This window comes from Chitinibacter fontanus (genome assembly GCF_013423785.1).
In the GTDB taxonomy this organism is placed as follows: domain Bacteria; phylum Pseudomonadota; class Gammaproteobacteria; order Burkholderiales; family Chitinibacteraceae; genus Chitinibacter; species Chitinibacter fontanus.
In genome coordinates this window covers 519,045-576,715 of record NZ_CP058952.1, presented here as the reverse complement: position 1 = coordinate 576,715, position 57,671 = coordinate 519,045, and the positions used below count along the sequence as shown (strand labels likewise).

46 protein-coding genes, 2 tRNA genes, 3 rRNA genes and 1 riboswitch (1 of these 52 only partly in view) are annotated in these 57,671 nt (G+C 47.7%); of the genes, 40 read left to right on the top strand and 11 right to left on the bottom strand.

Going from position 1 to position 57,671, the window contains the following annotated elements; genetic code table 11:
* Positions 1-388: 388 nt before the first annotated feature.
* The 9 genes from HZU75_RS02670 (at position 389) to HZU75_RS02630 (ending at position 14,615) form a co-directional block, all read left to right on the top strand.
* Positions 389-1,922 (top strand): 16S ribosomal RNA (locus tag HZU75_RS02670).
* A gap of 105 nt (positions 1,923-2,027) precedes the next feature.
* Positions 2,028-2,104 (top strand) — tRNA-Ile (locus HZU75_RS02665).
* 38 nt (positions 2,105-2,142) lie between these two features.
* A tRNA-Ala gene (locus HZU75_RS02660) sits at positions 2,143-2,218 on the top strand.
* A 306-nt stretch (positions 2,219-2,524) separates the two neighbouring features.
* A 23S ribosomal RNA gene (locus tag HZU75_RS02655) occupies positions 2,525-5,411 on the top strand.
* Positions 5,412-5,543: 132 nt separating this feature from the next.
* Positions 5,544-5,657: ribosomal RNA gene (gene rrf / locus HZU75_RS02650) — 5S ribosomal RNA — on the top strand.
* The 16S, 23S and 5S rRNA genes sit together here with 2 tRNA genes alongside, the layout of an rRNA operon.
* Positions 5,658-5,903: 246 nt before the next feature.
* A complete protein-coding gene (locus HZU75_RS02645; RefSeq protein ID WP_180307666.1) occupies positions 5,904-11,579 on the top strand; it encodes an alpha-2-macroglobulin family protein in 5,676 nt (1,891 codons plus the stop codon).
* 57 nt (positions 11,580-11,636) lie between these two features.
* Positions 11,637-13,769: a penicillin-binding protein 1C gene (gene pbpC, locus HZU75_RS02640; protein WP_180307665.1), complete on the top strand. Its 2,133-nt coding sequence runs from the start codon at positions 11,637-11,639 to the stop codon at positions 13,767-13,769.
* 34 nt (positions 13,770-13,803) lie between these two features.
* Entirely contained in the window at positions 13,804-14,274 is a 471-nt protein-coding gene (locus tag HZU75_RS02635; protein ID WP_180307664.1) for a hypothetical protein, read from the top strand.
* Entirely contained in the window at positions 14,271-14,615 is a 345-nt protein-coding gene (locus tag HZU75_RS02630) for a ribonuclease E inhibitor RraB (protein ID WP_228028163.1), read from the top strand. The genes HZU75_RS02635 and HZU75_RS02630 overlap by 4 nt, the downstream gene beginning before the upstream one ends.
* A 55-nt stretch (positions 14,616-14,670) precedes the next feature.
* Here the strand turns inward: HZU75_RS02630 and HZU75_RS02625 are convergent, their stop codons facing one another.
* Positions 14,671-15,174: a M48 metallopeptidase family protein gene (locus tag HZU75_RS02625; protein WP_180307663.1), complete on the bottom strand. Its 504-nt coding sequence runs from the start codon at positions 15,172-15,174 to the stop codon at positions 14,671-14,673.
* Between HZU75_RS02625 and HZU75_RS02620 the strand changes: the two genes are divergently transcribed.
* Both HZU75_RS02620 and HZU75_RS02615 read left to right on the top strand, forming a co-directional pair.
* Positions 15,173-15,325: a hypothetical protein gene (locus HZU75_RS02620; RefSeq protein WP_180307662.1), complete on the top strand. Its 153-nt coding sequence runs from the start codon at positions 15,173-15,175 to the stop codon at positions 15,323-15,325. The genes HZU75_RS02625 and HZU75_RS02620 overlap by 2 nt on opposite strands.
* A 125-nt stretch (positions 15,326-15,450) precedes the next feature.
* Positions 15,451-18,261: a glycosyl hydrolase family 18 protein gene (locus HZU75_RS02615; RefSeq protein ID WP_228028162.1), complete on the top strand. Its 2,811-nt coding sequence runs from the start codon at positions 15,451-15,453 to the stop codon at positions 18,259-18,261.
* Between the two features lie 174 nt (positions 18,262-18,435).
* Here HZU75_RS02615 and thiC read toward each other — a convergent pair whose 3' ends face one another.
* Positions 18,436-20,349 (bottom strand): phosphomethylpyrimidine synthase ThiC, encoded by a 1,914-nt coding sequence (gene thiC / locus HZU75_RS02610; RefSeq protein WP_180307661.1) that lies wholly within the window; start codon positions 20,347-20,349, stop codon positions 18,436-18,438.
* 98 nt (positions 20,350-20,447) lie between these two features.
* Positions 20,448-20,550: riboswitch (TPP riboswitch) on the bottom strand.
* Between the two features lie 92 nt (positions 20,551-20,642).
* Here thiC and HZU75_RS02605 point away from each other — a divergent pair.
* From HZU75_RS02605 to HZU75_RS02500, 22 genes are all read left to right on the top strand, one after another.
* On the top strand, positions 20,643-21,290 hold the full coding sequence (locus HZU75_RS02605) for a protein-L-isoaspartate O-methyltransferase family protein (protein WP_180307660.1): 648 nt from the start codon (positions 20,643-20,645) through the stop codon (positions 21,288-21,290).
* 171 nt (positions 21,291-21,461) lie between these two features.
* On the top strand, positions 21,462-22,529 hold the full coding sequence (locus HZU75_RS02600) for a Wzz/FepE/Etk N-terminal domain-containing protein (protein WP_180307659.1): 1,068 nt from the start codon (positions 21,462-21,464) through the stop codon (positions 22,527-22,529).
* A 67-nt stretch (positions 22,530-22,596) separates the two neighbouring features.
* The gene (rfbB, locus tag HZU75_RS02595; protein WP_180307658.1) at positions 22,597-23,658 is read left to right on the top strand and encodes a dTDP-glucose 4,6-dehydratase; all 1,062 of its coding nucleotides are present in this window, start codon (positions 22,597-22,599) and stop codon (positions 23,656-23,658) included.
* A 2-nt stretch (positions 23,659-23,660) separates the two neighbouring features.
* The gene (gene rfbD / locus HZU75_RS02590; RefSeq protein ID WP_180307657.1) at positions 23,661-24,575 is read left to right on the top strand and encodes a dTDP-4-dehydrorhamnose reductase; all 915 of its coding nucleotides are present in this window, start codon (positions 23,661-23,663) and stop codon (positions 24,573-24,575) included.
* 32 nt (positions 24,576-24,607) lie between these two features.
* On the top strand, positions 24,608-25,483 hold the full coding sequence (rfbA, locus tag HZU75_RS02585; RefSeq protein WP_180307656.1) for a glucose-1-phosphate thymidylyltransferase RfbA: 876 nt from the start codon (positions 24,608-24,610) through the stop codon (positions 25,481-25,483).
* Between the two features lie 68 nt (positions 25,484-25,551).
* Complete coding sequence (gene rfbC, locus HZU75_RS02580; RefSeq protein WP_180307655.1) at positions 25,552-26,097, top strand: dTDP-4-dehydrorhamnose 3,5-epimerase; 546 nt, start codon at positions 25,552-25,554, stop codon at positions 26,095-26,097.
* A 7-nt stretch (positions 26,098-26,104) separates the two neighbouring features.
* A complete protein-coding gene (locus HZU75_RS02575) occupies positions 26,105-26,509 on the top strand; it encodes a sugar 3,4-ketoisomerase (protein WP_180307654.1) in 405 nt (134 codons plus the stop codon).
* Positions 26,509-26,964: an acyltransferase gene (locus tag HZU75_RS17615; RefSeq protein ID WP_180307653.1), complete on the top strand. Its 456-nt coding sequence runs from the start codon at positions 26,509-26,511 to the stop codon at positions 26,962-26,964. The genes HZU75_RS02575 and HZU75_RS17615 overlap by 1 nt, the downstream gene beginning before the upstream one ends.
* Positions 26,965-26,967: 3 nt before the next feature.
* Positions 26,968-28,059: a DegT/DnrJ/EryC1/StrS family aminotransferase gene (locus HZU75_RS02565; protein WP_180307652.1), complete on the top strand. Its 1,092-nt coding sequence runs from the start codon at positions 26,968-26,970 to the stop codon at positions 28,057-28,059.
* Entirely contained in the window at positions 28,056-29,306 is a 1,251-nt protein-coding gene (locus HZU75_RS02560) for an O-antigen translocase (protein WP_180307651.1), read from the top strand. The genes HZU75_RS02565 and HZU75_RS02560 overlap by 4 nt, the downstream gene beginning before the upstream one ends.
* Positions 29,307-29,694: 388 nt before the next feature.
* Complete coding sequence (locus HZU75_RS02555; RefSeq protein WP_180307650.1) at positions 29,695-30,840, top strand: hypothetical protein; 1,146 nt, start codon at positions 29,695-29,697, stop codon at positions 30,838-30,840.
* 46 nt (positions 30,841-30,886) lie between these two features.
* Positions 30,887-31,747 (top strand): hypothetical protein, encoded by an 861-nt coding sequence (locus HZU75_RS02550; RefSeq protein ID WP_180307649.1) that lies wholly within the window; start codon positions 30,887-30,889, stop codon positions 31,745-31,747.
* Positions 31,744-32,736, top strand: coding sequence for a glycosyltransferase family A protein (locus HZU75_RS02545; RefSeq protein WP_180307648.1), 993 nt, complete (start codon positions 31,744-31,746; stop codon positions 32,734-32,736). Before HZU75_RS02550 ends, HZU75_RS02545 begins: the two co-directional genes overlap by 4 nt.
* A 65-nt stretch (positions 32,737-32,801) precedes the next feature.
* The gene (locus HZU75_RS02540) at positions 32,802-33,836 is read left to right on the top strand and encodes a polysaccharide biosynthesis protein (RefSeq protein WP_180307647.1); all 1,035 of its coding nucleotides are present in this window, start codon (positions 32,802-32,804) and stop codon (positions 33,834-33,836) included.
* Positions 33,837-33,841: 5 nt separating this feature from the next.
* The gene (gene wbjC / locus HZU75_RS02535; protein WP_180307646.1) at positions 33,842-34,945 is read left to right on the top strand and encodes a UDP-2-acetamido-2,6-beta-L-arabino-hexul-4-ose reductase; all 1,104 of its coding nucleotides are present in this window, start codon (positions 33,842-33,844) and stop codon (positions 34,943-34,945) included.
* A gap of 4 nt (positions 34,946-34,949) precedes the next feature.
* The gene (gene wecB, locus HZU75_RS02530) at positions 34,950-36,080 is read left to right on the top strand and encodes a non-hydrolyzing UDP-N-acetylglucosamine 2-epimerase (RefSeq protein WP_180307645.1); all 1,131 of its coding nucleotides are present in this window, start codon (positions 34,950-34,952) and stop codon (positions 36,078-36,080) included.
* Entirely contained in the window at positions 36,065-37,306 is a 1,242-nt protein-coding gene (locus HZU75_RS02525) for a glycosyltransferase family 4 protein (protein WP_228028161.1), read from the top strand. Before wecB ends, HZU75_RS02525 begins: the two co-directional genes overlap by 16 nt.
* A gap of 17 nt (positions 37,307-37,323) precedes the next feature.
* Complete coding sequence (locus tag HZU75_RS02520; protein WP_180307644.1) at positions 37,324-37,914, top strand: sugar transferase; 591 nt, start codon at positions 37,324-37,326, stop codon at positions 37,912-37,914.
* On the top strand, positions 37,911-38,585 hold the full coding sequence (locus HZU75_RS02515; protein WP_180307643.1) for an acetyltransferase: 675 nt from the start codon (positions 37,911-37,913) through the stop codon (positions 38,583-38,585). Before HZU75_RS02520 ends, HZU75_RS02515 begins: the two co-directional genes overlap by 4 nt.
* Positions 38,572-39,009 (top strand): MaoC family dehydratase, encoded by a 438-nt coding sequence (locus HZU75_RS02510; RefSeq protein ID WP_180307642.1) that lies wholly within the window; start codon positions 38,572-38,574, stop codon positions 39,007-39,009. The genes HZU75_RS02515 and HZU75_RS02510 overlap by 14 nt, the downstream gene beginning before the upstream one ends.
* A 9-nt stretch (positions 39,010-39,018) precedes the next feature.
* Complete coding sequence (locus tag HZU75_RS02505) at positions 39,019-40,194, top strand: DegT/DnrJ/EryC1/StrS family aminotransferase (protein ID WP_180307641.1); 1,176 nt, start codon at positions 39,019-39,021, stop codon at positions 40,192-40,194.
* Positions 40,195-40,209: 15 nt separating this feature from the next.
* Positions 40,210-42,108, top strand: coding sequence for a polysaccharide biosynthesis protein (locus HZU75_RS02500; protein WP_180307640.1), 1,899 nt, complete (start codon positions 40,210-40,212; stop codon positions 42,106-42,108).
* Between the two features lie 83 nt (positions 42,109-42,191).
* On the opposite strand, the gene rng is transcribed toward HZU75_RS02500, so the two are convergent.
* The 4 genes from rng to leuS form a co-directional block, all read right to left on the bottom strand.
* Entirely contained in the window at positions 42,192-43,643 is a 1,452-nt protein-coding gene (rng, locus tag HZU75_RS02495) for a ribonuclease G (RefSeq protein ID WP_180307639.1), read from the bottom strand.
* A gap of 16 nt (positions 43,644-43,659) precedes the next feature.
* A complete protein-coding gene (gene holA / locus HZU75_RS02490) occupies positions 43,660-44,685 on the bottom strand; it encodes a DNA polymerase III subunit delta (protein WP_180307638.1) in 1,026 nt (341 codons plus the stop codon).
* Complete coding sequence (locus tag HZU75_RS02485; protein ID WP_180307637.1) at positions 44,685-45,218, bottom strand: LPS-assembly lipoprotein LptE; 534 nt, start codon at positions 45,216-45,218, stop codon at positions 44,685-44,687. The genes holA and HZU75_RS02485 overlap by 1 nt, the downstream gene beginning before the upstream one ends.
* A gap of 90 nt (positions 45,219-45,308) precedes the next feature.
* Entirely contained in the window at positions 45,309-47,942 is a 2,634-nt protein-coding gene (leuS, locus tag HZU75_RS02480; protein WP_180307636.1) for a leucine--tRNA ligase, read from the bottom strand.
* A gap of 162 nt (positions 47,943-48,104) precedes the next feature.
* Here leuS and HZU75_RS02475 point away from each other — a divergent pair, with 162 nt between their 5' ends.
* Genes HZU75_RS02475 through HZU75_RS02465 form a run of 3 tightly spaced genes read left to right on the top strand, consistent with a single transcriptional unit; the run spans position 48,105 to position 49,936 of the window.
* Positions 48,105-48,707 (top strand): type II secretion system protein, encoded by a 603-nt coding sequence (locus tag HZU75_RS02475; RefSeq protein WP_180307635.1) that lies wholly within the window; start codon positions 48,105-48,107, stop codon positions 48,705-48,707.
* Positions 48,704-49,306, top strand: a complete 603-nt coding sequence (locus HZU75_RS02470; RefSeq protein WP_180307634.1) for a type II secretion system protein — start codon at positions 48,704-48,706, stop codon at positions 49,304-49,306. The genes HZU75_RS02475 and HZU75_RS02470 overlap by 4 nt, the downstream gene beginning before the upstream one ends.
* 12 nt (positions 49,307-49,318) lie before the next feature.
* Positions 49,319-49,936 (top strand): type II secretion system protein, encoded by a 618-nt coding sequence (locus HZU75_RS02465; protein WP_180307633.1) that lies wholly within the window; start codon positions 49,319-49,321, stop codon positions 49,934-49,936.
* A 9-nt stretch (positions 49,937-49,945) separates the two neighbouring features.
* Here HZU75_RS02465 and hda read toward each other — a convergent pair whose 3' ends face one another.
* Complete coding sequence (gene hda / locus HZU75_RS02460) at positions 49,946-50,614, bottom strand: DnaA regulatory inactivator Hda (RefSeq protein WP_180307632.1); 669 nt, start codon at positions 50,612-50,614, stop codon at positions 49,946-49,948.
* Between the two features lie 204 nt (positions 50,615-50,818).
* On the opposite strand from hda, the gene purM reads away from it, so the two are divergent.
* The 4 genes from purM (at position 50,819) to HZU75_RS02440 (ending at position 55,261) form a co-directional block, all read left to right on the top strand.
* Positions 50,819-51,868 carry a phosphoribosylformylglycinamidine cyclo-ligase gene (gene purM / locus HZU75_RS02455; RefSeq protein WP_180307631.1) on the top strand — a complete coding sequence of 350 codons (1,050 nt, stop codon included), beginning with the start codon at positions 50,819-50,821 and terminating at the stop codon, positions 51,866-51,868.
* A 132-nt stretch (positions 51,869-52,000) separates the two neighbouring features.
* The gene (purN, locus tag HZU75_RS02450; RefSeq protein ID WP_180307630.1) at positions 52,001-52,636 is read left to right on the top strand and encodes a phosphoribosylglycinamide formyltransferase; all 636 of its coding nucleotides are present in this window, start codon (positions 52,001-52,003) and stop codon (positions 52,634-52,636) included.
* Position 52,637: 1 nt separating this feature from the next.
* Positions 52,638-53,831 (top strand): DUF3108 domain-containing protein, encoded by a 1,194-nt coding sequence (locus HZU75_RS02445; RefSeq protein ID WP_180307629.1) that lies wholly within the window; start codon positions 52,638-52,640, stop codon positions 53,829-53,831.
* A 92-nt stretch (positions 53,832-53,923) separates the two neighbouring features.
* Positions 53,924-55,261: an RsmB/NOP family class I SAM-dependent RNA methyltransferase gene (locus HZU75_RS02440; protein WP_180307628.1), complete on the top strand. Its 1,338-nt coding sequence runs from the start codon at positions 53,924-53,926 to the stop codon at positions 55,259-55,261.
* Positions 55,262-55,350: 89 nt separating this feature from the next.
* Here the strand turns inward: HZU75_RS02440 and HZU75_RS02435 are convergent, their stop codons facing one another.
* From HZU75_RS02435 to HZU75_RS02420, 4 genes are all read right to left on the bottom strand, one after another.
* Positions 55,351-55,776 carry a ClpXP protease specificity-enhancing factor gene (locus HZU75_RS02435; protein ID WP_180307627.1) on the bottom strand — a complete coding sequence of 142 codons (426 nt, stop codon included), beginning with the start codon at positions 55,774-55,776 and terminating at the stop codon, positions 55,351-55,353.
* Between the two features lie 137 nt (positions 55,777-55,913).
* Complete coding sequence (locus HZU75_RS02430; RefSeq protein WP_180307626.1) at positions 55,914-56,519, bottom strand: glutathione S-transferase N-terminal domain-containing protein; 606 nt, start codon at positions 56,517-56,519, stop codon at positions 55,914-55,916.
* A 254-nt stretch (positions 56,520-56,773) separates the two neighbouring features.
* A complete protein-coding gene (locus HZU75_RS02425) occupies positions 56,774-57,532 on the bottom strand; it encodes a cytochrome c1 (RefSeq protein WP_180307625.1) in 759 nt (252 codons plus the stop codon).
* Between the two features lie 10 nt (positions 57,533-57,542).
* Positions 57,543-57,671, bottom strand: partial view of a cytochrome b gene (locus HZU75_RS02420; RefSeq protein WP_180307624.1) — the end only. Its footprint extends 1,227 nt past the window's final position; 129 of the gene's 1,356 nt are visible here — the last part of the coding sequence; its start codon lies off the right edge, out of view — the gene reads right to left on this strand; the stop codon is at positions 57,543-57,545.

The following is a 57,671-nucleotide window of genomic DNA, read 5'->3' as shown; positions in this document are numbered from 1 at the left end:
TTTCTGAGTTTTTGCGAGTTTTGTTGGTGGCTACACTGGTGCTGTGCGTTTGCATTTGGCGTTGTTTGCCAAAATATTTCGATTTTCGTTTCCTTTCCGATCAATCACTTAGCGCCTTTGTTCCATTTTCTTTGTCGATAGGTGTTGACGTGTTTCAGGCTGGTGGGTATAGTTCGGCCTCTCTGCTGATGACGCAACGAAACGAAGCGATGCCAGCAACGATCTTTAACAATATACAGCCGATGAGTGTGAGTGCTTGATTCGTAAGTCGAAACAAGTGCTTGCACTCAGATGATAGGAAATAAACAAGACGAACTTTTTAAGTTTTTCTCGTTTCTTTCTTTGAGTATTGAAGTACAAGCCAAGTAGTAAAAATAGCATAGCGATTAAACGAAAGAGTTTGATCCTGGCTCAGATTGAACGCTGGCGGCATGCTTTACACATGCAAGTCGAACGGCAGCACGGACTTCGGTCTGGTGGCGAGTGGCGAACGGGTGAGTAATACATCGGAACGTACCCAGTAATGGGGGATAACTATCCGAAAGGATAGCTAATACCGCATACGCCCTACGGGGGAAAGAGGGGGATCGCAAGACCTCTTGTTATTGGAGCGGCCGATGGCTGATTAGCTAGTTGGTGAGGTAAAGGCTCACCAAGGCGACGATCAGTAGCGGGTCTTAGAGGACGATCCGCCACACTGGAACTGAGACACGGTCCAGACTCCTACGGGAGGCAGCAGTGGGGAATCTTGGACAATGGGCGCAAGCCTGATCCAGCAATGCCGCGTGCGTGAAGAAGGCCTTCGGGTTGTAAAGCGCTTTTGTCAGGGAGCAAAAGGTGGTGGCTAATATCCATCGCTCTTGAGAGTACCTGAAGAATAAGGACCGGCTAACTACGTGCCAGCAGCCGCGGTAATACGTAGGGTCCAAGCGTTAATCGGAATTACTGGGCGTAAAGCGTGCGCAGGTGGTTTGTTAAGCACGATGTGAAATCCCCGAGCTCAACTTGGGAATTGCATTGTGAACTGGCTAACTAGAGTACGGCAGAGGGGGGTGGAATTCCACGTGTAGCAGTGAAATGCGTAGAGATGTGGAGGAACACCGATGGCGAAGGCAACCCCCTGGGCTGATACTGACACTCATGCACGAAAGCGTGGGGAGCAAACAGGATTAGATACCCTGGTAGTCCACGCCCTAAACGATGTCAACTAGTTGTTGGGCTTTTCGGAGCTTAGTAACGCAGCTAACGCGTGAAGTTGACCGCCTGGGGAGTACGGTCGCAAGACTAAAACTCAAAGGAATTGACGGGGGCCCGCACAAGCGGTGGATGATGTGGATTAATTCGATGCAACGCGAAAAACCTTACCTGGTCTTGACATGTACGGAATCCTTTAGAGATAGAGGAGTGCCTTCGGGAACCGTAACACAGGTGCTGCATGGCTGTCGTCAGCTCGTGTCGTGAGATGTTGGGTTAAGTCCCGCAACGAGCGCAACCCTTGCCACTAGTTGCTACCATTCAGTTGAGCACTTTAGTGGGACTGCCGGTGACAAACCGGAGGAAGGTGGGGATGACGTCAAGTCCTCATGGCCCTTATGACCAGGGCTTCACACGTCATACAATGGTCGGTACAGAGGGTCGCTAACCCGCGAGGGGGTGCCAATCTCACAAAACCGATCGTAGTCCGGATTGCACTCTGCAACTCGAGTGCATGAAGTCGGAATCGCTAGTAATCGCGGATCAGCATGTCGCGGTGAATACGTTCCCGGGCCTTGTACACACCGCCCGTCACACCATGGGAGTGGGTTTCACCAGAAGTAGGTAGGCTAACCGCAAGGAGGCCGCTTACCACGGTGGGATTCATGACTGGGGTGAAGTCGTAACAAGGTAGCCGTAGGGGAACCTGCGGCTGGATCACCTCCTTTCAAGAGAAAGACCTGCGGGTCAAGTACTCACACTCATCGGCTGTAGATTTTGAAGATACAGAGACAGTGCTCAAGGGAACTTGAACACTACTCGGTTGGAAAGCTGGGTCAGTAGCTCAGTCGGTTAGAGCACCGTCTTGATAAGGCGGGGGTCGCTGGTTCGATTCCAGCTTGACCCACCACTTACCTGTAAGTGGAAACAGCTTAGTAATGCCAGATTGGGGGATTAGCTCAGTTGGGAGAGCACCTGCTTTGCAAGCAGGGGGTCGTCGGTTCGATCCCGTCATCCTCCACCAATCACAAGAGTTCAGAATTCAGTCAATTGACGAATCGTTTGATTCGGGTAATTGATTTTGTTCTGGTTTCTTAAATCGGAATGTCGCAAGACATCTGTATCGTTCTTTAACAAAATAGAAGAAGTAATATCTCCTAATTAAACAATGTGAGCATCAGGTAAAACTGATGTGAACAGTAAATAAATTGGGTTGATTGTATCTGCTAGTCGAAAGACTAGCCGTTGAATAGCCTGAGAAACTATTCAACAAGTCGTAAATACCGATACTCTAAACCGAGATCACGGTAAAACGTGTTTGAGGTTATAGGATCAAGCGAATAAGTGCATCTGGTGGATGCCTTGGCGATGATAGGCGACGAAGGACGTGATAGCCTGCGATAAGCGTGGGGGAGCTGGCAAAGTGCTTTGATCCCACGATTTCCGAATGGGGAAACCCGGCCCTTTTGGGTCATCCTTGACTGAATACATAGGTCATGTGAAGCGAACGCGGTGAACTGAAACATCTAAGTAACCGCAGGAAAAGAAATCAACCGAGATTCCCAAAGTAGTGGCGAGCGAAATGGGAAGAGCCTGTACGTGATAGCAGTCGTGTTAATAGAACGGAATGGAAAGTCCGGCCATAGTGGGTGATAGCCCCGTATATGAAAGCACAATTGTGGTACTAAGCGTACGAGAAGTAGGGCGGGACACGAGAAATCCTGTTTGAAGATGGGGGGACCATCCTCCAAGGCTAAATACTCATCATCGACCGATAGTGAACCAGTACCGTGAGGGAAAGGCGAAAAGAACCCCGGGAGGGGAGTGAAATAGAACCTGAAACCGGATGCATACAAACAGTGGGAGCGGACTTGTTCCGTGACTGCGTACCTTTTGTATAATGGGTCAGCGACTTACGTTCAGTAGCAAGCTTAACCAAATAGGGGAGGCGTAGGGAAACCGAGTCCGAATAGGGCGCACAGTTGCTGGGCGTAGACCCGAAACCAAGTGATCTATCCATGGCCAGGATGAAGGTGCGGTAACACGCACTGGAGGTCCGAACCCACTAACGTTGCAAAGTTAGGGGATGAGCTGTGGATAGGGGTGAAAGGCTAAACAAACTTGGAAATAGCTGGTTCTCCTCGAAAACTATTTAGGTAGTGCCTCATGTATCACTGACGGGGGTAAAGCACTGTTATGGCTAGGGGGTCATCGCGACTTACCAAACCATGGCAAACTCTGAATACCGTCAAGTGCGAGCATGGGAGACAGTCCTGGGGTGCTAACGTCCTGGGACAAGAGGGAAACAACCCAGACCGCCGTCTAAGGTCCCAAATGATCAATTAAGTGGAAAACGAGGTGGGAAGGCATAGACAGCCAGGATGTTGGCTTAGAAGCAGCCATCATTTAAAGAAAGCGTAATAGCTCACTGGTCGAGTCGTCCTGCGCGGAAGATGTAACGGGGCTCAAATTGATAACCGAAGACGCGGATATGTACGATGTACATATGGTAGAGGAGCGTTCTGTAAGCCTGTGAAGGTGTCTTGAGAAGGATGCTGGAGGTATCAGAAGTGCGAATGCTGACATGAGTAGCGATAAAGGGGGTGAAAAGCCCCCTCACCGAAAACCCAAGGTTTCCTGCGCAACGTTCATCGGCGCAGGGTGAGTCGGCCCCTAAGGCGAGGCAGAAATGCGTAGTCGATGGGAAACAGGTTAATATTCCTGTACTTGGTATTAGTGCGATGTGGGGACGGAGAAGGTTACCTCAGCCAACGGTTGGAAGAGTTGGTTTAAGTGTGTAGGTGTGTAGCTTAGGCAAATCCGGGCTACTTTAACACTGAGGCATGATGACGAGTCTACTTGTAGACGAAGTGAGCGATACCCTGCTTCCAAGAAAAGCCACTAAGCTTCAGCTAATATCGAACCGTACCGCAAACCGACACAGGTGGGTAGGAAGAGTATTCTAAGGTGCTTGAGAGAACTCGGGAGAAGGAACTCGGCAAATTGACACCGTAACTTCGGGAGAAGGTGTGCCTCTAGTAGGTGAAGGTGTACAACCGGAGCCCAATGAGGCCGCAGAGAAATGAGGGCTGCGACTGTTTATCAAAAACACAGCACTGTGCTAACACGAAAGTGGATGTATACGGTGTGACGCCTGCCCGGTGCTGGAAGATTAAATGATGGGGTGCAAGCTCTTGATTGAAGTCCCAGTAAACGGCGGCCGTAACTATAACGGTCCTAAGGTAGCGAAATTCCTTGTCGGGTAAGTTCCGACCCGCACGAATGGCGTAACGATGGCCCTACTGTCTCCTCCCGAGACTCAGCGAAGTTGAAGTGTTTGTGAAGATGCAATCTCCCCGCTGCTAGACGGAAAGACCCCGTGAACCTTTACTGTAGCTTTGCATTGGACTTTGAAGTGGTTTGTGTAGGATAGGTGGGAGGCTTTGAAGCAGGAACGCCAGTTTCTGTGGAGCCGTCCTTGAAATACCACCCTGACCCCTTTGAGGTTCTAACCTAGGTCCATTATCTGGATCGGGGACCGTGCATGGTAGGCAGTTTGACTGGGGCGGTCTCCTCCCAAATTGTAACGGAGGAGCTCGAAGGTCGCCTAGGTACGGTCGGACATCGTACTGATAGTGTAATGGCAAAAGGCGGCTTAACTGCGAGACCGACAAGTCGAGCAGGTGCGAAAGCAGGACATAGTGATCCGGTGGTTCTGAATGGAAGGGCCATCGCTCAACGGATAAAAGGTACTCCGGGGATAACAGGCTGATTCCGCCCAAGAGTTCACATCGACGGCGGAGTTTGGCACCTCGATGTCGGCTCATCACATCCTGGGGCTGTAGCCGGTCCCAAGGGTATGGCTGTTCGCCATTTAAAGTGGTACGTGAGCTGGGTTCAAAACGTCGTGAGACAGTTTGGTCCCTATCTGCAGTGGGCGTTGGAAGTTTGAGGGGGGCTGCTCCTAGTACGAGAGGACCGGAGTGGACTGACCTCTGGTGTACCGGTTGTCACGCCAGTGGCATTGCCGGGTAGCTAAGTCGGGAATAGATAAGCGCTGAAAGCATCTAAGCGCGAAACTAGCCTCAAGATGAGACTTCCCTAGGTCTATAAGACCTCTAAAGGATCGTTCGAGACCAGGACGTTGATAGGTCGGGTGTGGAAGCGCAGTAATGCGTTAAGCTAACCGATACTAATTGCCCGTGAGGCTTGATCCTATAACCTGAGACGCGTTGATATGACGTGATACAGTTGACCCAAAGAAATTGTTTGGTGAAGAGAAATAAGATTACTTCTTCTATTGATTTCGAGTGGTTGTGTATAAAGCACAGCTAACTCACCCAGTTTTGTCTGGTGACCATAGCGAGGTGGTCCCACTCCTTCCCATCCCGAACAGGACAGTGAAACGCCTCAGCGCCGATGATAGTGCGGATTGCCCGTGTGAAAGTAGGACATTGCCAGACTACCCTAAGTAAGTAGAAAGCCCAGCTAGAAATAGCTGGGCTTTTTGCTTTGTATTTTTGAAATACTCTCCGCCTGCATCTGCTCCTGATCGATATTGCGCATAATTTCTATTGATATACCCTTGGGTGGTACTAGAGATGTGTTCCATTGCACCTAGCTCAGACTAAATGCTCGTTTAATTAATGCTTAGTCTGTAAAATTGCAAAATATTATTGAAAGCTAATTGCAATTTAAGGTGCTAGGCGATGCGTAAATCGGTGCAATCTCTCAGTCTGTTGCTGCTGTCGACGTCGGTGATGGCCGCGAAAATTGTTACTTTTAGCCCGCAAGGCGAAGTGAAGCGGCTTGAGCAGGTGAGGGTTAGTTTTGCCGAATCCGCCATCGCATTCGGTAATAGCGCAGCGCCAGCGCCGCTGAGCTGGGATTGTCCACTCAAGGGCAAATCGCATTGGGTTGATGATAAAACGTGGGTGCTCGATATCGAGCAAACGCCGCCCGCCAATACGAGCTGCCAATTTAAAGCTAAGCCAGGTTGGAAAGATCTGAAAGGCGAAGCTTTGCTTGTTGGCCAGCCCTTCAAATTTACTACCGGTGCGGCAATTATTGAGCGTAGCTGGCCTGATGGCGACTCTATCGCCGAAGATCAAGCTTTTGTGCTGCAATTTAATGGCAAAGCCGATTCGCTCTCTACGCTGTATTGTCAGTCGAGTAGCTCCCCCGAACGGATTGCGGTAACTGCGCTGAATGCTGATGATCGGGCTACGCTGCTTAAACATCTGGACTTGCAAAAACAGGCTGATACCATCGCTACCGTCACGTGTGGGCAACGCTTAGCGCCTGATAGCAAAATGACTTTGGTGCACACGCGAGGCAAAGCGACGCCAGATCGGCTCAATTTTCAGGTACGCGCCGCGTTTACCGCCAGCATGAGTTGCCAGCGCGAAAACGCCAAAGGTGCGTGTATTCCATTTAAGCCCATTACGCTGAAATTTAGCTCGCCAGTGCCTGAAAAACTGGCTTTGGCGATTAGATTAAAAGGCGCGTCGGGTGAGCGTGCGCCAAAGGCGCCGCAATCAAGCCGCGGTCAGCCGCTCGATGAAATTGTATTTGCGCCACCGTTTAATGCGTTGGAGGACATGAAGCTCGAGTTGCCGAGTGATTTTGTCGACGAAGTGGGGCGCGAGTTAGTGAATAAGCAGCGTTTCCCACTGGCGATTAAAACTTCAGATTACCCACCGCTGGCTAAATTTTCTGCCGCGCCATTTGGGATTATCGAATCGGGCAGCGACGCGCTGCTGCCGATGACCTTGCGTGGTGTTGAGCGTGATTTAAATATTAAATCGGTTCAATTAGACGGGCAATCGCTAAGAATTGGTGACGAAGCCAGCATGATGAATTGGCTGGCTAAAGTGATCGAATACGACGAAAGTACGATTGCGGTTGGCAAGAAAAATGTTGAGTCACGCCGGTTATCTTTGTTGAAAAAAGAAAAAGCTGCACAGGCGCTGAAATTACCGGCTCAGCCCGATGCCAATGGCAAGTGGCCGTTTGAAGTGGTTGGCATTCCGCTGCCTAAGCCCGGATTTTATGTGGTCGAGGTGGCTTCGCAGTTGCTTGGTAAATCATTACTTGGCGTCAATAAGCCGATGTATGTGCGCACTGCAGCGCTGGTAACCAATATGGCGGTGCATTTTAAACAGTCGGGCGACAATGCCGCTGTTTGGGTGACAACGCTGGATAAAGCGCGCCCAGTACCGAACGCGGCGATCAATGTGTTTGACTGCACGGGCGAAAAATTGTGGAGCGGTCAGACCAATGCCCAAGGCTTTGTGCAAATTAATCAGGCGCTACCCAACGCCAATTCATGCTCGGACGCGGTGCTATCCGGCTTGTTTGTAACCGCGCGCGCCAAAGATACCAACGGCAATGACGATGTGTCGTTTGTACGATCTAGCTGGAATCGTGGCATCGAAGCTTGGCGTTTCCCATTCCCCACTTATTTTGACGAAACCTCAAACATTAGCGCGCATACAGTGCTTGATCGCAGCTTGCTACGCGCTGGTGAAACGGTATCGATGAAGCATTTCTTGCGGCTAAAAGGCACGCAAGGGCTCTCGTTGCTGAAGACTAATCAGCTGCCAGAACAAGTGCGTATTGTCCACGACGGTAGCGGCGATGAAGTGAAAATCCCGCTCACTTGGCGCAAAGGTCGTTACGCCGAATCAAGCTTTGCGATTCCTAAAGCGGCCAAGCTGGGCGAGTACTCGATTTATTTAGAGCGCAAAGGCTCGCGAGGCAAAAATAATGCCGATTCAGCCAAGCCAGAGCTAGATGGTTATTCATTGCAAAGCGGTGGTTTCCGTGTCGAGGAATTCCGCCTACCTGTAATGACTGGGGGTATTGCCGCAGAGAAGAATGCTGGCATTGGTGCCAAAGAAATACCTCTGAATGTTTCTTTAGCTTGGGGTAACGGCGGGCCAGCTAAAGCGTGGCCGGTACAAGTGAGCGCCATGCTGGAGCGCCGCTATGAATCACCGCGCAATTACGAAGGTTTTAGCTTTAGCCCACCGAGCCAGCCCGAAGATAAAAAAACACCGTCGATTGATGGCAAAGTTGTGCTGGATAAAGCTGCTGTTGTCCTTGATGCCAACGGTAACGGCAAAACCAAAGTGAGCAATCTGCCAACACTTGATCGCGCCTACGATTTAGTCAGCGAAATGACGTTTAGCGATCCAAATGGTGAAGTGCAAACCATTTCGCGCCGGATCGCGCTGTGGCCTGCGGCCTTGCAAGTAGGTTTGAACGTAGAAAGCTGGATTAGCACGGGCAAAGCCTTGCAGCTGAAAGCTGTCGTGCTCGATACCACTGGCAAGCCGGTAAAGGGCAAGGAAGTCAAAGTTAGCTTGCGCGAGCATCGCTATTTGAGTGCGCGCAAACGCTTGGTCGGTGGTTTCTACGCTTGGGACAACAGCGAAGAAATCGACGACAAAGGCAAGGTGTGCAGCGAAACGAGCGACGCTCAGGGTTTAGTGTTCTGCGAAATCAGCTTTAAAGATGCAGGCAATATGGAGCTGATTGCCGAGGTGAAAGACGAGCAGGGCAATTTGGCCCGCAGCGCGCAGGATGTGTGGGTGAGCCAGCACGATGAGCTGTGGTTTGACGCTGATAATAATGACCGCATTGATGTGCTGCCAGAAAAAGCCAGTTATGCGCCGGGTGAAATGGCAAAATTCCAAGTGCGGATGCCATTCCGTAAAGCCACCGCTTGGATTGGTATTGAGCGCGAAGGCATTATGGAAACGCGCGTCGTTGAGCTTGACGGCAAAAACGCGAGTTTTGAATTAAAAATCGCAGATAATTGGACGCCGAATGTCTATGTGTCGGTACTGGCGGTGCGCGGCCGCGTGCGCGATGTGCCGTGGTATTCGTTCTTTACTTGGGGTTGGAAAACACCGGGAGAATGGTGGAATGCCTATTGGAACGAAGGCAAAGATTATGTCGCGCCAACCGCGATGGTCGATTTATCACGCCCAGCCTTTAAATACGGCGTGGCCGAGATCAAGGTCGGCGACGCCGCGAAGCGCTTGCAAATTGAAGTAACGCCAGCGCGAGCCACCTATGGGATTCGCGAAACTGCCGATGTGACGATTAAAGTGAAGTTACCGAACGGCAAACCGGCGCCAGCGGGTACCGAGGTGGCGTTTGCCGCGGTAGACGAGGCGCTGCTTGAGCTGCAGCCCAATACCTCTTGGCAAATTTTGCAGGCAATGTATCAGCGGCATAGTTTTGGCGTAGAAATGGCGACTGCGCAGCTCGAAGTAGTTGGTAAGCGGCACTACGGTCGCAAAGCATTGCCACCGGGCGGCGGTGGCGGTAAAGCGCCGACGCGCGAGTTGCTCGATACCTTGCTTACATGGCAACCCGCCGTGGTTCTCGACGCCAACGGTACGGCCAAAGTGAAAGTACCGATTAACGACGCGCTGACCAAATTCCACCTTGTGGCGGTGGCTGATGTGGGAAGCGATCAATTTGGTACGGGTGAGGGCAGCTTTGTCGTGCGGCAAGATCTGCAGCTGACTTCTGGCATACCACCGGTGGTGCGCGAAGGCGATCAGGTCGCGGCGGGCATTACGCTGCGCAATGGCAGCGAGCGCAAGATGACGGTAAAAGTTAATGCTACCGCATCAGGCATTGCGGGTTTGAACCCACAGCAAGTCGAGCTGCCTGCCGGTGAGGCGCGCTTTATCAACTGGCCGATTACGGTACCCAACAATATTAAGCAACTCGATTGGGTGTTTGCGGTACAGGAAGTGGGTGGGAAAGCTGCGGATAAACTGGCGGCTAGCCAGCAAGTTGAACCTGCCGTGCCCGTTACCGTAGAGCAGGCCACACTGCAACGGGTTAGCAATGGCGAGCTGCAAATTCCGGTTGCGCTGCCGCCGAATGCGTTGGCTGGTCGCGGCGGGATTCGCGTCTCGTTGCAAAACAAGCTCGGCAACGATTTACCGGGCGTGCGTCGTTGGTTTAGCGAATACCCGTATTCGTGCCTAGAGCAGCGTACCTCGGTGGCGCTGGGCTTGGGTGATAAGGCGCGCTGGCAAAAGCTAATGACCGAATTGCCGCTGTATTTAGATAACGATGGTCTGGCATGGTATTGGCCGCTAGGTGAATCTAGCCGTAACGCAGGTACGGATACCCTGACTACCTATCTGTTGGCAGTGGCAGACGAAGCGGGTGAAACCATTCCTGATGCGCCGCGCCAACGGATGCTGAACGCCTTGGTGGCATTTGTTGAAGGGCGCATTAAGCGTGATTTGGCGTACAACCGCCAAGACGCCGATGTGCGTCGTCTTGCTGCGATGGAAGTGCTCGCGCGCTACGGCATGTTTAAGCCGACCATGCTCGATGTCGTTGAGCTCAACCCGCAAAAAATGAGTACGGCGATGCTGGTTGATTGGCTATCGTTGCTTAATCGTGCCAAAGGTATTCCGAATCAGGCTGCGAAAGTCACCGAGGCGAGCAATCTGCTGCGCGCGCGCCTGACCTACCAAGGCACGCGCATGGTGTTTAGCACCGAGCGCGACGATGTGGCGTGGTGGCTGATGGGCAGCCCCGATGTGAACGCCGCCAAGCTGATTTTGGCAACGCGCAATTTGCCGGATTGGCAGGCCGACATGCCGCGCGTGTTGACCGGACTGTTGGCGCGTCAGAGCAAAGGGCATTGGCAGACGACGACGGCCAATTTGTGGGGCACATTGGCAGTGAGTGCGTTCTCGCGTCAATTTGAGAGCACACCCGTTACTGGCACAACAAGCGCAAACTTGGGGGGCGCTGCATTGAACCTAAGTTGGCCAAAAGAAGGCGTGCAAAGCTTGGGGCTGCTGCCATGGCCTGCTAGCGGCAAAGGCGGCTTGAATGTGAAGCACACTGGCAGTGGCGAGCCGTGGGCGACTGTGCAGGCCGAAGCCGCAATTGTGCTCAAAGCGCCGCGCTACGCCGGTTACAGTATTAAGAAAACCATTACGCCGGTCAGCCAAAAAGTGGCGGGTCAGTATCAACCGGGCGATGTAGTGAAAGTGGTGCTTGATATCACCGCGCAAGCAGATATGACTTGGGTGGTCGTGAACGACCCGATTCCGGCTGGCGCGGCGATACAAGGCAGCGGGCTGGGGCGTGATTCGGCCATTGATAGCAAAGACGCAAACGGTGGAGACTACGCCGATTTTGTCGAGCGCTCCTTCAGCAGCTATCGCGCTTTCTACGGCTATGTGCCGCGGGGCAACTTGAAAGTGGAATACACGATGCGACTCAATAATGTGGGCACATTCCAAATTCCACCAACGCGTGTCGAAGCGATGTATGCACCCGATGTATTTGGCATGCTGCCCAATGCGGCGATCAAAGTGAACGCGGCAAAATAATAATGAGTAACGCAGTGGTCAGCGGCGCAATGCGGCTGACCACCTTTTGGATTGTGCATGAAGTTATCTCTGTGGCCACTTGTGGCGGCACTCGTCGTTGCGCCAGTCTGGGCCAACCCCAGTTTTAAAGAAGTGAAAGCCGCTTGGCGCTCGTCTGACGTGCTCTTGCTCGACCGTCAAGGCGCGCCATTGCAGCGAGTTCGCGTTGATATGAAAACGCGCAAGCTCGATTGGGTGGCCTTGCCCGATATTTCGCCCGCGATGCGCCAAGCCTTGTTGATATCCGAAGATAAACGCTTTTACCAGCACAGCGGTGTTGATTGGTCGGGCGTCGCGGCCGCCGCGTGGGGCAATGTATGGAATACCAAAACGCGTGGCGCATCGACCATTACGATGCAGCTGGCTGGTTTACTCGATGATGATCTGAAAGCGAGTAATAGCGGCCGCTCGGTTTGGCAAAAAGTTGGGCAGTCGTGGTCGGCAACTTGGCTGGAAAAGGAGTGGAGCAAGGCTGAAATCCTTGAGGCCTATTTAAATAAGGTCAGCTTTCGCGGTGAGATTGTCGGCCTTTCCGCACTCTCACATACGCTATTTGGCAAAACGCCAGCGGGTTTGAATTTAACCGAAGCGGCGATTGCCACCGCCTTGATTCGCGGGCCAAACGCCAGCGTTGATCGCGTTGCCAGCCGCGCGTGCAAAATTGTGCAGGATTTGGGGCGGCAGGCATCGTGTTCGAGTATCAAAGTCGATACCGAAATCGCCATCTCGCGCAGCAAAGCACCGAACCCGTTGGCGGAAAACGAAGCGCCGCATTTTGCGCGCAAACTGATTGCGCAAAATAAAATCAGCGCTGGTAGCACAGTTAAAACCACTCTGTCTTTGCCGCTGCAGCAGTACGCCAATGCGATGTTACGCCGTCACTTGGCGGCACTGGCTAAACGCAATGTGCAAGACGGAGCGGTCATCGTGCTTGATAACCGCAGTGGTGATATTCTGGCGTGGATTGGCTCGTCAGGCGCTGCTACGTCGAACGCGGCGGATGTTGATGGTGTAACAGCGCTACGCCAAGCGGGCTCCACCTTAAAGCCATTTTTGTACCAATTGGCGTTCGAGCAAAAATACCTGACCGCCGCGTCTTTACTCGACGATAGCCCGTTGGATTTACAAACCGCAGGCGGGCTATACGCGCCACAAAATTACGCCAAAGACTTTAAAGGGCTGGTATCGGTGCGTACCGCGCTGGGCTCATCGCTGAATGTGCCTGCGGTACGGGCGATAGAAATGGTCGGCCCGAATGCGCTGCGCGATCGGCTGTTTGCACTGGGGATGAAAAGTCTGGAGCAAGATGGCGATTACTACGGCGCGAGTCTGGCGCTCGGTGCGGCGGATGTACGACTTATTGAGCTGACCAACGCCTACCGCACGCTCGCCAATGGCGGGGCTTGGTCGGCGCCGCGTTGGACTCTCGTTGAGCCTGCAGTGAAACCCAAACCGCTACTTGATCCGGCCAGCAGCTTTATCGTCGCCGATATTCTGTCAGACCGCAGCGCGCGCGCGCGAACGTTCGGGCTGGAAAGTGCGCTATCAACGCGCTATTGGAGCGCGGTGAAAACCGGTACCAGCAAAGACATGCGGGACAACTGGACTATCGGTTTCTCGCGTTTTGTTACCGTCGGCGTTTGGGTCGGCAACGCTAGCGGCGAGCCGATGTGGGATGTCTCAGGCATGCACGGCGCTGCGCCGGTATGGCAAGCGGTACTCAGCCGCGCGCAGCAATCGGCGCCAGCCTCACGAGCGCCCAGCCCACCGCAGGGAGTGACTAGCCGCGACCTTAAGTATCAAAACCAGATTGAAGCCAGCCGCAAAGAATGGTTTCTGGCTGGCACCGAGCGCGAGCTGATCGTCGCCGAAACACAGCCAGAACAAAACCAAGCGCCGGGCATCATTGCGCCGCTCGACGGTAGCATCTTCGCGCTCGACCCCGACGTGCCGCCCAATAACCAGCGCTTGGTATTCCGCGCCCGTGGCGTAGCGAATGCGCAATGGTGGCTAGACGGCAAACAAATCGGCCGCGGCAACCAGACCAAATGGTTCCCATGGCCGGGGCGATACCAGCTTGAACTGCGCGATGCGCAGGGGAAGGTGGTACAGAAGGTGGGGTTTGAGGTGCGCGGGGCAGTAGTTAAGTAAAATACTCTGGTACGCGAATAATATTGGAACAGGTATGGCAACACGAGAAATTAATCGAATTTCACAAATAATTTTGTGGATGGCTTTGGGTTGCTACCTGATTGCACTGTATTTACATCCATACACCACCAATAATCCTAGTTCATCATTAAGTGGGCTCTACATCCTGTTTTTTGGCTGGGGAGGCGTTTTATTGTCCAAGGCTAATCTGGCGTGGTTTGCCAACCCCGCGATGCTGTTGAGTGTGCTTTTGATTAAACAACATCCTAAAACCAGTGTAGTTTTGGCGACGCTGGCGGTGGGTTTGGGCTTAGATTGTTTACGTTTTTATAGTTTTGGCTTTGATTCAAACCGTGATATTTATGCTGGTACAGTAACGGGGATTGAAGCAGGTGCCTATATATGGCTATCCAGCTTGATTTTGGTGTTAATTGCACAGCTCATTCAAATTAGTTTTCGCGCTGAAAAGAAGAGCAGAAGAACAAAAAAACTTAAAGGTAAATGATGATCACCCTAGACCAACTCGAAGAATTGTTCGCCAGCATCCGTGACAACACCGACTGGGATTTATCCGCGCCGCTGTTGTGGGGCTATTTTTTTACTGCTGATCAAGATGAGCAGCTGACCGATGTCATTCCGCTACTCGAAGCGCAGGGTTATGCCTTTGTGGATTTGTTTATTCCGCAGCTCGAGGCGGGCAAGCAGGAGTATTTTGTGTTGCATATGGAAAAAGCCGAGGTGCATACCACAGCATCACTGTTCGCGCGCAATGCCGAGCTGGTCGACTTCGCTGCGCAGCACGGTTTGCGCAGTTATGATGGGATGGATGTTGGCCCGCTAGCGTGATTAGCTTGGTATGTTGCTACGGTTTAATTTATATAAAGCCTGTAGCGATATACCCTTAGTTATTTGCGAGGCCCAGATCTTGTACCGTTAGGTGCAGCCGCAGATCGAATTCATATTGTAGATAATTGGGTTCCATATGCTGGCACAGTTGGTAAAAGGCCTTGTTATGGTCTTTTTCTTTTAAGTGTGCCAGCTCGTGCACAACAATCATTTTTAAAAATTCGGGTGGCGTATTTTTAAATAGCGTCGCAATGCGGATTTCATTTTTACTTTTCAGCTTGCCCCCTTGTACCCGCGCAATTTGCGTGTGTAGCCCCAGCGCGTGATTAATCACGCTGATCTTGCTATCAAAACCCACCTTGGAAATTGCCGCCGCATTGCGGAAAAACTCGGATTTTAATTCGCTCACATAGTCATATAAGGCTTTATCGGTTTGTATTTGATGCCGGTTGGGGTATTTCTTGGCCAGCATCGGGGCTAATTGATTTTTGGCGATCAAGGCCTGCACTTGTTCAATGAGCGGGGCTGGGTAGTGGGCAATATATTTGAGTTGCTGCATGGGCAAAGCGGCTGGGGTGATGTTTGGGCAAGGCGCTGATTTTAAGCGGATTTGCCCAATGCTGCTTGAGTTTTGTGGTGCAGGCGATTGCTTGCTGGTGATTGGGCGCGGCAATGGTGTGCGATGGTTCTCTTACAAGTGCAAAGATTAACGATTGTTAATGTGCGTGTGTTGCGGTGGCAGGGGGTTTTCCCTAGTATGCACTTGTAGTGGTATTTTTATTCACTACACAAAAATACCACTATAAAAATCCCTAAAATTGGATGGAAGAGAGAAATGCAAACTAAATTTGTCATGCGCACGATTGCGCTCGGCATTTTTGTCGCTGCGGGTTCGGCCCAAGCGGCAAATTGTGCTGCGCCATGGTCAAGTGCTACGGTGTATTCCGCTGGCGGTACTTTGGTGAGCCAAAATGGCCATAATTATTCAAACAAATGGTGGACGCAGGGTGATGATCCGAGCAAGTCTGCAGATTGGGGTGTTTGGGCTGATCAAGGGGTTTGTACCACTGGTACTGTGACCCCTGCACCAACTGCGGTTGCCACTGCTACACCGACGGTTATTCCAAGCTCTGCTCCGACAGTAAAACCGACTACTGCGCCAGCTACGCCAAGCCCGATTCCGAGCGCAAAACCAACCGCTACTCCAGCCGTGACTACTCCTCCAGTAGGCGCATGTGTTATTTGGGCTGAGGGTGCGAGCTATAAAGCGGGTGATGTGGTCAGCTACAATGGCGTGACCTATACCGCTACTAGCGCGCACACGGCTTATGTCGGTGCTGGCTGGACACCTGCTACTACGCCAACTTTGTGGAAAGTAGGCGGTAGCTGTGACGGGGTTGTGCCAACTGCAAGCCCTAAACCAAGCGCTACCCCAGTTGTGTCACCAAGCCCAACTCCACAGGTAACGCCAACCGCTACGCCAGTTATCACCAGCAGCCCTAAACCTAGCGCTTCGCCGACTGCGACGCCTGTGATTACTCCGACAGCGACTCCAAGTGTGACTCCAAGTGTGACTCCAAGCGCAACGCCGGTTGTGTCGCCAACGCCAACACCATCACTGCCACCAGTTGGGAATAATGATCAATGCCGCCCAGATGGGATGGTGAGTGGTGTCGCGAACGTGCCTTATTGCTTGGCCTACGATAGCAATGGCCGCGAAAAACTGGCGAATGGTTTGCAGCGCCGGAATATTGGCTATTTTGCCAACTGGCGCGCAGGGAAAGATCCGAAGCAGGGTACTTATCTGGCCCACAATATTCCGTGGAAACAGATGACGCACATCAACTACGCCTTTGCGCATGTTGATAGCAATAACACCATTTCGGTGAATGCGGATGCGGCGGATAACGAATCGACCAAACTTACTTGGCCCAATATTCCAGAAGCGGCGATGGACCCTGCGTATGCTTACCAAGGCCATTTCAATCAACTTAACAAATATAAAAAACTCAATCCCGGCGTGAAAACACTGGTGTCGATTGGGGGTTGGGCTGAAACTGGCGGCTATTTTGGCGCCGATGGCAAACGCGTCGCATCGGGCGGCTTCTATGCCATGACGACCAATGCGGACGGCACAGTTAATACTGCAGGGATTAACGCATTTGCTGATTCAGTTGCGGCATTTGTTCGTCAATATGGCTTTGATGGCGCGGATATCGATTACGAATATCCAACTACGATGGAAAATTCGGGTAACCCACTCGATTGGTCATTTGCTACTCCACGCCAGAAAGGGCTGCAAGCGGGTTATCGTGAGTTGATGCGCGTGTTGCGTGACAAGCTCGATACAGCGGCTGTGGCCGATGGTAAGTACTACCAATTGACTGCTGCGGTGCCTGCGTCAGGCTATTTGTTGCGCGGCATGGAAAGCTACCAAGTCACCAAATACCTCGACTTCGTGAACGTGATGAGCTACGACTTGCACGGCACATGGAACGAGTTTGTTGGCCCGAACGCTGCGCTGTTTGACGATGGTAAAGACGGCGAATTGGCGCGTTGGAGTGTTTACACTGACGCGCAATACGGTGGTATTGGCTACCTCAATACCGATTGGGCTTACCGATACTACCGTGGGTCTATGCCTGCAGGCCGTATCAACGTTGGCGTTCCGTACTATACCCGTGGCTGGTCGAATGTGACTGGCGGTAATCACGGTCTGTGGGGTACTGCATCGACCAATACTTGCCCACCGGGCGTAGAAGCACCATGCGGCATTGGCGCCAAAGGCATCGACAATATCTGGTTTGATGTCGATGAAAAAGGCAGCGTGGAAGATGCAGGCTCTAACCCAATGTGGCACGCGAAAAACCTTGAGAAAGGCATCGCCGGTGATTACCTGAAAGATTGGGGCTTCACTGCCGCCGATATCGTTGGCAAGTATGATCGCTATTACGATGCAACGCTGGTGGCACCTTGGTTGTGGAATGACAGCAAGAAAGTCTTCCTGTCGACCGAAGATGAAGAATCAATGCGCGTGAAAGCGGATTGGATCATCAAAAACGGTATCGGCGGCGCGATGAACTGGGAGTTGGCTGGCGATTATGATTGGGATGCTAACCGTACCAATCTGAATGGCACTAAAGGCCAGTACGTACCAGGCGCTACGTTGACTACCTTGCTGGCTGATAAATTCCGCAGTGCAACGCCATATGGCAATACGCGTGCGAAAACTGCAATGCCAGCACAAGTGCTTGATATCACGGTTGAGTTGACCAAGTTTGGCTTGGGTGATGCGGGTAACTACCCAATCGCACCGACGCTGCACATCGTCAACAACACCGGGCTGAAATTGCCAACGGGTGCAAAACTGACGTTCCAATACCCAGTTTCAGCGCCAGCCACGATGGCAGGTAGCGGTCTGACTATCGTGTCAACCGAGCACACTGGCAACACCATCGGTGGTTACAAAGGTGACTTCACAACTGTTGATGTAGCCTTGCCAGCAATGGCAGCTGGTGCGGTCAAAGACATCAAGCTCGATTACAAACTGCCAATCTCTGGCCCATCGAACTTTGTGATTACCGTGAATGGTAAAACTTTCGCTACCAAACAAGAATTCCCACAAAAAGCGGTGGGTGCTTGGTAATCGATAGGGTATCTGCTACTAGCTATTGATATTTTGATAGCTACAGCGATATACCTAAAAGCCCGTGTCAAATGACACGGGCTTTTTTATGTTTGATGGAAGTGCAATACGTGGCCGCATAAAAAAAGCCACGCGAGCGTGGCTTTAGTGATTTTAGGGTATTTTAGCTAGTGCTTAAGCTTTATCGTACAGCTTTGCGCCACCCTTGATAAATTCAATCGACTTGGTTTCCATGCCTTTGGCCAATGCAGCTTCAGCATCGATGCCTTGCTGTTCAGCATATTCGCGCACGTCCTGTGTGATTTTCATCGAGCAGAAATGAGGGCCGCACATTGAGCAGAAGTGAGCGACTTTAGCGCTGTCTTTCGGCAGGGTTTCGTCGTGGAATTCACGCGCGCGGTCTGGGTCTAGGCCGATATTGAATTGGTCTTCCCAGCGGAATTCAAAACGTGCTTTCGACAAAGCGTTGTCACGAATCTGCGCGCCCGGATGACCTTTGGCCAAGTCGGCTGCGTGGGCGGCCAATTTGTACGTGATGATGCCTTCTTTCACGTCGGCTTTGTTGGGTAAGCCCAAGTGCTCTTTTGGCGTTACATAGCAGAGCATTGCCGTGCCATACCAACCAATTTGCGCCGCGCCAATCGCCGAAGTGATGTGGTCATAACCAGGGGCAATATCGGTCGTCAATGGGCCAAGGGTGTAGAACGGCGCTTCGTGGCACCATTCCAGCTCTTTATCCATATTTTCTTTGATCAATTGCATTGGCACGTGGCCCGGGCCTTCGATCATGACTTGTACGTCGTGTTCCCAAGCGATTTTGGTCAATTCGCCCAGTGTTTTCAATTCGCCCAATTGCGCTTCATCGTTCGCATCCCATACTGAACCCGGACGCAGACCATCGCCAAGCGAGAACGCCACGTCGTAGGCTTTCATGATTTCGCAGATTTCTTCGAAATGCGTGTACAAGAAGTTTTCTTTGTGATGCGCCAAACACCATTTGGCCATAATCGAGCCGCCGCGTGACACGATGCCAGTCATACGATTGGCGGTCATTGGCACGTAGCGCAACAATACGCCGGCGTGGATGGTGAAGTAGTCAACGCCTTGCTCGGCTTGCTCGATCAACGTGTCTTTGAAGATTTCCCACGTCAGATCTTCGGCTTTGCCGTTTACTTTTTCCAAAGCTTGGTAGATAGGCACCGTACCAATTGGTACGGGTGAATTGCGTAAAATCCATTCGCGGGTTTCGTGGATGTTTTTACCAGTCGACAGATCCATGATCGTGTCGGCGCCCCAACGGATGCCCCAAGTCATTTTATCGACTTCTTCGGTGATGCTTGACGTAACGGCGGAGTTACCGATATTGCCGTTGATTTTCACCAAGAAATTCCGGCCGATGATCATTGGCTCTGATTCTGGGTGATTGATGTTATTCGGGATGACTGCGCGACCCGCAGCAACTTCATCACGAACGAATTCAGGCGTGATTTTTTCTGGGATATTTGCACCGTAGTTTTGACCTGGGTGCTGGAACAGCATCATTTTGGCGAGCTTTTTGCCCTTCTCACCGAGTGCCAACAGGCTTTCAGTGTATTTTTCGCGCTGTAGATTTTCACGGATTGCAACGTATTCCATTTCTGGCGTCACGATGCCTTTGCGCGCGTAGTGCATTTGCGACACGTTTTGGCCTGCTTTGGCTTTGCGTGGTTTGCGCTGTAATTCGAAACGCAGATCGTCGAGGCTCTTGTCGGCTTCGCGGGCACGGCCGTATTCGCTGGTCATACCGTCGAGCAATTCGGTGTCGTTGCGCTCTTCGATCCACGCTGCGCGGATTGGAGCGAGTCCTTTACGAACGTCAATGGTCGCGTTCGGATCGGTGTAAGGGCCAGAACAGTCGTAAACGTAGATGGGGGGATTTTGTTCGCCGCCAAACATAGTTGGGGTATCAGCTTGGCTGATCTCGCGCATCGGCACTTGAATATCGGGGCGTGAGCCTTCGACATAAACCTTGCGTGAATTGGGTAAAGGCTGGATGGCGGCAGAATCAACCACTGCTTCGGTGGCTAAGAATTCAACTTTGGCGTTCATTTTATGGTCTCCAATGATATTCACGCATTCGGTTTACAGTTGGCGATATGCCACTGAGATATCGAATCGAAATACGGACGAGGGGAGACAGAGTGAGGGATGAAACGCACTCGCTTCCCTTCGCCGGTATTAACCGGATCAGGTTCCAAGGGTGTTTCTCATCCGGCTAAAACAACGTAGCCAGAACCCCTAGCGATATGAATGAATGTGAAATTAAAAGAGTTGTGGGATAATTGCAAGATATATTCGATTAACACTGGCCGAGAATGGTCAAGCTTTGAGGTGACACAAACATGGATTGGGAAAAAGCACGTTATTTACTGGTAGAACAACAAATCCGCCCATGGAATGTGCTGGATGCTAAAGTGCTCAATCGCATTTTGCATACTCGCCGCGAAGACTTCGTGCCAGCCGATAAAAAAGAGCTCGCCTTCGTTGATGTTGAGTTGCCACTGGGCAATGGTCAACTGATGTTGGCACCTAAGGTAGAAGCGCGTTTGCTGCAGGAAATAGCTCTGCAAGAAACTGATAAAGTCTTGATCGTTGGAGCAGGTACAGCTTACTTGGCAGCGCTGGCAGCGGGGCTCTGCGCTGAGGTTGTAGTAATTCAAGCGGATACTAAACAAGCAGAATTGGCGAATGGTGCACTGAAAGCAGCAGGTATCAAAAATGTGAGTATTGAAGTAGGTGTTACTCTCACTAGCAAGCAATGCCCATTTGATGCCATCATCGCTGCCGCATCATTTGAGGCAACTCCAGATGAACTGGTTAAGCAATTGGCGCCAGAAGGGCGCTTGATTACGGTGCTGGGTAATGAGCCAATCATGCATGCAACTGTTGCTCAATTGGCCGCCGAAGCAAATGCTAAGCTCGTGACGCGGCAAGTGTTTGATTACAACCTAGCACGCTGGAAAAACGCGGACAGCGTGTTTGCCTTCTAAGGTGTAATTGACTTTCGTGAAATCTTGACGAAAAAAACCCGCCCTAGGCGGGTTTTTTGCTTACAAATTGACTAAATGATGCTGTAGTTAGGTAAAATGCATGCCACAAATAATATGACTACAGATGCCATTTTATTTTTCGCCTACCTCTAACTCGAATAAGAATTAAAAATGTCTAACGATTCAACGCCAAATCAACTTAAAGAGCAATCTTCCACCGATGATGTGTCACTGCTAGATCTGGTTCTTGTTTTGGCTAAACACAAAAAAAAGATTATCGGGTTACCACTAATGGCTGGCGTGCTGGCCGCCGTGGTTAGTCTGACATTGCCGAACGAATATACCGCAACGCTAAAAATTGCCCCTTCAAAAAATGCGGCAGTATATAACTGGGTGCTAACTAATGACCAGGTGTTGGAAGAGATATCAAAAGAATTCAAGCTTGCGGAGCACTATGGCGTTAAAGGCCGCAAAGCTACACGCAGTGCGATGGCAAAGCAGGTCAAGGTTGCATTGAACGCGAAAGATGGTTTTTTAGATGTGAATGTGAGTGATGAATCGCCTGAATTTGCTGCAAAACTAGCTAATCGAATGGGGGGGGCGTTACAGAGCAATCTGTACACGATGCGCTTACTCGATATTTCTAAAGGTCGTTACGATCTAGAGCTGCGCCGTGATATTGCGGCTAAGAATAAGGCCAAATTTGATACTCTAATCACCCAGCCAGAAATGGCAAGCACTATTGCGCTACTGTCGCCTGCTGACCGTTATGGTATTACCAGCCTTGCTGCGATTCAGGCGGAGTCAACTCTGCAGGGGGGGGTATCAGACCTCATGCAAAATGAATTAGTCCGTATGCAAGACCAGCTTGCTAGTCTGCAGCGTCTCGTTGTTGATGGCATGAAAAAACAATCCTCGGCAACGAATACAGGCTTGTGGATTGCTTCGGTTGATGCTTTGCAGCAGCAATCCTATTGGGGTGCATTGATTGAGCGCCTGGATCGCCGCATTGATCTGTTAAAAAAACAAGAACGAGACGAGTTGAAAATGACCGCCGCAGAAGTGCCAGATGAGAAATCAGGCCCTAGGCGCGCGCTAATTGTACTTTTATCAGCCTTTGCCGCATTGTTTGGATCTGTGCTGTGGGCGTTTATTGCGGAGGCTTTCATCAAGTCGCGTGAAGATGAGACCTCAACCGCCTTGATGAGTAAAATTGTTGCCGCATGGCGTGCTAAGTAAGTTGTAACTGGATTGGGTAAGCCTCACTGTCTGTGTTTGTCGCGTAAAATATATTCGGAATGTTGCAATGACAATTTTAGTAACTGGTGGTGCAGGATTTATCGGCGGTAATTTTGTACTTGATTGGCTGGCTGGTTTCGATGAGCCCGTTGTGAACGTAGATAAGCTGACGTATGCCGGTAATCTCGATACCCTCAAAGCTCTAGAGGGCGATACCCGCCATGTCTTCGTCCGTGCCGATATTGGTGATCGTGAAGTCATTGGCCGCCTGTTGGCGGAGCACAAACCCCGAGCAGTGATTAACTTTGCTGCCGAATCACACGTAGATCGCTCTATTCACGGCCCAGGCGATTTCATCCAAACCAATGTGGTCGGCACGTTCAATCTGCTGGAAAGCGTACGTGCTTATTGGAATGATCTGTCTGCGGATGAGAAGGCGGCTTTCCGTTTTCTGCATGTATCGACTGATGAAGTGTATGGTACGCTGGAAGCGAATGATCCTCCGTTCAGCGAGACCAACACTTACGAGCCAAACAGCCCCTACTCGGCGTCAAAAGCCGCTTCGGATCACCTGGTTCGCGCATGGCATCACACCTACGGTTTGCCAGTGTTGACAACTAATTGCTCGAATAACTACGGTCCATACCACTTCCCAGAGAAGCTCATTCCGTTGGTGATTTTGAATGCACTCAATGGTAAACCACTTCCGATTTATGGCGATGGCCAGCAAATTCGCGATTGGCTGTATGTGAAAGACCATTGTTCAGCGATCCGTCGCGTTCTTGAAGCTGGGAAAGTGGGCGAAACCTACAACGTTGGCGGCTGGAATGAAAAAGCCAATTTGGACGTGGTGAAAACCATTTGCGGCTTGCTCGATGAATTGCAACCTCGAGCGGATGGTCAAGGTTACGCCGAGCAAATTACCTATGTTACCGATCGCCCGGGGCACGACCGCCGTTACGCGATTGATGCGCGCAAACTCGAGCGAGAATTGGGCTGGAAACCTGCTGAAACGTTTGAGTCGGGGATTCGTAAAACTGTCGAGTGGTATCTGACGAATCAGGCGTGGGTGCAAAATGTAACCAGCGGTGCATACCGCGAATGGGTATCGACCCAGTACGGAGCCTGATCATGGCTTTGAACGCAATACCCAAGATACTCGTCACGGGTAAAAATGGGCAAGTAGGCTTTGAACTGCAACGTAGCCTCGCCGTATTGGGCGAGGTGATCGCGGTGGATCGCGAAGAATGCGACCTGTCTAATCCTGCTGCGATTCGAGAGCTGGTGCAGCGCGTTCGGCCAGACATCATCGTCAACCCCGCTGCGTACACCGCAGTAGACAAGGCCGAGTCTGAAGTTGAGCTAGCCACAGCGCTGAACGCGATTGCACCACAAGTGCTCGCCGAAGAAGCTGCCAAGCTCGGTGCTTTGCTCGTTCACTATTCGACCGATTACGTGTTCGATGGCAAAAAAGACGGTTACTACGTTGAGACCGATAAGCCTAATCCGCAATCGGTGTACGGCAAAACCAAGCTGGCGGGCGAGTTGGCCGTGGCTGCCGCTAACCCGCGCCATTTGATCTTCCGCACCAGCTGGGTCTTTGGCGTTCATGGCGGCAACTTCCTTAAAACTATGTTGCGACTGATGCTGCAACGTGATGCGCTCAGTGTGATCAATGATCAATACGGCGCACCAACGTCTGCTAGCTTGCTCGCCGATGTCACTGCCCAGATCGTCGCGCAGTACGTACGTAGTGCCGACCAATCCAACTTTGCCTACGGTACCTATCATCTGCTGGCGGCAGGTGAAACGTCATGGTATGGGTATGCGTTGCTGATTAATGAATTTGCTACTCTGCAGGGTTATACCCTCAAGATCGCAGCCAAAGATATTCAAGCGATTCCAGCAAGTGCTTACCCGCTACCCGCGCCGCGTCCAGCAAACTCGCGGCTTGATTCCCGCAAACTGCAAAGCACCTTCGGTCTAGTCTTGCCGCAGTGGCCAAGTGCCGTCCAGCAGGTAATGATGCTGATTAAGCAAGCCTAGCCACCAGATATAGACCCATTGAGGACATGAACATGGCAAACCGTAAAGGCATTATTTTGGCAGGTGGTTCGGGTACGCGCTTGTACCCAGCGACCATCGCAGTCTCAAAACAACTGCTGCCGATCTACGATAAACCAATGATTTACTACCCGCTCAGCACCTTATTGCTGGCGGGTATTCGCGATATTCTGATCATCTCCACCCCACAAGACACGCCACGCTTTGAGCAATTGCTCGGTGATGGCAGCCAGTGGGGGATAAAACTGCAGTACGCCGTGCAACCAAGCCCGGACGGTCTGGCACAAGCTTTAATCATTGGTGAAGATTTTATCGGGAAAGATAATGTGGCGCTTGTGCTAGGCGACAATATTTTTTACGGACACGAGTTAGTTAGTTTGCTGTGCGATGCTAACGAACAGCAGAATGGAGCAAGTGTTTTTGCCTACCACGTGAATGATCCAGAGCGTTATGGTGTGGTGGAGTTTGATGCACTAGGCCATGCTATATCGATTGAAGAAAAGCCAGTAAGCCCAAAATCAAATTATGCGCTAACAGGGCTTTATTTTTATGACAATAAAGTTGTAGAAATAGCAAAGAATATCAAGCCATCAAAACGAGGTGAGCTGGAAATCACCGATGTGAATGAAGAATATCTTCGTCGAGGTAGCTTAAGAGTAAAAATAATGAATCGTGGGTATGCTTGGTTGGATACTGGAACTCATGAATCCATGCTAGATGCAAGCCAATTTATTCGAACCATCGAAACGCGACAAGGCCTAAAGGTGAGTTGCCCTGAGGAGATTGCATTTCGAAAAGGTTGGATTAACGAGGCTCAATTAAGAAAGCTTGCTCAATCTTTAAGTAAGAATGCATATGGACGGTATTTAATAAGTTTGCTCGATAGTTAATTCATCGTAAATTGTTATTAGGTATTGTCGTAACTTTTATGAAAATTAATTAGGCTTCGGAGCTTGCTATGAAAGTAATTGATACGATTATACCTGAAGTTAAAATTATTCAGCCCAGTGTATTTCATGATAAAAGAGGATACTTTCTGGAAAGTTACAATCAACTGCGCTTTGAAGAGTATCTGGGGCGACAAATTAACTTCGTACAAGACAATCACTCACATTCGGTACACCGAGTGTTGCGAGGCCTGCATTATCAAATTGGAAAGCCGCAAGGTAAACTGGTTCGCGTTACGAAGGGTGAAGTATTTGATGTTGCAGTTGATTTGCGTGAGAGTTCTACAACCTTTGGGCAATGGACTGGAAGAATTTTATCTTCTGAAAATCATGAACAGCTTTGGATTCCAGAAGGATTCGCCCACGGTTTTTATGTTTTATCGGCAACCGCAGATTTACATTACAAATCAACTGATTTTTGGTTTCCTGAGTGTGAGCGCACTATTTTATGGGACGATGGTAATTTAAATATTCAATGGCCTTTAACAATGCAGCCGATTGTTTCAGATAAAGATGCTAAGGGCATAGACTTCAGTCGCGCAGAAAAGTTTAGATAGGAAAAAAATGCAAATAAAGTTAATTCAGCTGCAAAAACATGGTGATGAACGTGGTTCTTTGGTGGCCTTAGAGGAAGAAAAAAATATTCCTTTTCCCATTAAACGTGTTTACTACTTATTCAAAACCCAAGATGGTGTGCGTCGCGGGCTTCATGCTCATAAAAAGCTTAAACAAGTGGCGATTGCGGTACGTGGTTCTTGCCGTTTTTTACTTGATGATGGGGATGAAAAAATTGATCTTCTTCTGGATAATCCTGCTCAAGGATTGCTGATTGAGTCATTCATGTGGAGAGAAATGTATGATTTCAGCGATGATTGCGTGTTGATGGTGCTTGCGGATGATTATTATGATGAAGGTGATTATATTCGAAGTTATGAAGAGTTTCATGCATTAGCTCATGGTGGGAAATAATGATTCATCAATCAAGTGATGTTCAAACAAAAGCAATTGGAAACAGAACTCTGGTGTGGCAATTTTGCGTTATATTGCCAAATGCTCAGATTGGAAATGATTGTAATATCAATGCACATTGCTTCATTGAAAATGATGTAATTCTAGGTGATCGCGTAACTGTAAAATCAGGAGTTTACCTGTGGGATGGCACTCGATTAGAGGATGATGTTTTTATTGGTCCAAACGTTACATTTGCAAATGATAAATATCCTAAATCAAAGCAATATCCAGATAAATTTTATGGTACTACTGTAAAAAAAGGCGCATCAATTGGTGCGGGGGCTGTCATCTTACCGGGCGTGACTATTGGTGAAAATGCGCTGATTGGTGCGGGTGCGGTTGTTACAAAAGATGTAACAGCAAATTCAATCGTAGCTGGCGTACCTGCAAGACTAATGAGATATTCAGAGTAAAATATGATTCCATTCTTAGATTTGAAAGCAATTAATGCCGCGCACCGTTCAGAATTAATCGATGCTTTTGCCCGTGTGCTAGATTCGGGTTGGTATATTTTGGGTAATGAGGGAAAGCGGTTTGAATCTGCTTTTGCTCAATATTGCGCTACACAGCATTGTGTAGGGGTGAGTAATGGCCTTGATGCACTGCATTTAATTTTGCGCGCCTATGGTATTGGGGCAGGCGATGAAGTGATTGTGCCATCCAATACTTATATTGCAACATGGCTAGCTGCGACGTATGCGGGTGCAACCCCTATTCCTGTTGAGCCACGGCTTGATACCTACAATATTGATCCGACATTGATTGAAGCCGCGATTACCCCGCGTACCAAGGCAATTATTGCTGTGCACCTGTATGGTCAGCCAGCAGATATGGATCCAATTATGGCCATTGCTGAAAAACACAAACTCAAAGTCATTGAGGATGCAGCACAAGCCCATGGTGCATTGTACAAAGGCCGTAAGGTCGGCAGTTTAGGTCATGCTGCTGGCTTTAGTTTTTATCCGGGGAAGAACTTGGGGGCTTTGGGTGATGCGGGTGCGGTGGCAACAAATGATGCTGAATTGGCTGAGAAAGTACGGGTATTAACAAATTATGGCTCAAAAGTTAAATACCATAATGAAGTGAAGGGCTTTAATTGCCGCTTAGATGAATTGCAAGCTGCATTATTATCAGCAAAGCTGCCATATTTAGATTCAGAAACCAAGCGACGTAAAGAGATTGCTGCCAAATATTCTGAAGGCTTGAAAGGTCTCCCACTTGTTTTGCCTGTTATTATTGAAGGTGCGGAATCTGCTTGGCATTTATTTGTAATTCAAAGCCAAAATCGGGATGAATTGCAAATGCAATTAACAGAGCGTGGAATTGGAACAATGATTCATTACCCCATTCCACCGCATAAACAGTCTGCATATATAGAATTTGTGGGCATGCATTTGCCAATTTCTGAGCAAATACATAGGAATGTTTTAAGCTTACCAATCGGACCGACAGTTACAGATGAAGAGGTTGAGCAAGTAATTTCCGCAATAAAGACGCAATTACGATGAAACGGTTTTTTACCATCCTAGCATCCACCGGTTTATTAACGTTAGTTCGCCTTTCTAGTGGTTTTATAATCGCCAAAATTGTCGCTACATACACAGGGCCGAGTGGACTAGCTATGTTGGGGCAGCTGCAAGGTTTAATTGCTATTTTATTTGGAATAGTTACTGCACCACTAGGGAGTGGTGTTGTTAAATATACAGCTGAATATATTGCGGATGGTTATGAAGCATGTGCCCCATGGTGGGAAGCAAGTTTAAAATGGCTAATGCTATTGCTAGTTATGGTAGTAATTCCTACTCTTGTATTATCAGGCTTTATTTCTGAAATTTTGTTTGAAAGTTCGGGTTTTTATTGGTTGGTTTGTTTGGTTGCAATTTTATTGCCATTGGCATCAATAAGTGCTTTATTTGTTTCTATTTATAATGGAATGCAAGATTATAAGCGGTATACAATTTTAAGTTCATTGTCATTGGTCTGTGCGACGATATCAATAATCACACTTACAATCTATTTTGGATTGTATGGCGTTTTAGTTGGCGCATCGATTTTTTCGGCCGTTTCTGGCGCATTTTTTATATGTGCTTCATTACGCCAACCGTGGTTTAAAATTAAATTTTGGTGGGGGAGGGCAAATCAATCGCATTTTAAACAGATTGGAGGCTTTGCTTTGATGTCTATAGTGGGGGCAATTTGTTTGCCGACTTCAATTGTCATAGTGCGATCTATGTTGATTTCTTATACGGGACTTGAAGCTGCAGGGCATTGGCAGGCGGCATATAAAATTTCAGAAGTGTATCAGGCCGTTATCACTGTAGCTGTAGGTACATTTTATTTGCCGCCACTTGCAAGTGCTCGAGGTAGAAAAGAAATTTTTAATCAATTATTAATTTTTGCGAAATTGTTGTTTCCTGTAGTAGTCATGGTTTTTGTTTTCGGCTCAATATTTAGAGATCAGATTGTTGTTTTGTTGTTCTCAAAAGAATTTGATGTAGCGGCTGATTTTGTAATGCTTCAATTGCTCGGAGATGCTGCGAAAATAATAAGCTCGCTATTTGTGTACCCGATCATTGCGAAGAAAGGTGTTCGTGTATTTGTTGTTGGTGAATTATTGTATTTTTTAGCGATAACTATGTCGTCTTATTTTTTCATCAGATCTTTTGGCGTCAGTGGTGCTAGTTTGGCTTATGTGATGGGCAGTTTTATTTACTTGATTTATGTGGCTTATTCTTACAAAGTATTTGATTTTTAATGTGTGATATTTTTTGCAATTTTTTATAGATTTTTTTGTTTTATGTCTTGATATTGCTGTGCAAAGGCTGCCTCGATTTTAAGCGTGCGTATATCTAGGCCGTTAGGGTGGCTTTAATTGTCTGCATTCTGGAGGTGGGGGTAAAACATGCGAATTGCGCTAATTGGATTGATTTGTTCAAGGCCTGAAGAATTTTAGCAATGTCTAAATCGTGTTATTAGGTGGCTCTCAGTGATAGTTATGGTCTTTTGATGAAGGTTTGTAGTGTTAATAATATAAATTTCATTTTGTTGTTCTTTTGTGGGTTAATAAAATTTGTTTTCTTTAGAAAAAGTTTATGGGCCAGTATATATCATAAGCTGCGTCAACAAGCTGCAGAGAGACTAAGATGAAGGATAGACTGCCTTTTGTGTGGTGGATTTTTTTACTTGCACCTGTGTTGACTTTTTTTAAAGCACCACTTGGTTTGAGTGTTGGTGATTATTTGGTTTTGTTTTGTTTTTTATATTTGTTTTTCTTTGGGGGTATTGAAAAAACGTTTTATTTTTTTTCGATGACTATGGTTATCCTGTTCGTACCGTATTTGACGTACTATTTTTGCTTTTACAGTGAAGGGGTACTGCCAGTTCTGAGGATGATCTTGTTCGCTTTCTTTTGTCTGTTTTTTTGTGGATGCAGAAAACAAGACTATGCCTTTCTTAAGGCATATGGTTTGATTGCAACCATTGCAGGGGCATGTCTAGTATTTCAATGGGTATTGTTTAATTATTTTGGTTATTTTTTTACATATTTTGATTCAAAGTATGGCATTGAAGAAAATGCACTTTTGTTAATGGATTTATCGAAGGATCAATACCGAACTGGTGGATTATTTCGGGAGCCTAGTTATTTTGCAGTATTTACAGCTCCGGCATTATTTTATTTTGCAAGAACGAGACAGTGGCTTAATTGGTTCTGGATGTCTTTTTGTGTTTTTTTAAGTACATCAGTGCTGGGATTAATGTTTGTTGTTTTATCTTTAATCGTGCAAATGGTTTATCTGGTAAGGAACAAGTTGGTTGTTATACTCTTCTTGGCGATATTTGTTCTGTTGACATATGTTGCGATAGTTACAAATACATTACCAGAAAGGCTTGTTGAAACCCTAAATGGAGGGGCAAGTTTTAGGGCGAGAGTTCTAGATGGTAGTGAAGCAATATTTGATTTGCCAAAGTATGCGTTTTATCCGAATTTAGAAGTGTGGTCTCTTATTGAAGCTAAAGATGGTTTTTGGCTAAATTCGTTTTACTATCTTATTGTGATGTTTGGTTTTGGGGCGGGGATTTTATGGCTGCTCTATTTTATGTGTGTACCTAATATTTTGATTCTAGTCCTGTTTGTATTATTAATGACGACAAACAGTGTTTCCTCTCCGTATTTTTTAACTGCTACTGTTGTTTTGAGAGCGTTGGTTCGTTCTACGGTACCAGCAAAAAAAATGAAATTGCTGAAATGTAATATTGAATTTTATATTGTTTGTAGGGAACTTTTTTGAGTTTGTACTGCCATGTGCGCAGGCTTTGTTAGGATTAGGGGATTTTATGTCATTTGAGGAAACGGTCTGTTTGGTTGTAAATTCTTGTGATAAATATAATGATGTTTGGATTCCTTTTTTTAGCGCCCTGAGTGATAAATGGCCTGATTGTAAGTGCAAAATATTATTGAATACCGAAACGATGGTGTTTCATTGGGATGGCTTAGATATAAAAACGTTACAACTCGATGAGGCTGAAAAGGAAATCCCTTGGGGGGCAAGGCTTAAAAAGGCTGTAGCATTAACAGATACTGAGTTTATACTCATGCTTTTTGATGATTACCTTCTTGAGGAGATGGTTGATGTTGCTGAAATCAATCGCTGTTACGAATTCATGAAGATACAACAAGATATAGCTGCAATATATTTTCTTAATAGTGGAATTTCGGTTGAGCAAAGTACGGATCTAGCGGGTTATGATTTAGTGAAGCAAAACTCAGATTATAAAATTAACTCAGCTCCTGCGCTGTGGAGGCGCAAACATCTAGAAAATTATATTGGCGATATTGATACTCCTTGGGCTTGGGAGTTTTTTGGATCTGCACGGGCTTTTAAAACTGTTCATAAGTTTTATGCAATATCATCAAATGCTTTGTCGCCATTTGTATATCAATACGACTTAGGTGGCGCAATTCATCGAGGCAAATGGGTGGAGAAAGTTATAACTAATGCTATTAATAGATATGGTTTGAATTTAGATTTAAGTAATAGGGGCGTGTCAGATGGACGAAGTTATCCGCATTCTTTTTCTTGGCGTGTGAAATTTGTTTGGCTGGGTTATAGAATGATTGGTTTCGACATCTTTATTTTTATAAAAAATGCATTAGAGAAAAGGGTTAAGAGGTTGATTAAAAGGGGTTTCCTTTGACTGATTTTGTGTTTGTTGTGATAACGTATAATCACCAGAGCTATATTATTGAACACTTGGAGAGTATTAAATATCAGGTTGAAAAATACGCGAATGGTCGCCTGATTAAGTTAATTGTGTCTGATGATGGCTCGAAAGATAAAACGATACAGTTGGTTAAATTTTGGTTGGCAAGTAATAGTCAATTATTTTCTGAAGTTATTGTGAAGTCTGATGGTGTGAATAGAGGCACCTGTTTAAACTATACATCAACTTGGGAGTTTATTGACTCTGAGTTTTTTAAGATAACTGCTGGTGATGACGTCTATTCAAAAACCAATATTTTTGAATTTGCTGAGGGTGTGAGTGGAGTTGATATTCTGTCTGGTGCTCCGCTGTTGTTAATTGATGGGGTTGTTGTTAATGATTTTTCATTAAATTTTCATCTTTTTGCAGGGGCTAGAATATATAGGAATAACTTTCTCGCTAGGTTAGAAGGTCTTAGTGTGATAAATACGCCTAGTTTGTTTTTTAATAGAAAAATTATTCAAATTGATGGCCTTGTAGATTTTATAAATCAGTATAAGGTTGTAGAAGATTTTCCAATGCAGATCAAAATTGGTGAGGCTATTCCAGAAGTTCAGTTTGTTCAAAGTACTGATGTTGTTGTTTATTATAGAAGAACGTCTGGTTCCGCATATATAGTAAAGAATGACCTTTTCTCGCGGGATAAGAAAAGCTTGTACGAGTATTTATTGTCTCGCAAAACGGGCTGTCTAGGTAGGTTACTTTTAAGAAATAGATTGTTTTGTTTCGGTGTTCAAAATAAATTGTTCAGGCTTGTACTTAATTTAAATTTGATTCCGTATCTGTTGAGATTGATTCCTTGTTTTGTACATGCAAGCCAAAAGGCTGCAGGTGTATCGATTGGAACTCATCAAGAGCATTATATGCTGCTAAAACGTCGTTCAGATGCAGTTATTGAATTGTACGAGAATTCCTTGCGCTGACTCTTTTCTTGTAATGTGGCGTTGAATTAATTGCTAATAATGGTTTTATTTTTTTTGGGGATGTTATGTTTAAAGGAAAAGTGCTTCTTATTACGGGCGGTACAGGTTCATTTGGTAACGCGGTTCTGCGCCGTTTTTTGAATTCGGACATTGCCGAAATTCGTATTTTTTCGCGCGATGAGAAGAAACAAGATGATATGCGCAAGAAGTACAATCACCCTAAACTTAAATTTTATATCGGTGATGTTCGTGATTACGAGTCTGTACTTAGTGCAACACGTGGCGTTGATTTTATTTTTCATGCCGCAGCATTGAAACAGGTGCCTTCATGTGAGTTTCACCCAATGCAGGCAGTTAAAACCAATGTACTGGGTACAGAAAATGTTTTAGAAGCAGCCATTGTGAATGGAGTCAAACGTGTTGTTTGCCTCAGCACAGATAAAGCAGTTTATCCAATTAATGCCATGGGTATTTCTAAAGCCATGATGGAAAAAGTCATGGTTGCAAAATCTCGCAATGTGGATGACAGCAAGACTGTGATTTGTGGTACGCGCTATGGTAATGTAATGGCATCGCGTGGCTCCGTAATTCCATTGTTTATTGACCAAATACGTGCAGGTACACCTATTACCATCACTGATCCATTGATGACTCGTTTCATGATGACATTGGATGATGCGGTAGAGTTGGTTCTATACGCGTTTGAGCATGGTAAAAATGGTGATATTTTTGTGCAAAAAGCGCCTGCTGCAACAGTTGAAGTATTAACTCACGCCTTGCTAGAGATTGTTGGCAAACCAGACCATCAAGTGAATATTATTGGTACACGCCATGGTGAGAAGCTATATGAGGCTTTATTGAGCCGTGAAGAAATGGTAGCTGCTGAAGATCGCGGTGGGTATTACCGTGTGCCGCCAGATTTGCGCGATTTGAATTACGGCAAATTTGTTGAGCAGGGTGATATGCGTATTTCTGAGGTTGAAGATTACAATTCACATAATACGCAGCGTCTTGATAAAGAGGGAATGAAAAAGCTTCTGTTCAAGCTTGAGTTTATTCGTGCTATTCATGCTGGGCAAGAAGTTCCAGCAGAGGATTAAACAGTATGAAAATACTAATCACCGGCGCAAACGGTTTTATTGGCAAAAATTTACAAGTGCACTTGAAAGAGGCTGGCTATCAAGAGATTATTTGTATTGATCGCGAATCGACAACTGCTGATCTGCAAGAGGGTTTAAAAAATGCTGATTTCATTTACCACCTGGCAGGCATCAATCGTCCGAAAGATATAACTGAATTTCATGCAGGTAATGTCGGATTAACTGAAGAAATTATTGCCGGCTTGAATGCTTTGGGTCGTTCAGTGCCGATTGCATATACATCATCAATTCAGGCAGAAATTGACAATCCTTATGGTGCAAGTAAATCGGCAGCAGAAAGCGTCCTGCGTGAATATCAGAAAAGGACTGGGGCTGCAGTATATATATACCGATTGCCTAATGTTTTTGGTAAGTGGTGTCGCCCCAATTACAATTCTGCAGTGGCGACTTTTTGCCATAATACGGCGCACAATTTGCCGATTACGATCAACGATGCAAATGCCGCATTACGCCTTGTTTATATTGACGATGTGTGTGAAAGCTTTAGCTCTTTGCTGGGTTCGAAAGTGCCCGCAGGGCAAGTTGATGTTACTACTGTTTATGATACTACCGTAGGGTTTGTAGCTGAAACCCTTGCTAAATTTCGCATTAGTCGTGATACCCTCATCACCGAAGCAGTTGGAACTGGCTTAGTTCGTGCTTTGTACTCTACCTATGTTAGCTATTTGGCAACAGATGATTTCTCTTATCAAGTACCCAGCTATGGTGATGCGCGAGGCGTATTCGTCGAAATGCTAAAAACGCCAGATTGTGGCCAGTTTTCTTTTTTTACGGCACATCCCGGAATTACGCGCGGTGGGCATTATCATCACACTAAAACAGAAAAATTTCTGGTGATTAAAGGTGAGGCCAGATTTGGTTTTCGTCACATTTTAACTGGTGAGCGAGTCGAGTTAATCACCAAAGGTGCTGAGTCGAGAATTGTAGAAACAATACCAGGCTGGGCACATGATATTACCAATATTGGACAGGATGAAATGGTGGTTATGCTTTGGGCAAATGAAATCTTTGATCGCCAGAAACCTGACACTATTTCACATGAGGTTTGATTAAATGAAAAAATTGAAAGTCGCAACTGTGGTTGGCACTCGGCCTGAAATTATCCGTTTATCCCGTGTGTTAGCTAAACTAGATCAATATTGTGATCATGTTTTGATTCATACTGGTCAAAACTATGATTATGAATTGAATCAGATTTTTTTTGATGATCTAGGAGTTCGCAAACCAGACTTTTTCCTGAATGCAGCAGGAAAAAATGCAGCAGAAACAATTGGTCAAGTTATCATCGCAGTAGACGCAGCCTTGGATGAAATCAAGCCTGATGCAATGCTGGTGTTAGGCGATACCAATAGCTGTCTGGCTGCAATTCCGGCAAAACGGCGAAAAATTCCGATTTTTCATATGGAAGCCGGTAATCGCTGCTTTGATCAGCGAGTTCCTGAGGAAACAAACCGGAAAATTGTAGATCATACTGCCGATATTAATCTGACCTATAGCGATATCGCTCGGGAATATTTATTGCGCGAAGGCTTGCCTGCTGATCGAATTATTAAAACGGGCAGCCCAATGTACGAAGTATTGACGCATTATCAGGAAGGGATTGATGCTTCAGATGCATTGAGTCGTCTAGAACTGACTGCGGGTAAGTATTTTGTTGTAAGTGCGCATCGTGAAGAAAATATTGACTCCGACATTAACCTCGCAAAACTAGCTCAAACTTTAAATGGCGTAGCAGAAAAATATAATGAGCCAGTGATTGTTTCAACTCATCCAAGAACACAAAAACGAATTGATGCCAAAGGGATTCAATTCCATCCTTTGGTACAATTGTTAAAGCCATTGGGATTTAAAGATTATGTCCGCTTGCAACGTGATGCACGTGCTGTACTATCTGATAGTGGTACTATTTCGGAAGAGTCTTCAATTTTAAATTTCCCTGCGGTAAACATTCGTGAGGCGCATGAACGCCCTGAGGCGATGGAAGAAGCATCAGTAATGATGACTGGGCTTGATATTGAGCGAGTATTGCAAGCATTGGAAATTCTGGTTGATCAGCCTCGAGCAAACATTCGCTTATTGCGCCCGGTAGCTGATTATTCAATGCCGAATGTGTCAGATAAAGTTGTTCGGATTATTCATAGTTACACAGACTATGTAAATCGGGTGGTTTGGAAGAAAAGCTAAGGGTTGCCGTGCGAATACTATTAATCACCCAATGGTTTGATCCTGAACCTACTTTTAAAGGCTTGGTATTTGCACGGGCTTTACGTGCTGAAGGACATGAAGTCGAAGTAATTACGGGTTTTCCAAATTATCCAAATGGAAAAATTTATCCGGGATATCGGATTAAATGGCGGCAGGTTGAGCAAGTTGATGGTATTCGTATTAACCGAGTTCCTTTGTTTCCTAGTCATGATGGCTCAGCAGTAAAAAGAGTTTTAAATTATGCAAGTTTTGCAATTAGCTCATGCTTATACGGGATTTTTGCCGTTCGAAAGCCCGATGTTGTTTATGTTTACCATCCTCCATTAACTGTCGGGTTGTCTGCATCAGTCGTTTCGTGCTTTCGGCGAGTTCCGTTTGTTTATGATATTCAGGATTTATGGCCAGATACACTGGCAGCGACAGGGATGATCAATAATAAGCGGGCACTGTCAATTGTTTCGAGTCTCTGTGGATTTGTTTATAAGTCTGCATCAAAACTGGTAGTGCTAGCCCCGGGTTTTAAGGAAAAATTGATTGAGCGTGGTGTTGCACCTGAGAAAATTGAAGTAATTTATAATTGGTGCGATGAACAGGCTTTGCAGGATGTTGCAAGCATAAATTCGCATGAGATTGGCTTGAATGAGCGTTTCAATGTGGTCTTTGCTGGCAATATGGGTAAAGCTCAAGGCTTAGATTCAGTTTTGGATGCTGCAAAACTAGTACTTATTAGTTCCCCTCAAGTTCAATTTGTAATGGTTGGGGGGGGGCTGGAAGTGGAGCTGCTGAAGAAGCGTGTTGAAAGTGAGCAAATTAGTAATGTTCTCTTTTTACCGCGCATGCCCATGAATGAAGTAGGCAAAGTACTCGCAGCAGCCGATGTATTACTGGTGCATTTAAAAGACGATCCTTTGTTTGCAATTACGATTCCGTCAAAAACTCAAGCATATTTGGCTGTAGGTAAACCTATTTTGATGGCGGTAAGGGGAGATGCGGCAGATTTAGTTACTCAGTCGCATGCGGGCTTAAGTGTGGCTCCTGAAAATGCAGTTGAAATGGCGAAAGGTATTGAAAATTTAGCTAAAAAATCTCCAGAAGAATTGAGTGTAATGGGGGGGAATGCTGCTAAATTTTATCAACAGCATTTATCTGTGCAAGTAGGGGTTAGGAAGTTTATTGCGATCTTTAGTGCTGTCCTAAAGTCTTAGCATGAGGCTATATTGTTATGAAGCGTTGTTTTGATTTTGTATTTGCATTCTGTGCAATATTGTTATTATGGCCAGTGATGTTATTTATCGCGCTTCTGGTGGGCTTATTTTTGGGCAGACCTGTTTTATTTTGTCAGGTTCGGCCAGGGCTATATGGAAAGCCGTTTGAAGTTTATAAATTTCGAACCATGACAGATGCAAAAGATGAATCTGGATTGTTATTATCAGATTCCAAGCGCTTAACCTCATTTGGTGTTTTTTTACGAAAAAGTAGCTTGGATGAATTGCCGCAGTTATTTAATGTACTGCGTGGAGATTTGAGCTTGGTTGGCCCACGTCCACTACTGATGGAATATTTGCCTTTATATTCAAAGGAGCAGTTTCGGCGTCATAATGTCAGACCTGGAATAACGGGATGGGCTCAGGTGAATGGCAGGAATGCCATTTCTTGGGAAGAAAAATTCGCGCTGGATGTTTGGTATGTTGAAAATTACAGCTTCTACTTAGATATAAAAATTTTATTCATGACCGTGAAAAAAGTACTTATTCGTGATGGAATATCTGCAGCGGGTCAGGCAACTGCAGAAAGATTTAGAGGAACAAAATGAAAATTATTTATGCTATATATGGCGCTAGCGGATATGGTAGAGAGGTTCTGCCGTTGCTAAGGCAGCAATTTAATTTGAAAAGAGAAAATATATTTTTTATTGATGATTCTTTCGGTGAAAATGCTGTAATCGTCAATTCAACACCCGTTTTAAGTTATCAAGAATTTTTAAGCTTGGAGGCTGATAGTAAAATGGCTGTTGTTGCTATTGCAAATAGTAGTGTACGGCAACGCTTGACTGAAAAGCTTATAGATGATGGTGTACAACTTGTGTCAGTTGAGGCCCAAAATGTAATTCAATATGATGAAGTTGATATTGGGCCTTCTTCTATTCTTTCTGCTTTTGTTACGTTAACTTCAAATATATCAATAGGTAAAAGTTTTCAGGCTAACATTTACAGTTATGTTGGCCATGATTGTGTAATAGGCGATTATGTGACGTTTGCACCCGCGGTTAAATGCAATGGCAATGTGATTATTGAAGATCATGCTTACATCGGAACTGGAGCAATCATTAAACAAGGCTCGCCAACGAAGCCTTTACGCATTGGCGCTGGCGCAGTGGTTGGGATGGGGGCTGTTGTTACTAAGGATGTTCCACCTGGGATTACAGTTGTTGGAAATCCTGCGAGACCTTTTAGCAAAGAGGCACTTCGTAATGAACGTAAATGATGTAAATTTTGGTGGTTATTCAATTGAAGAGATTTCAATTGGAATGAAAGAAGCATATTGCCATACTATTTCAGATGCCGATATTAAGGCGTATGCTGGAATATCTGGTGATAATAATCCTGTACATATGAGTAAGGCTTATGCTGCGAATACCCGTTTTAAAGATAGGATTGCTCATGGTTTCTATTCTGCTGGGTTTTTCTCTGCGCTATTTGGCACTAAATTGCCGGGGCCTGGTTGTGTATATGTATCGCAAAATTTGAAATTTGTTCGTCCTGTTTATATTAATGATGAAGTAATTGCTGTTGTTGAAGTGACTTCTTTAGATAAACCTAGAGGTCGCGTTTTTTTTAGCACTCGTTGTTTTGTGAACGAAAAAATGGTCATCGATGGCGAGGCCGAGTTATATATACCCAAAAAATAAGGTTTAATCGTGCTTAATACAAAATTGACTTCGTGGCCAAATTTTACTAATGAAGAAGCCGATGCAATTCGATCAATTCTATTATCAAACAAAGTTAATTATTGGACTGGAACTGAATGTCGCGAGTTTGAAAAAGAGTTTGCTGGGTGGTGTGATTCTAAGTATGCCGTAGCTCTGGCCAATGGGACATTGGCTCTTGATTTAGCACTGAAGGTGCTTGAAATTGGCTCGGGTGATGATGTAATTGTTACGTCACGAACTTTTTTGGCTTCAGCCAGTAGTATTGTCACTGCAGGGGCAAACCCTGTGTTTGCCGATGTAGATGCAGATAGCCAGAATATTACTGCTGAGACCATTCGTGCGGTGTTAACACCCAATACTAAAGCCATTATTTGCGTTCATCTAGCGGGTTGGCCATGTGAGATGGATGCGATCATGGCGCTTGCTCATGAAAAAGGTCTCTACGTGATTGAAGACTGTGCTCAGGCTCATGGTGCGAAATATAAAGGTCGCTCAGTCGGGTCGATTGGGCATATTGCTGCATGGTCATTCTGTCAGGATAAAATCATGACGACTGGTGGTGAGGGGGGGATGGTCACGACTAATGACGAGCAGTTGTGGCTAAAAATGTGGGCATATAAAGACCATGGAAAATCTTGGGAGTCGGTATACGAGCGGCAACATCCACCTGGTTTTCGCTGGGTGCATGACTCGTTTGGCACCAATTGGCGCATGATGGAAATGCAAGCCGTTATTGGCCGAATTCAGCTCTGTCGCATGCCTGAGTGGACAAACAAACGTCAGGTAAATGCCGATAAAATTGATCAAATTGCTGCAAAGTTTGCTTGCATTCGGATTCCAGAAATCCCTGCATATATTCAACACGCACAGTATAAGCATTATTTATTTGTCGAGCCTACTCGATTGCAAGAGGGTTGGTCGCGTGATCGTATTATTGATGCGCTGGCCGCACTTGATGTGCCTTGCTACCAGGGATCGTGTTCTGAAGTGTATTTGGAAAAAGCCTTTGACGGTACATCTTGGCGTCCAGCGCAACGCCTTCAAGTCGCCCGGCAATTGGGGGAGACTAGCTTGATGTTTTTGGTTCATCCGACGTTGACTGATGCAGATATGGATTTAGTTTGTAATGGCTTACGAACAGTTTTAGATCAGGCTTCATTGTAGGATACTGGCAATTTCATGATTCGTCGTCTTTCATACTTACCCCGAACGACTAAAAGCCTGATTATTCTGGCCGTTGATTTCGTATTACTACCTGTAGCACTCTGGGCTGCTATTGCTTTACGTATTGATGATTGGACTTACCCTCGACAATTTGCGTGGTGGGTTTTTTTACTGCCTTCGCTAATTGCCTCACCAATTTTTATCCGGCTTGGCCTGTATCGGGCAGTGATTCGTTATATTGAGGATAGGGCAGTTATTACTATCGCCAGCGCAGTTTCCTTGGCGACGCTGGGCTTTATTACGTCGCTGCAGCTTTTTCAGGTGACTGGCATTCCACGCGGATCGTTGCTTATCTTCTGGTTGATGGCTATGGCCATCATCATTAGCAGTCGCTTTGTTGCTCGGGCAATTTTGCGTCGTTTAGCACCACTGTCCACGGATAGAAAAACAGTGCTGATTTATGGAGCTGGGAGTGCTGGGCGACAGTTAGCGGTGGCTTTGCGTACTGGTCAGGAGTTTGAGCCTGTAGGCTTTGTGGATGATGCTCGTGATCAACAGGGTTTGCAGATTGGTGGTCTACGGGTGTTTAGCAATTCTGAAATGATTGATTTAATTTCCGCTGGCAGCGTTGATCAAATATTGCTCGCCATACCATCAGCGCCACGTTCTCGGCAAATTGAACTGGTAAATCAGTTGGAACCATTGGCTGTTGAGGTACGCGTTTTGCCGGGTATGGCGGATTTGGTCAGCGGCGAAGTTCGTTTAGCTGATGCGCGCGAGGTTGGGGTTGATGAGTTACTAGGCCGTGAGCCAGTTCCACCAAATAAAGCGTTATTGGCCCGAAATATCGCTGGCAAAGTAGTAATGGTGACAGGTGCAGGTGGCTCGATTGGTTCGGAGTTATGTCGCCAGATTATAAAAAATCAGCCAACTGCATTAGTTTTGTACGAGCTGTCTGAGTTCGCCCTGTATTCAATCGAGCAAGAGCTGACTCACATTATTCGCGAACATGCACTACCCATAGCGGTGCATCCTGTGTTGGGTTCAGTACAAAATGGGATGCGTTTGACTGCCATTATGGCTCGTTATCAGGTGCAGACGGTTTACCATGCCGCTGCGTATAAGCATGTACCTTTGGTGGAGTTCAATATCACCGAAGGCATTTTAAATAATGCATTCGGTACACGTTCTGCAGCTGCTGCTGCGATTGAAGCTGGCGTTGAATCGTTTGTGCTGATTTCTACCGATAAAGCGGTTCGTCCTACCAATGTGATGGGCGCGAGTAAGCGAATGGCGGAGCTAGCGCTGCAAGCGTATGCGCTAGACCCGAGTGTGAAAACGCGGTTTAGCATGGTGCGTTTTGGTAATGTACTGGGCTCAAGTGGTTCGGTTGTGCCATTATTTCGCAAGCAAATTGCTACAGGTGGTCCTGTAAAAGTGACTCACCCAGAAATAAATCGATTCTTTATGACGATTCCTGAGGCATCGCAATTGGTGATTCAGGCTGGCGCAATGGGTGGAAACGGCGAAGTTTTTGTCCTAGATATGGGATCGCCAGTGCGCATCGTTGATTTAGCACGCCGTATGATCCACCTAAGTGGTTATCGAGTGCGTGATGAGGCTAATCCGCATGGTGATATTGCAATCGAATTTTCAGGTCTTCGCCCTGGTGAGAAACTCTACGAAGAGTTGTTGATCGGTGATAATGTGAGTGGCACCGAGCATCCTCGTATTATGAAGGCGAATGAAAGCTGTTTGACGCTCAATGAGTTAGAGCAAGTTATTGCTGATTTAGGCGTTGCCTGTGTGGCAAACGATTCGCGGACTATCATTGAAATTTTGCAGCGCTGTGTTTCCGGCTTTAAGCCAGATCAGGATGTACGCGATCATCTATACGAGTTTGCTGATCAGTAATTTATAAGTTATTAGTGCTTTATATTGACTGTTCGGGGTATTGCGCTGTGAATCATTGTGTAAATGGGCTATAGCGCAATACCCTAGACTAATACCACGTCAAATTGTTCTTGTGAGTAGGCACTTTCAACCTGCAAGTAAATTGGTTTGCCAATAAAGTCGACTAGTTGTGCAAGGTTAGCCGATTCTTCATCTAAGAACATATCAATCACGGCTTGCGAGGCCAAAATACGGTATTCACTGGCATTGAATTGCTTCGCTTCGCGCAAAATCTCGCGCAAAATTTCATAGCAAATCGTCTGCGGGGTTTTAACTTCGCCGCGCCCTTGGCAAGTCGGGCAGGGCTCGCACAGGATGTGGGCTAGCGATTCGCGGGTGCGTTTGCGCGTAATTTCGATTAGCCCGAGACTGGTAAAACCACTGACGGTAATTTTGGTGCGATCACGCGCTAAAGCTTTTTTCAATTCAGCGATCACGGCAGTTTTATGTTCTTCATTATCCATATCGATAAAGTCGACGATGATAATACCGCCTAAATTACGCAGCCGCAGTTGGCGTGCAATGACTTGTGTGGCTTCCAGATTGGTTTTGAAAATCGTGTCGTCAAATGAACGGGTGCCGACAAAACCACCGGTGTTGACATCAACCGTCGTCATTGCTTCGGTTTGGTCGATAATTAAATACCCACCAAATTTCAGATTGACGCGGCGGCTCAATGCTCGCTCAATTTCTGCTTCAACGCCATAAAGTTCAAACAGCGGGCGTTCACCTGAATAATGTTGAATTTTAGGTAGCACGTCGGCTACGAAGCGCGAGGCAAATTCGGTCATCCGCTGGAAGTTTTCGCGGCTGTCGACGTGTACGGTTTCGATTTCTTCGGTCACCATATCGCGTAGAACGCGCAATTGCAGTGATAAGTCTTGAAATAGTAGTGATTTAGCTGGCTTAGTCTGCGCACTCTGTTTGATGTCGGCCCAAATTAAATTGAGGTAATCAATATCGGCGCGCAGTTCATCATCGGATGCATGGTCGGCGTTGGTGCGAATAATATAGCCACAATGATCGCCCGGTAGCAGCGTTTCCATACGTTTGCGTAATTGATCACGTTCGGCATCGTCGCCAATTCGTTGCGAAATACCGATGTGATTGTCTTGCGGCAAAAACACCAAAAACCGCCCGGCAATGCTAATTTGCGTTGAAAGGCGTGCGCCTTTGGTGCCGATGGGGTCTTTGATTACTTGCACCATCACCGCCTGGCCCTCGTGCAAGATGCGTTCTATGCGCTGAGGCTCATTCGGGTTTTGGCGTTGCTGGATTACATCTGCAATATGCAAAAAAGCGGCACGTTCAAGGCCAATTTCAATAAAGGCGCTCTGCATCCCTGGCAGAACCCGTTTGACCAAGCCCAAATAGATATTACCCACTAAGCCGCGATGTGCCGTTCGCTCGATATGAATATCTTGTACTACCGCATCTTCAATAGTGGCTACACGTGTTTCTTGCGGGGTGATGTTGACGAGAATTTGTTCTTTCATATTCGGGCAAGCTCTTTCACCATCCGCGATGGGTTGGCTGAGGGTTAATTAGTAGGAGGGCCAAGTCGGTGAGTTCAGCCCACACACTGCCTTCACCAATGCCTTTAATGGTGCCATCAATTTTGCGGGCTAGTTGCAGCGCAGCTTTCAGTCGTTTGGCATTGACACGGCTGGCAGCACTTTCAATTAAGCGTTGTTTATTGCCCCAAATTCTCAGCTCTTTGGTGAGCTGAGCCGCAGCAACGCCACGCGCACGCCCTTGCGCAAATTTATAGAGCGTCCGAGTTTCTTCTGCTAGCGCCCAAAGGACCAGCACGGCTGATTCGCCCTCGGCACGTAATCCATCAAGCATATGACAAACGCGTGATGCATCGCCGCTAAGCACCGCCTCACCCAAACTAAACACATCATAGCGCGCAACATTTGCGACAGCTGCTTCCAGCTCGGCAAGGTTGAGTTCACCTTTGGGATGGAGTAATGCTAGTTTTTGTATTTCTTGATGGGCGGCCAGTAAATTGCCTTCAACCCGATCAACTAACCATTCCATGGCATCATTGGCTAAGCTCTGGCCTTGCACAGCTAGGCGTTGATTAATCCATTGTGGCAGAGCGGGGCGTTCGATGAGTTTAGCTTCGATCACCTCACCTGCTTTAGCAAGTGCTTGCATCCATTTGCTGTTGAGTGCCGTTTTATCTAACTTGGGTAGGGTAATGATAGTGAGTATATCGTCAGGGATATTGTTGGCAAAGCTCTCTAGAGCTTTACCCCCTTCAATGCCCGGTTTGCCATTTGGGATGCGCAGCTCTAACAGACGCAGTTCAGCAAACAATGACATTGAAGCACCGCTGCTGGTGAGCTGTGACCACTGAAAATGCGCCGCATTTTCTACTGTGAGCACTTCACGTTCGCTATAGCCCGCTTTGCGCGCAGCGTCGCGGATCTGTTGCGCCGATTCAAGGGCGAGTAAGGGCTCATCACCATGAATGACATACAGCGAAGCCAAGCCTCGCTGCAGTGATTTGCTCAAATCTTCAGGTCGCATTATTGCGAAGTTGTCGCTGTTTTTGAGGCCATAGATTGCCCGCCATTTATGCCTTTTGAGGCCGCATTAATCCGGCGCACAATTTGTGATGCCCCGTCGCGCTGCATTTCGCGAATTAAATTGGCTTCCTCGCTTTCTTTGGATAGCACGCTGTTTTCATCCCAAGAGATATTGCGCTGTAATGAGATAGTTTGATCATCAATCAGCATCTCTCCGGCTCTGCTGGCACTGAAATGGATGCGGTAAAACAGGCGATATTCCGAAACTTGGCCATTATTGTTGACGCTCAGTACTTGTTTGTCTGTCCCTTCTGATAGTATCTGAATCGTAATTTCAGGTTCGGCTGCGTTAAGGTTGATCTGCATCAGTTGTAATTGGCGATTGAGCTCGTTGAAGGCTCCGCCATTTCCGATTACTTTGGCGCTGCGATATTGCAGTGCAGACGCAGGCCCTTGTCCGCGCAGGTGAAACCCGCAAGCCACTAAGCTCAGTGCGAGCAGGGCAACAAATAAGGGACGGACGATCGTAGGCATGGCTACTCCAGTTTCAAAACAAATGGTTTGTTCGGTGACTCAATCTGCAACTTGCATAATTGAGTCACCGCGAGCTTCACGCTGGGCAGATTAGGCCACAATATTGACTAGGCGGCCCGGTACAATAATTACTTTCTTTGGTGTGCCTTCCAAGTGTTTTTTCACGCCTTCGTCCTCAAGAGCCGCTGCTTCAATTGCTTCTTTGCTCGCATCTTTCGAGACGTGAATTTCACCGCGTAGCTTGCCGTTGATTTGCACCATCAGCTTGACTTCGTCTTGCACCAAGGCGTCGCTCGCTGGCTCTGGCCAAGCTGCAGTCGCAATCTCGCCGCCGTAGCTAAGTTCATTCCACAGCGTATGCGCAATGTGCGGCGCAGCTGGGTAAATGGCACGTAGCAAGATGCCAAAGCATTCGCGGATTACGGCACTGTTTTCGCCCTTGTAGCCTTCGAGCGCATTGAGCAACTTCATTACGCCTGACACGACCGTGTTGTACTGCAGACGTTCATAGTCAAGGTTGATTTGCTTGAGCGTGTTGTGAACTTCAAAGCGCAGTGCTTTGTCGTCTTTGCTCAATTCAATACCGTCTAGGGTATTGGCTGCAGCCTTAATGGCATCAAGGTTTTTGAAGCCATACGTCCATAGGCGGCGCAAGTAGCGATACGCACCTTCCACGCCGCTATCCGACCACGCCGCGCTCTGCTCTGGTGGACCCGCAAACATCGTGAACAGACGCGCAGTATCGGCGCCGAATTTCTCGATAATGTCTTTCGGTTCAACCACGTTGTTTTTCGACTTCGACATTTTCTCGATGCCGCCCATGATCACCGGCTGACCGTCTTCAACCGCAATCGCTGCGATTGGGCGACCTTTGTCGTCGTGCTGCACTTGCACTTCGGCTGGGTAGAACCAGCGTTTTTTGCCGCTTGCGTCTTCGCGGTAGTAGCAATCACGCAGCAACATGCCTTGGGTGAACAGGTTTTTAAACGGCTCGCCAAAGTTGATCAGGCCCGCGTCGCGCATTGCCTTGGTCCAGAAGCGCGCGTACAACAAGTGCAAGACTGCATGCTCGATCCCACCGATGTATTGATCCATGCCGCCGGCTGCATTGTTGGCGGCACCCATCCAGTAAGCGGTGCCGTCGCCGACCATCGCGTCGCTGTTTTTCGGGTCGCAATAGCGCATGAAATACCAGCTCGAATCGACGAAGGTATCCATCGTGTCGGTTTCGCGTTTTGCTGGCGCACCACATTTCGGGCAGTCAACGTTTAAGAAATCTTCGCGATGTTTCAGTGGATTACCAGAGCCGTCTGGAATGCAGTCGGTTGGCAGCACCACTGGCAGTTGATCATACGGCACTGGTACATCGCCGCAGCAATCGCAATGAATAATCGGGATGGGGGTGCCCCAATAGCGCTGGCGCGAAATACCCCAGTCGCGCAGACGCCAAGTGGTTTTTTTCTCGCCAGCATTTTTTGCGGCTAAATCAGCGGCCACGGCATCAACGGCGGCTTTGTAGCTCAGGCCGTCGTATTTGCCAGAGTTCACCGTTACACCACGCGTTTTGTCGCCATACCACTCAGCCCAAGCCTCGGTGCTGAATTCTTCGCCTTCCACTGCGATCACTTGTTTGATCGCCAGATTGTATTTTTTCGCAAAAGCAAAATCGCGCTCGTCGTGCGCTGGAACGGCCATGACTGCGCCATCGCCGTAGCCCATCAGTACATAGTTACCAATCCAGACTTCAACTTGCGTGCCAGTGAGCGGGTGAGTCACGAATAGGCCGGTCGATACACCCACTTTCTCTTGGGTGGCGAGTTCGGCTTCAGTAGTGCCGCCTTTTTTGCATTCTTCGATAAACGCGGCCAGTTCTGGCTTCAGCTCCGCCGCGCGGGTGGCTAGTGGGTGCTCGGCCGCCACCGCACAGAAAGTCACGCCCATAATCGTGTCGGCGCGGGTGGTGAAGACGTACAGCTTGCCGTCTTGCACCAAGTTGCCGCTCGCATCTTGGATGTCGTGATTGAACGCAAAGCGCACGCCTTCGGATTTGCCGATCCAGTTACGCTGCATGGCGCGTACCATGTCAGGCCAGCCTTCCAGCGTATCGATGTCGTTCAGCAGTTCATCGGCGTATTTGGTGATCGCGAAGTAGTAGCCCGGAATCTCGCGCTTTTCCACAATTGCTCCCGAGCGCCAGCCGCGACCGTCAACGACTTGTTCGTTGGCCAAAACAGTTTGATCAACCGGATCCCAGTTCACGATCTGGGTTTTTTTGTACGCCGTGCCGTTTTCCAGCATTTTTAAGAAGAACCACTGGTTCCACTTGTAGTAATCCGGATCGCACGTCGCGATTTCGCGTGACCAGTCGAACGCCAAACCCAGCGGCTTCATTTGCGACTTCATGTCGTCGATATTGGCGTAAGTCCATTCTGCCGGTGATTTTTTGTAGGCAATCGCCGCGTTTTCGGCCGGCAAACCAAACGCATCCCAGCCCATTGGCATCAGTACATTAAAGCCTTTCATGCGCAGATGACGCGCCAGCATGTCGTTGATGGTGTAGTTGCGCACGTGACCCATGTGCAGCTTGCCCGAAGGGTAGGGCAGCATCGAGCAGGCATAGTATTTCGGTTTGCTGGTGTCTTCAGTGACTTCAAATGCGCGCGTTTCATCCCAATGGCTTTGGGCGGCGGCTTCGACGGAGAGCGGTGAGTACTGTTCTTGCATGGTCGGCGGCGTTGTCGAAAATATCAAAACAAGGATTATACCTGAGCTGTGCGGGCTTAAGCAGCGGGGATTTGCTGTGTTCGCCTTGAATTTGCGGCAAGTCCTTGTCTAGACTAGATTGCGAAGTCAATGATTCGTAAGGTCAAATGCGGGGTGTGCACAATGAAATATCACCAACAAAAAGGTTTTACCTTGGTCGAGCTGGCAATTGTGCTGGTGATCATTGGTCTGATTCTGGGAATGGCTTTTAAAGGTAAGGATCTGATCGATGGAGCCAAAGTAAAAAATATGCAGGCGCAATACAACAAAATTGTTGCTGGCTTTAATATTTATTACGAAAAATATGGCGCGTATCCAGGTGATGGCTGTGCCAGCGCGCCGGCCGCAGGGGCGACTACTTGCCCTACAACTGGGCGCAACGGTTTGATTAATGGTGCGTCAGAAACCGCTGCTGCGATCACACTGCTACAGAATACCAATATTTTAACTAGTGCCGATCTGCGCAGTGTATTTGGGCAGGATTGGGTGATTTCCGATTCTGCGGCCACGCAAACTGGTTATGCCAACAATACTAATTATTTAACACTCACCAGTACCGCTACGGCGGCCGCTGATGTGCGTTTTGTTTGCGCACTTGATCGATTAATGGATGATGGAGTCAATACGACGGGGATTGTACGCAGTGTTGGCGTCACGTATTCGGCCACCGACGATTGCTGGGCTTTGTCTGGTCAAGTTTCAATTGGTATTCGGGTGCTGCCATGATGCGCCGCAATCAGGGTTTTACGCTGGTTGAGCTAGCGATCGTGTTAGTTATTATTGGTCTGATTCTGGGGATGGCGTTCAAGGGCAAAGACTTGATTGATGGTGCCAAAGTCAAGAATATGCAGGCGCAATACAATAAAATCGTTAGTGGAATTAATATTTTTTACGAGAAGTATGGTTTTTACCCTGGAGATGGCTGTACTACTGCCACCCCTGCAACGGTGGCGGCGTGTAACGGCACCCGCAATGGACAAATTGACAATGGTGCTGAAGCCGATGCATTTTGGGTCTTGTTAATTGATGTGACCAATATCTTACAAAGCGCCGATCGGCGCAGTGTATTAGGCCAAGATTGGACGGTCTGGAATCGCTCCGGTGCGCTGTGGTTGGACTTTGCCGGTGCAGCCAATGCCGATATGCGTTTTATTTGTGCGCTAGATCGATTGATGGACGATGGTGATGCTAATACAGGCGTCGTTCGTGATGGTGATCCCGCCACGACTGCTCCCTATGCATCTAGCAGTAATAGCTATTCTGCGGCAACTGATTGCTGGAGTTTGTCGGGTCAGGCTAATGTTTTGATAAAAGTGATGCCATAAGAGGGGGTTGTTATGCGGATGAAGCAAAATGGATTTACCTTGGTTGAGTTGGCTATTGTGCTTGTGATTATTGGGCTGATTTTGGGAATGGCGTTTAAAGGTAAGGATTTGATTGATGGCGCCAAAGTAAAAAATTTGGCAGCGCAACATAATAAAATCGTCGCTGGTATAAATATATTTTACGAAAAGTATGGCTCTTATCCAGGCGATGGTTGTGGGGCCGGCCAACCCACCGCAGGCACTGCCGTGTGTACTGGGACTAAAAATGGTTTGATTGAATCAGGCAATGAAGCTGTCGCTTTTTGGGTGGCATTGATCGACCGAAGTAATATTCTTACTAATGCAGAACGACGTAGTGTTTTTGGGCAAGACTGGGAGGTTTGGAATAGCACTGGCGCGGGTAATCCGAGTTTTGCAGGCACACGGGCTGTTGCAGGAAGTTGGCTCGATTTGCCGGGGAGTGCCCAAGCTGATCCTAGGTTCGTATGCGCTTTAGATCGTCAAATCGATGATGGTGAGTCCGGTAGCGGCATTGTTCGTGATGCCGATAGTACAACATCGTACACGGCAACTTCGGATTGCTGGGCCTTAAGTGGTCAGGTCAATGTGGTGATGCGCCTATTGCCTTAAGCCGCGAATTTAGTACGTGTTATTTTTTAAGGCTTCTCGAATGAGAGGCAAGGTGATTTGGCGCTGTTTTGACAGCGCCATTTCATTAATTGCTTCTAATTGGAGGTATAGATTGGGTAAGTCTCGGGCAGCGTGGTTGAGTAAATATTCACCTAGTTCACGCTGTAGTTCAAAGCCAAGATGGCGCGCACGGCGCTGTAGGGCGGCAATCTTGTCTTCATCAGAGAGTGATTTGAGCTGATAGACCAAGCCCCAGCCCAGACGAGTGGCCAAATCGTCTCTGAGCGCTAACAGCATTGGCGGTAAGGTGCCGCTCACGAGAATCCTGCCGCCGCCTTCGCGTAAGGTGTTGTAATGATCAAATAGCACAATCTGCTGCTCGGCATCTAGGCTTTCAACATTATCGACCAGCAATGCCGCGTTACCGTCCACGTGTTGAGGTAGCATTTCTTCACGTGCATTAACAAAGTAAACGGCATATTGATGATTGAGTTTGGCCTCACTCGCGCTGAGCAAATGGCTTTTTCCTGCGCCACTTTCTCCCCAGATATAGAGTGCACGCACGTCACCCTGCGCCCACTCCCCAAGTTGGAAGAGTAGCTCTGCATTTTCTCCACGCACGAAATCATCAAAGGTACGCGGAGCGGGTAACAATAAATCTAACAGTAATTGCTTCATTTAGGCGTGTAGCGAGCAAGAAATCACGTTGTATGCCTTATTTGGCAAGTAAGAGGGCGGGTCTTGGCAATAAAGGCTTGCTTTGACATCGATTTAATACGAAAACTAAGATCAACAGATGCAGCTAAATGCGATAAAATACCGCGTTTAGCAGATCTGGCGCGTATTTTAACCTACAGCGCCGCCCACTACGAGGCCTTTCCCGTGAGCGACCAAAATCTCAAGCAAAGTCTGAGCTACCGCGACGCCGGTGTTGATATCGACGCTGGTGACCAGCTCGTTGAAAATATTAAACCATTTGCCAAGCGCACCATGCGCCCTGAAGTGCTCGGTGGCATTGGTGGTTTTGGTGCGCTGGTTGAAATCAGCAAAAAATTTAAAGAGCCTGTTCTGGTTTCCGGCACTGATGGTGTGGGCACCAAATTGAAATTGGCTTTTGATTTGAACCGTCACGACACCGTGGGTATCGATCTGGTCGGCATGAGCGTGAACGATATTCTGGTACAAGGCGCTGAGCCATTGTTCTTCTTGGATTATTTCGCTTGCGGCAAATTGGATGTAGATAGCGCAACTGAAGTGATCAAAGGCATTGCTTACGGCTGTGAACAAGCTGGTTGTGCTTTGACGGGGGGTGAAACCGCTGAAATGCCGGGCATGTACCCTGTTGGCGAATACGATTTGGCTGGCTTTGCCGTTGGCGTGGTTGAAAAATCAAAAGTCATTACTGGCCAAGACATTAAAGCGGGTGATGTGGTGCTTGGTTTGGCATCCAACGGCGCACATTCAAATGGCTACTCTTTAATCCGTAAAATTTTGGCTTTGGGTCAAGTTGACTTTAACGCTGAATTTGACGGTGGCCGTTCATTGGCCGATGTGGTGATGGCACCAACGCGCATTTATGTGAAGCCATTATTGAAACTGATTGATACTTTAACGGTCAAAGGCATGGCGCATATTACCGGCGGTGGTATCACCGAGAATGTGCCGCGCGTATTACCAGAGAATGTGGTTGCGCAAATCGACGCAGCGAGCTGGACCATGCCAAAACTGTTCACTTGGTTGCAAGAGCAAGGCAATGTGGCGCAGCAAGAAATGTACAAAACATTTAACTGTGGCGTTGGTATGGTTGTCATTGTGGCGGCGGAAGATGCGGCTGCAGCGACTGCGTTGTTGCAAGCTGAGGGTGAAACAGTTTATCAACTGGGCGTGGTTCGTGAGCGCGTAGGGGATGAGCACCAGACCCAAGTCGCATAATTGACGTCAGTCTGAAAAAGGCGAGGTCAATGACCTCGCTTTTTGTTTTTATAAAATCGCAAATACCAATATAAGGTATTGCCACGAATATATTGAGGTATATGGAATTAAAGCATATACCCCGGGTGATGCATGAAAAATATTGTAATTCTGATTTCTGGCCGTGGCAGTAATATGCAGGCTATTGTGAATGCACAAATTGCTGGCGCACAGATTGCCGCGGTGATTTCGAATCGCCCTGATGCAGGTGGTTTGGCATGGGCTGCTGAACGTGGCATTGAGACGGCCGTATTAGATCACAAACAATTTGCCGATCGGGAAAGCTTTGATTTGGCGCTGGCCAATTTAGTCGATAGCTATAGCCCTGATTTACTAGTACTGGCCGGATTTATGCGTATTTTGACTGCGGGTTTCGTTAATCGCTACAGTAACCGCCTGATTAATGTCCATCCATCACTGTTGCCGGCATTTACTGGCCTGAACACGCATCAACGCGCTATTGATGAGGGCGTTAAGCTGGCGGGTTGCACGGTGCATTTTGTGACGGCGGAGCTCGATCATGGCCCGATGATTGCCCAAGCCGCCGTGCCTGTGCTCGATGATGATACGGCAGAAACCCTGGCTGCCCGGATTCTTGTGCAAGAGCATCAACTTTACCCTCAGGCGGTAGCTTGGTTTGTGGCGGATCAATTGCAAGTTGTAGATGGGAAAGTAAAGCTGGCTGCGCAAGTGCGGGCTGATATCGCTGTGCGAGCACCTAGTATTTAAAATGATGAGCAAATACGCTTGGTGGGCTCTGGCACTCTCAATTGGCTTGCATCTGGCTTCGATCCTGAGCGAGCCACTGCTCAATTGGCTAAGCTATCGCCAAATTGATGACCCTGAGTTAAAAAAAACCGAGCGCAAATTGGCGGCTCAATCAATTGATGCTGAAGCAGATGATAGTGCCACAGCGCAATTGAAAGGCGTTAAGCCCGCTCAGCAGCAATACGTATTACTAAAACCCATGGCGGCACAACCTGCTGAGAAACCCAAGCCAGCAAGGGTGCTAGCAAGTCCTTCCGCCAAAGTAGCGCCAGTCAGCCTGATAGCCAAAGAAAGTGCCAGTAAAGTGACGTCGGTACAGTGGACTGCCGCGAGTGGGGGCTCCGCATCAATTGCTATCCAAATTGCATCGGAAATGCAGCTGAAGATGGCGAGCCAAGCCAGCGAAGTTGTCGGCGTTTTGGCAAGTGCGGCTTCAAAAAGTAAGCGTATTGCCAGTGCAGCCTTGGCAACCAAGATTGATAAAAGTGCGGCCAAGCGTTTTCCGCGTGAGGTTAAAATTGAATACCGATATATGGGCTTTCCTGCCTACTTGCAGTGGCATTTGGAGGCGGGGCGCTACGAGTTACAGCTAGATGTGCCAATTCCGGGGCATGCGCGGCGCTTTATTAGTCGCGGTAAGATCGATAAGCACGGCGTGATGCCGGAACAATTTATCGAATACCGCAAGCAATTTGAAACCCCAAAATATGATGTGCGCTTTGACTGGGATAAAACGGAGGTTACGCTCAGTGAAGGCAGTAACCAAAAGGTTGAACCCTTTGCGCCGGGTGATCAAGATTTAATGTCGGCTGCATTGCATTTGGCATTGATGGGCGGCAGTCAGGCTAAGTATGAAATGGCACTATTCTCTGGTCGTAAGCGCTATCCTGACGTGCAATTTGAGCTCAAAGGTGAAGCTAAGTTAAAAATTGGTGAGCAGGAAATTACCGCGCTACTGATGAGCTCACGCACAGGTGATCGACAAGTCGATTTCTGGCTAGCGCCTGATTGGAATAATCTGCCCGTGCGCATGGTGATCAATTTTGGCAAAGATGGCAGTTATGATTTATCTGCCTACAATGTAAGTTTGGATGGCAAAAAAGTATTGGAGTGGGTGAACCCTAGTTTGCAAGCTCCTGGTGCAAGGCGCCCTTAGTTGATGGTTGTGACTATAACCGTAATGAATATGCTGATCTCCGTTGGCATACTGTGCCGATTTCTCGGCAAGATTGAATAAAGAGAGTATTTATGACACCAAAGCAATTATCTGCCACGCTTGATATTTTAAATTCGGCGCTGGGTTTTAACGCCCCTGCAGATGCCGTGGTCTCGCGTCATTTTCGCGAAAATAAAGATTTAGGGCATAAAGACCGGGCGGTGATTGCAGAAACGGTATTCAGTATGTTGCGCCATTTGCCACAACTGGAGTGGATCGCTGGTAGTACCGAGGCTCGCTTAGCCAGCACGCGCGAGTTATTGCTTGCCTATTTCACACGGATCAAGCATCTAAATGTGCGTGAATTGCCATCAGTATTTACCGATGAAGATAAAGAACGAGCGGGTGCGATGAAGGGGATGGCACTGCGCGACGCACCACTCAATGTGCGTGCGGCTATGCCCCAATGGTTGGTGGATGCCATGCTCGCAGAAGGTCAAACCGAAGAGCAGGTTTTAGCTATGGGTTTGGCGATGTTACAGTCCGCGCCGCTCGATATTCGTGTGAACAGCATTAAGGCAAAGCGTGAGGCTGTCGCGGCAGAGTTAAAAGCCGCGGGCGATATCAATACCATGCCAACGCCGTATTCGCCGTGGGGGCTCCGCGTGGAAGGCAAGCCTGCAATTAATAAATACAAATGCTTTATTGAAGGCCGTGTTGAGGTGCAGGACGAAGGCAGCCAATTGTTGGGTCTGTTGTCCGGTGTGAAACGCGGTCAGATGGTGACTGATTTCTGCGCGGGTGCGGGTGGTAAAACCTTGCTGCTTGGCGCGATGATGCAAAATACCGGTCGTCTGTATGCGTTTGATGTCTCTGAAAAACGCTTGGCTAATCTAAAACCACGCTTAGCTCGCTCTGGCCTGTCGAATGTTAATCCACAGTTGATCGCGTCGGAAACCGACCAAAAGATCAAACGTCTGGCTGGTAAAATGGACGTTGTATTGGTCGATTCTCCATGTTCGGGTATGGGCACATTACGCCGTAATCCAGACCTGAAAATGCGCCAATCGGCGGCAAGTGTCACCGAGCTGAATGAAAAACAGCGTGCAATTTTGAAATCGGCCTCACGTTTGGTAAAAAATGGCGGGCGCTTGGTGTATGCCACATGCAGCTTTCTACAAAGTGAAAATCAAGCAATCGTGCGCGAGTTTCTCGCCTCGCATCCGGACTTCCAGTTGCTCGATGCACGCGAATTATTGGCCAAGGAGCGTGTGGAGATCGCGTTGCAGGATGAATATTTGCAATTGACCCCGGCACAACATCAAACCGATGCCTTCTTTGCCGCGGTATTGCAGCGTGTTTCTGCCGAGAAAGCGAAAGCACAGGAAGAGTCTGCGATGTTGTCAGCCGAGGACGAAGCGGCTGAATAAGCGTTATTGCCTGTCAGTGAATAAAAACCCGCTATATGCGGGTTTTTATTTGTAGTCACATTGATGATGTAGAGCTACCGCAGTAACAATTACTTAACCACTCGTAATTGCGGGCGGCCACTTGGGCGAGGCGGCGGATCTTGTGGTGGTTCATCGTGCGAGCTAGATTCCGGGGCTGATTCGGGCTGCCCTGCTGCTTCGTTGCCTTCGTATTCAAACCCCATGCCTTCGCCATTTTCACGTGAGAAGATCGAAATCACCGCGCCAACCGGTATTTCAATATCACGTGATACGCCATTGAAGCGGGCAGAGAAACTGATAAAGTCATTGGCAATAGTGAGATTGCGGCAGGCGTTATAGCTTACGTTAAGAACAATTTCGCCATTCTTCACGTATTCCATCGGCACTTGCATTTTGCCGCGAACAGCGACGACGAGATAGGGTGTGAAACCTTGATCTGAACACCATTCATGAATGGCACGGAGTAAATACGGTTTGGTCGATACAGTTTGCATGGTCGGCCCCGCAAAGTAGAAGAATATTTCGCAATTGTAGCAGGCTTACATTAAGTGGTTGTAAATCTGCCGTTGAATACGGATTGAATGCAAAAGGCCCCGCAAGCGGGGCCAAGAAGTGTTGTATTTTTGCTGCTTTATTTGCGCATCGCTTTTTCATTTGCCGTTAGCGACTCAATAAATGCTTCGCGGCTAAATAGACGTTCGGCATATTTCATTACCGGTACCAGTCCTTTGGTAACTTCAATGCCATAGTGTTCAAAGCGCCAGAGCAATGGGGCAATTGCCACGTCGAGCATCGAGAACTCTTCACCGAGAATATACTTTTGTTTGGTGAAAATCGGAGCGATTTGGGTCAGATTGTCGCGGATTGCGGCGCGTGCAGCTTCAAGCGCAGTTTTTTTCGCGCTGGCATCTTCCAGTGTTTTTACATGAATAAACAATTCACGCTCTAAATTGAACAGCATCAAGCGGGCACGAGCACGCATCACCGGATCGGCGGGCATCAATTGTGGGTGTGGAAAACGCTCATCAATGTATTCATTAATGATGTTTGATTCATACAACTGCAAATCACGTTCCACCAGTACAGGGACTTCATTGTATGGGTTCATTACTGCCAGATCTTCTGGTTTGCTGTGAATATCCACATCAAGAATTTCAAAGTCCATGCCCTTTTCGAATAGCACAATACGGCAGCGGTGGCTAAACGGGCAGGAAGTACCAGAGTACAACTTCATCATGGTGGGAGAGTCCTTTGTAGGTAGCAAAACAATAGGTGCAATTGTAATGATATTGCATTGCAATAGCTATTAAAACACCGATAAGTCATTGATAATAATGAATTAAATTGTATTTTGTTGTTTTTGGCGCTTAATGAGTTGAGTTGGGTTTTTGGGTGGGGTATTGCTCGGTAACCCTTTGTGAGCTTGGCTTTTTGGCATATACATGAAAAAAGGGCGGTTAAACCGCCCTTTTGTTTGCTAGTTACTAACGCTTAGTGAACATCGCGCCAGTATTCTTTTTTCAGCAAATAAGTAATTGGGATCAGGAACAAGATCAGGAACAGCAATACGCCGTAGCCAATTTGTTCACGTTTCACTTGAGCTGGTTCTGCCATGTATGACAGATAGTTGACCAAGTCACCGACACGTTGATCGAATTCGTGATTATCGAATTGACCATTTTCGCCGCCACGAGTCAGTAAGCCTGGTTTAACTAGTTTCAGGGTTTTCTCGGCGTGCGGGCCTTCACCTTTGATTTCCAGCACTTGTTCACCCTGCAACTCCCACAGTACGTGTGGCATACCTACTTTATCAAACACCAGATTATTCCAGCCTGTTGGGCGAGTGTCATCACGGTAGAACGAGCGCAGGTAGCTATAGAGCCAATCGGTGCCGCGTGAGCGTGCGATCAAGCTCAGATCCGGCGGCGTTGCGCCAAACCATGCTTTGCCATCTTTCGCAGCCATGGCTACTTTCATCTGATCGCCCACTTTTTCAGTGGTGAACATTAGGTTGGCTTTGATTTGCGCTTCAGTCAAACCGATGTCTTGCAAACGGTTATAACGCATGACTGCGGCACCGTGACACGACAAGCAATAGTTAACGAACGTTTGTGCACCACGCTGAATGCTTTCCGCATTTTTTGGATCAATCGGTGCTTTATCGAGATGAATGCCTTCGCTGTTCGCAAAGCTTTGACCAGCGATAGTCAAAGATGCAATGGCGAGGAGGCTAGCGAGCGTTTTTTTCATGGCTGTCTCCTTAAACCACATGAGCGAACAAGTAAGCGCCACCGATTGCAATGGCAACATAAACCAAGAACATCATTTGCTGTTTGCTAGTTGAGAATGTCACACGCTCAGGTACTGGCGTGCATGGTTTCTCGTTCTT

What these genes read in the sequence shown, in the direction of transcription:
- HZU75_RS02600 (WP_180307659.1), top strand. Translation starts at nt 21,462, where the DNA reads ATGTCTAACGATTCAACGCCAAATCAACTTAAAGAGCAATCTTCCACC.
- HZU75_RS02500 (WP_180307640.1), top strand. Translation starts at nt 40,210, where the DNA reads ATGATTCGTCGTCTTTCATACTTACCCCGAACGACTAAAAGCCTGATT.
- HZU75_RS02605 (WP_180307660.1), top strand. Translation starts at nt 20,643, where the DNA reads ATGGATTGGGAAAAAGCACGTTATTTACTGGTAGAACAACAAATCCGC.
- HZU75_RS02470 (WP_180307634.1), top strand. Translation starts at nt 48,704, where the DNA reads ATGATGCGCCGCAATCAGGGTTTTACGCTGGTTGAGCTAGCGATCGTG.
- rfbC (WP_180307655.1), top strand. Translation starts at nt 25,552, where the DNA reads ATGAAAGTAATTGATACGATTATACCTGAAGTTAAAATTATTCAGCCC.
- wbjC (WP_180307646.1), top strand. Translation starts at nt 33,842, where the DNA reads ATGAAAATACTAATCACCGGCGCAAACGGTTTTATTGGCAAAAATTTA.
- HZU75_RS02520 (WP_180307644.1), top strand. Translation starts at nt 37,324, where the DNA reads ATGAAGCGTTGTTTTGATTTTGTATTTGCATTCTGTGCAATATTGTTA.
- HZU75_RS02560 (WP_180307651.1), top strand. Translation starts at nt 28,056, where the DNA reads ATGAAACGGTTTTTTACCATCCTAGCATCCACCGGTTTATTAACGTTA.
- HZU75_RS02485 (WP_180307637.1), bottom strand. Translation starts at nt 45,218, where the DNA reads ATGCCTACGATCGTCCGTCCCTTATTTGTTGCCCTGCTCGCACTGAGC.
- HZU75_RS02575 (WP_180307654.1), top strand. Translation starts at nt 26,105, where the DNA reads ATGCAAATAAAGTTAATTCAGCTGCAAAAACATGGTGATGAACGTGGT.
- HZU75_RS02635 (WP_180307664.1), top strand. Translation starts at nt 13,804, where the DNA reads ATGGCAACACGAGAAATTAATCGAATTTCACAAATAATTTTGTGGATG.
- HZU75_RS02540 (WP_180307647.1), top strand. Translation starts at nt 32,802, where the DNA reads ATGTTTAAAGGAAAAGTGCTTCTTATTACGGGCGGTACAGGTTCATTT.
- HZU75_RS02475 (WP_180307635.1), top strand. Translation starts at nt 48,105, where the DNA reads ATGAAATATCACCAACAAAAAGGTTTTACCTTGGTCGAGCTGGCAATT.
- pbpC (WP_180307665.1), top strand. Translation starts at nt 11,637, where the DNA reads ATGAAGTTATCTCTGTGGCCACTTGTGGCGGCACTCGTCGTTGCGCCA.
- purN (WP_180307630.1), top strand. Translation starts at nt 52,001, where the DNA reads ATGAAAAATATTGTAATTCTGATTTCTGGCCGTGGCAGTAATATGCAG.
- hda (WP_180307632.1), bottom strand. Translation starts at nt 50,614, where the DNA reads ATGAAGCAATTACTGTTAGATTTATTGTTACCCGCTCCGCGTACCTTT.
- HZU75_RS02430 (WP_180307626.1), bottom strand. Translation starts at nt 56,519, where the DNA reads ATGATGAAGTTGTACTCTGGTACTTCCTGCCCGTTTAGCCACCGCTGC.
- HZU75_RS02465 (WP_180307633.1), top strand. Translation starts at nt 49,319, where the DNA reads ATGCGGATGAAGCAAAATGGATTTACCTTGGTTGAGTTGGCTATTGTG.
- HZU75_RS17615 (WP_180307653.1), top strand. Translation starts at nt 26,509, where the DNA reads ATGATTCATCAATCAAGTGATGTTCAAACAAAAGCAATTGGAAACAGA.
- HZU75_RS02440 (WP_180307628.1), top strand. Translation starts at nt 53,924, where the DNA reads ATGACACCAAAGCAATTATCTGCCACGCTTGATATTTTAAATTCGGCG.
- holA (WP_180307638.1), bottom strand. Translation starts at nt 44,685, where the DNA reads ATGCGACCTGAAGATTTGAGCAAATCACTGCAGCGAGGCTTGGCTTCG.
- wecB (WP_180307645.1), top strand. Translation starts at nt 34,950, where the DNA reads ATGAAAAAATTGAAAGTCGCAACTGTGGTTGGCACTCGGCCTGAAATT.
- rfbD (WP_180307657.1), top strand. Translation starts at nt 23,661, where the DNA reads ATGGCTTTGAACGCAATACCCAAGATACTCGTCACGGGTAAAAATGGG.
- HZU75_RS02630 (WP_228028163.1), top strand. Translation starts at nt 14,271, where the DNA reads ATGATGATCACCCTAGACCAACTCGAAGAATTGTTCGCCAGCATCCGT.
- HZU75_RS02510 (WP_180307642.1), top strand. Translation starts at nt 38,572, where the DNA reads ATGAACGTAAATGATGTAAATTTTGGTGGTTATTCAATTGAAGAGATT.
- HZU75_RS02425 (WP_180307625.1), bottom strand. Translation starts at nt 57,532, where the DNA reads ATGAAAAAAACGCTCGCTAGCCTCCTCGCCATTGCATCTTTGACTATC.
- HZU75_RS02620 (WP_180307662.1), top strand. Translation starts at nt 15,173, where the DNA reads ATGGGCAAAGCGGCTGGGGTGATGTTTGGGCAAGGCGCTGATTTTAAG.
- rfbA (WP_180307656.1), top strand. Translation starts at nt 24,608, where the DNA reads ATGGCAAACCGTAAAGGCATTATTTTGGCAGGTGGTTCGGGTACGCGC.
- rng (WP_180307639.1), bottom strand. Translation starts at nt 43,643, where the DNA reads ATGAAAGAACAAATTCTCGTCAACATCACCCCGCAAGAAACACGTGTA.
- HZU75_RS02515 (WP_180307643.1), top strand. Translation starts at nt 37,911, where the DNA reads ATGAAAATTATTTATGCTATATATGGCGCTAGCGGATATGGTAGAGAG.
- HZU75_RS02645 (WP_180307666.1), top strand. Translation starts at nt 5,904, where the DNA reads ATGCGTAAATCGGTGCAATCTCTCAGTCTGTTGCTGCTGTCGACGTCG.
- HZU75_RS02625 (WP_180307663.1), bottom strand. Translation starts at nt 15,174, where the DNA reads ATGCAGCAACTCAAATATATTGCCCACTACCCAGCCCCGCTCATTGAA.
- HZU75_RS02445 (WP_180307629.1), top strand. Translation starts at nt 52,638, where the DNA reads ATGATGAGCAAATACGCTTGGTGGGCTCTGGCACTCTCAATTGGCTTG.
- HZU75_RS02435 (WP_180307627.1), bottom strand. Translation starts at nt 55,776, where the DNA reads ATGCAAACTGTATCGACCAAACCGTATTTACTCCGTGCCATTCATGAA.
- leuS (WP_180307636.1), bottom strand. Translation starts at nt 47,942, where the DNA reads ATGCAAGAACAGTACTCACCGCTCTCCGTCGAAGCCGCCGCCCAAAGC.
- rfbB (WP_180307658.1), top strand. Translation starts at nt 22,597, where the DNA reads ATGACAATTTTAGTAACTGGTGGTGCAGGATTTATCGGCGGTAATTTT.
- HZU75_RS02550 (WP_180307649.1), top strand. Translation starts at nt 30,887, where the DNA reads ATGTCATTTGAGGAAACGGTCTGTTTGGTTGTAAATTCTTGTGATAAA.
- HZU75_RS02615 (WP_228028162.1), top strand. Translation starts at nt 15,451, where the DNA reads ATGCAAACTAAATTTGTCATGCGCACGATTGCGCTCGGCATTTTTGTC.
- thiC (WP_180307661.1), bottom strand. Translation starts at nt 20,349, where the DNA reads ATGAACGCCAAAGTTGAATTCTTAGCCACCGAAGCAGTGGTTGATTCT.
- HZU75_RS02565 (WP_180307652.1), top strand. Translation starts at nt 26,968, where the DNA reads ATGATTCCATTCTTAGATTTGAAAGCAATTAATGCCGCGCACCGTTCA.
- HZU75_RS02555 (WP_180307650.1), top strand. Translation starts at nt 29,695, where the DNA reads ATGAAGGATAGACTGCCTTTTGTGTGGTGGATTTTTTTACTTGCACCT.